This window comes from Streptomyces yokosukanensis, assembly GCF_001514035.1.
Classification (GTDB): Bacteria; Actinomycetota; Actinomycetes; order Streptomycetales; family Streptomycetaceae; genus Streptomyces; species Streptomyces yokosukanensis.
In genome coordinates, this window is sequence record NZ_KQ948216.1 from 285,877 (window position 1) to 341,921 (window position 56,045).

54 protein-coding genes and 1 pseudogene (1 of these 55 running past the window's edge) are annotated in these 56,045 nt (G+C 70.3%); 31 read left to right on the forward strand and 24 right to left on the reverse strand.

What is annotated here, in order from left to right; genetic code table 11:
- From AQI95_RS27325 to AQI95_RS27375, 11 genes are all read left to right on the forward strand, one after another.
- Positions 1–593, forward strand: partial view of an MraY family glycosyltransferase gene (locus AQI95_RS27325; protein ID WP_067129265.1) — the final stretch only. The gene continues 736 nt to the left of window position 1, outside the view; only the last 593 of its 1,329 coding nucleotides appear in the window; its start codon lies beyond the left edge, outside the window; the stop codon is at positions 591–593.
- A 302-nt stretch (positions 594–895) separates the two neighbouring features.
- Positions 896–1,333, forward strand: coding sequence for a Cg1360 family ATP-synthase-associated protein (locus AQI95_RS27330; protein ID WP_067129268.1), 438 nt, complete (start codon positions 896–898; stop codon positions 1,331–1,333).
- A 225-nt stretch (positions 1,334–1,558) separates the two neighbouring features.
- On the forward strand, positions 1,559–2,377 hold the full coding sequence (atpB, locus tag AQI95_RS27335; RefSeq protein WP_482255589.1) for a F0F1 ATP synthase subunit A: 819 nt from the start codon (positions 1,559–1,561) through the stop codon (positions 2,375–2,377).
- A 78-nt stretch (positions 2,378–2,455) separates the two neighbouring features.
- On the forward strand, positions 2,456–2,695 hold the full coding sequence (gene atpE / locus AQI95_RS27340) for an ATP synthase F0 subunit C (RefSeq protein ID WP_009190636.1): 240 nt from the start codon (positions 2,456–2,458) through the stop codon (positions 2,693–2,695).
- A 39-nt stretch (positions 2,696–2,734) separates the two neighbouring features.
- A complete protein-coding gene (locus tag AQI95_RS27345) occupies positions 2,735–3,286 on the forward strand; it encodes a F0F1 ATP synthase subunit B (protein WP_067129275.1) in 552 nt (183 codons plus the stop codon).
- Positions 3,283–4,098 (forward strand): F0F1 ATP synthase subunit delta, encoded by an 816-nt coding sequence (locus AQI95_RS27350; protein ID WP_067129277.1) that lies wholly within the window; start codon positions 3,283–3,285, stop codon positions 4,096–4,098. Before AQI95_RS27345 ends, AQI95_RS27350 begins: the two co-directional genes overlap by 4 nt.
- 148 nt (positions 4,099–4,246) lie before the next feature.
- Entirely contained in the window at positions 4,247–5,839 is a 1,593-nt protein-coding gene (gene atpA / locus AQI95_RS27355) for a F0F1 ATP synthase subunit alpha (protein ID WP_067129280.1), read from the forward strand.
- 21 nt (positions 5,840–5,860) lie between these two features.
- Positions 5,861–6,775, forward strand: a complete 915-nt coding sequence (locus AQI95_RS27360) for a F0F1 ATP synthase subunit gamma (protein WP_067129283.1) — start codon at positions 5,861–5,863, stop codon at positions 6,773–6,775.
- On the forward strand, positions 6,775–8,211 hold the full coding sequence (atpD, locus tag AQI95_RS27365; RefSeq protein ID WP_067129286.1) for a F0F1 ATP synthase subunit beta: 1,437 nt from the start codon (positions 6,775–6,777) through the stop codon (positions 8,209–8,211). Before AQI95_RS27360 ends, atpD begins: the two co-directional genes overlap by 1 nt.
- Positions 8,212–8,321: 110 nt before the next feature.
- A complete protein-coding gene (locus AQI95_RS27370) occupies positions 8,322–8,696 on the forward strand; it encodes a F0F1 ATP synthase subunit epsilon (protein WP_067129289.1) in 375 nt (124 codons plus the stop codon).
- Positions 8,697–8,841: 145 nt separating this feature from the next.
- Positions 8,842–9,288 carry a DUF2550 domain-containing protein gene (locus AQI95_RS27375; RefSeq protein WP_067129292.1) on the forward strand — a complete coding sequence of 149 codons (447 nt, stop codon included), beginning with the start codon at positions 8,842–8,844 and terminating at the stop codon, positions 9,286–9,288.
- 71 nt (positions 9,289–9,359) lie between these two features.
- Here AQI95_RS27375 and AQI95_RS27380 read toward each other — a convergent pair whose 3' ends face one another.
- The 3 genes from AQI95_RS27380 to AQI95_RS27390 all read right to left on the reverse strand — a co-directional run bounded on the left by AQI95_RS27380 (position 9,360) and on the right by AQI95_RS27390 (position 13,161).
- A complete protein-coding gene (locus AQI95_RS27380; RefSeq protein ID WP_067129295.1) occupies positions 9,360–11,186 on the reverse strand; it encodes a glycoside hydrolase family 18 chitinase in 1,827 nt (608 codons plus the stop codon).
- 146 nt (positions 11,187–11,332) lie between these two features.
- Positions 11,333–11,974 carry a response regulator gene (locus tag AQI95_RS27385; protein ID WP_067129298.1) on the reverse strand — a complete coding sequence of 214 codons (642 nt, stop codon included), beginning with the start codon at positions 11,972–11,974 and terminating at the stop codon, positions 11,333–11,335.
- Positions 11,971–13,161 carry a sensor histidine kinase gene (locus AQI95_RS27390; protein WP_067129301.1) on the reverse strand — a complete coding sequence of 397 codons (1,191 nt, stop codon included), beginning with the start codon at positions 13,159–13,161 and terminating at the stop codon, positions 11,971–11,973. Before AQI95_RS27390 ends, AQI95_RS27385 begins: the two co-directional genes overlap by 4 nt.
- 152 nt (positions 13,162–13,313) lie before the next feature.
- Between AQI95_RS27390 and AQI95_RS27395 the strand changes: the two genes are divergently transcribed.
- A complete protein-coding gene (locus AQI95_RS27395) occupies positions 13,314–13,859 on the forward strand; it encodes a hypothetical protein (protein ID WP_067129304.1) in 546 nt (181 codons plus the stop codon).
- Positions 13,860–13,907: 48 nt separating this feature from the next.
- On the opposite strand, the gene AQI95_RS27400 is transcribed toward AQI95_RS27395, so the two are convergent.
- From AQI95_RS27400 to AQI95_RS27410, 3 genes are read right to left on the reverse strand one after another with little or no spacing between them, the layout of a single operon-like run.
- On the reverse strand, positions 13,908–14,483 hold the full coding sequence (locus tag AQI95_RS27400) for a cob(I)yrinic acid a,c-diamide adenosyltransferase (RefSeq protein WP_067129307.1): 576 nt from the start codon (positions 14,481–14,483) through the stop codon (positions 13,908–13,910).
- Between the two features lie 13 nt (positions 14,484–14,496).
- Positions 14,497–15,246: an ABC transporter permease gene (locus AQI95_RS27405; RefSeq protein ID WP_067129310.1), complete on the reverse strand. Its 750-nt coding sequence runs from the start codon at positions 15,244–15,246 to the stop codon at positions 14,497–14,499.
- 12 nt (positions 15,247–15,258) lie between these two features.
- Complete coding sequence (locus AQI95_RS27410; RefSeq protein WP_067129491.1) at positions 15,259–16,047, reverse strand: ABC transporter ATP-binding protein; 789 nt, start codon at positions 16,045–16,047, stop codon at positions 15,259–15,261.
- A 79-nt stretch (positions 16,048–16,126) separates the two neighbouring features.
- Between AQI95_RS27410 and AQI95_RS27415 the strand changes: the two genes are divergently transcribed.
- From AQI95_RS27415 to AQI95_RS27430, 4 genes are all read left to right on the forward strand, one after another.
- Complete coding sequence (locus tag AQI95_RS27415) at positions 16,127–16,822, forward strand: TetR/AcrR family transcriptional regulator (protein ID WP_067129313.1); 696 nt, start codon at positions 16,127–16,129, stop codon at positions 16,820–16,822.
- A 234-nt stretch (positions 16,823–17,056) separates the two neighbouring features.
- Positions 17,057–17,905 (forward strand): 3-hydroxyacyl-CoA dehydrogenase family protein, encoded by an 849-nt coding sequence (locus tag AQI95_RS27420; protein WP_067129316.1) that lies wholly within the window; start codon positions 17,057–17,059, stop codon positions 17,903–17,905.
- 197 nt (positions 17,906–18,102) lie between these two features.
- A complete protein-coding gene (locus AQI95_RS27425; RefSeq protein ID WP_067129319.1) occupies positions 18,103–18,426 on the forward strand; it encodes an STAS domain-containing protein in 324 nt (107 codons plus the stop codon).
- Between the two features lie 306 nt (positions 18,427–18,732).
- A complete protein-coding gene (locus AQI95_RS27430; protein ID WP_067129493.1) occupies positions 18,733–21,171 on the forward strand; it encodes an ATP-binding protein in 2,439 nt (812 codons plus the stop codon).
- A 40-nt stretch (positions 21,172–21,211) separates the two neighbouring features.
- Here AQI95_RS27430 and nucS read toward each other — a convergent pair whose 3' ends face one another.
- Positions 21,212–21,883 (reverse strand): endonuclease NucS, encoded by a 672-nt coding sequence (nucS, locus tag AQI95_RS27435; protein ID WP_067129322.1) that lies wholly within the window; start codon positions 21,881–21,883, stop codon positions 21,212–21,214.
- 275 nt (positions 21,884–22,158) lie between these two features.
- Between nucS and AQI95_RS27440 the strand changes: the two genes are divergently transcribed.
- A complete protein-coding gene (locus AQI95_RS27440; protein WP_067129325.1) occupies positions 22,159–22,551 on the forward strand; it encodes an SCO5389 family protein in 393 nt (130 codons plus the stop codon).
- 117 nt (positions 22,552–22,668) lie between these two features.
- On the opposite strand, the gene AQI95_RS27445 is transcribed toward AQI95_RS27440, so the two are convergent.
- Positions 22,669–23,697, reverse strand: coding sequence for an LLM class flavin-dependent oxidoreductase (locus tag AQI95_RS27445; RefSeq protein WP_067129329.1), 1,029 nt, complete (start codon positions 23,695–23,697; stop codon positions 22,669–22,671).
- Positions 23,698–23,919: 222 nt separating this feature from the next.
- On the opposite strand from AQI95_RS27445, the gene AQI95_RS27450 reads away from it, so the two are divergent.
- Positions 23,920–24,252, forward strand: a complete 333-nt coding sequence (locus AQI95_RS27450; protein ID WP_067129332.1) for an ATP/GTP-binding protein — start codon at positions 23,920–23,922, stop codon at positions 24,250–24,252.
- A gap of 21 nt (positions 24,253–24,273) precedes the next feature.
- Here AQI95_RS27450 and AQI95_RS27455 read toward each other — a convergent pair whose 3' ends face one another.
- From AQI95_RS27455 to mce, 7 genes are all read right to left on the reverse strand, one after another.
- A complete protein-coding gene (locus AQI95_RS27455) occupies positions 24,274–25,161 on the reverse strand; it encodes an ABC transporter permease (protein ID WP_067129335.1) in 888 nt (295 codons plus the stop codon).
- Positions 25,158–26,441, reverse strand: coding sequence for an ABC transporter ATP-binding protein (locus tag AQI95_RS27460; RefSeq protein WP_067129338.1), 1,284 nt, complete (start codon positions 26,439–26,441; stop codon positions 25,158–25,160). Before AQI95_RS27460 ends, AQI95_RS27455 begins: the two co-directional genes overlap by 4 nt.
- Positions 26,442–26,572: 131 nt before the next feature.
- On the reverse strand, positions 26,573–27,343 hold the full coding sequence (locus AQI95_RS27465) for an ABC transporter permease (protein ID WP_067129341.1): 771 nt from the start codon (positions 27,341–27,343) through the stop codon (positions 26,573–26,575).
- Positions 27,340–28,299, reverse strand: a complete 960-nt coding sequence (locus AQI95_RS27470) for an ABC transporter ATP-binding protein (RefSeq protein ID WP_067129344.1) — start codon at positions 28,297–28,299, stop codon at positions 27,340–27,342. The genes AQI95_RS27465 and AQI95_RS27470 overlap by 4 nt, the downstream gene beginning before the upstream one ends.
- Before the next feature lie 127 nt (positions 28,300–28,426).
- Positions 28,427–29,362 carry a coiled-coil domain-containing protein gene (locus AQI95_RS27475; RefSeq protein WP_067129348.1) on the reverse strand — a complete coding sequence of 312 codons (936 nt, stop codon included), beginning with the start codon at positions 29,360–29,362 and terminating at the stop codon, positions 28,427–28,429.
- A 183-nt stretch (positions 29,363–29,545) separates the two neighbouring features.
- Positions 29,546–33,427, reverse strand: coding sequence for a polarized growth protein Scy (scy, locus tag AQI95_RS27480; protein WP_067129351.1), 3,882 nt, complete (start codon positions 33,425–33,427; stop codon positions 29,546–29,548).
- Between the two features lie 267 nt (positions 33,428–33,694).
- On the reverse strand, positions 33,695–34,135 hold the full coding sequence (mce, locus tag AQI95_RS27485; protein ID WP_067129353.1) for a methylmalonyl-CoA epimerase: 441 nt from the start codon (positions 34,133–34,135) through the stop codon (positions 33,695–33,697).
- Between the two features lie 148 nt (positions 34,136–34,283).
- Here mce and AQI95_RS27490 point away from each other — a divergent pair, with 148 nt between their 5' ends.
- The 3 genes and pseudogenes from AQI95_RS27490 to AQI95_RS27500 all read left to right on the forward strand — a co-directional run bounded on the left by AQI95_RS27490 (position 34,284) and on the right by AQI95_RS27500 (position 37,843).
- Positions 34,284–35,483 (forward strand): acetyl-CoA C-acetyltransferase, encoded by a 1,200-nt coding sequence (locus AQI95_RS27490; RefSeq protein WP_067129356.1) that lies wholly within the window; start codon positions 34,284–34,286, stop codon positions 35,481–35,483.
- A gap of 48 nt (positions 35,484–35,531) precedes the next feature.
- Positions 35,532–36,488, forward strand: coding sequence for a methylmalonyl Co-A mutase-associated GTPase MeaB (gene meaB, locus AQI95_RS27495; RefSeq protein WP_067129359.1), 957 nt, complete (start codon positions 35,532–35,534; stop codon positions 36,486–36,488).
- A 145-nt stretch (positions 36,489–36,633) separates the two neighbouring features.
- Positions 36,634–37,843: pseudogene (locus AQI95_RS27500) on the forward strand (MFS transporter).
- On the opposite strand, the gene AQI95_RS27505 reads toward AQI95_RS27500, so the two are convergent.
- From AQI95_RS27505 to AQI95_RS27520, 4 genes are all read right to left on the reverse strand, one after another.
- Positions 37,818–38,294, reverse strand: coding sequence for a MarR family winged helix-turn-helix transcriptional regulator (locus AQI95_RS27505; RefSeq protein ID WP_067129362.1), 477 nt, complete (start codon positions 38,292–38,294; stop codon positions 37,818–37,820). The pseudogene AQI95_RS27500 and the gene AQI95_RS27505 overlap by 26 nt on opposite strands.
- A 92-nt stretch (positions 38,295–38,386) precedes the next feature.
- The gene (locus tag AQI95_RS27510) at positions 38,387–39,148 is read right to left on the reverse strand and encodes an AIM24 family protein (RefSeq protein ID WP_067129495.1); all 762 of its coding nucleotides are present in this window, start codon (positions 39,146–39,148) and stop codon (positions 38,387–38,389) included.
- A 53-nt stretch (positions 39,149–39,201) separates the two neighbouring features.
- Positions 39,202–39,852 (reverse strand): AIM24 family protein, encoded by a 651-nt coding sequence (locus AQI95_RS27515; protein WP_067129365.1) that lies wholly within the window; start codon positions 39,850–39,852, stop codon positions 39,202–39,204.
- 2 nt (positions 39,853–39,854) lie between these two features.
- The gene (locus tag AQI95_RS27520) at positions 39,855–40,487 is read right to left on the reverse strand and encodes an AIM24 family protein (protein WP_067129367.1); all 633 of its coding nucleotides are present in this window, start codon (positions 40,485–40,487) and stop codon (positions 39,855–39,857) included.
- 181 nt (positions 40,488–40,668) lie between these two features.
- On the opposite strand from AQI95_RS27520, the gene AQI95_RS27525 reads away from it, so the two are divergent.
- The 5 genes from AQI95_RS27525 (at position 40,669) to icmA (ending at position 44,070) form a co-directional block, all read left to right on the forward strand.
- Positions 40,669–41,019: a DUF3817 domain-containing protein gene (locus tag AQI95_RS27525; RefSeq protein WP_067129369.1), complete on the forward strand. Its 351-nt coding sequence runs from the start codon at positions 40,669–40,671 to the stop codon at positions 41,017–41,019.
- Positions 41,016–41,309 (forward strand): MTH1187 family thiamine-binding protein, encoded by a 294-nt coding sequence (locus AQI95_RS27530; RefSeq protein WP_067129371.1) that lies wholly within the window; start codon positions 41,016–41,018, stop codon positions 41,307–41,309. Before AQI95_RS27525 ends, AQI95_RS27530 begins: the two co-directional genes overlap by 4 nt.
- A 69-nt stretch (positions 41,310–41,378) precedes the next feature.
- The gene (locus AQI95_RS27535) at positions 41,379–41,888 is read left to right on the forward strand and encodes a MarR family winged helix-turn-helix transcriptional regulator (RefSeq protein WP_067129373.1); all 510 of its coding nucleotides are present in this window, start codon (positions 41,379–41,381) and stop codon (positions 41,886–41,888) included.
- Positions 41,889–41,931: 43 nt separating this feature from the next.
- Positions 41,932–42,270, forward strand: a complete 339-nt coding sequence (locus tag AQI95_RS27540) for a DUF3817 domain-containing protein (protein WP_067129375.1) — start codon at positions 41,932–41,934, stop codon at positions 42,268–42,270.
- 99 nt (positions 42,271–42,369) lie between these two features.
- Positions 42,370–44,070 (forward strand): coenzyme B12-dependent isobutyryl-CoA mutase large subunit, encoded by a 1,701-nt coding sequence (icmA, locus tag AQI95_RS27545; protein WP_067129377.1) that lies wholly within the window; start codon positions 42,370–42,372, stop codon positions 44,068–44,070.
- Positions 44,071–44,075: 5 nt separating this feature from the next.
- Here icmA and AQI95_RS27550 read toward each other — a convergent pair whose 3' ends face one another.
- Positions 44,076–44,705, reverse strand: a complete 630-nt coding sequence (locus tag AQI95_RS27550; RefSeq protein WP_067129378.1) for a TetR/AcrR family transcriptional regulator — start codon at positions 44,703–44,705, stop codon at positions 44,076–44,078.
- 222 nt (positions 44,706–44,927) lie between these two features.
- Here AQI95_RS27550 and AQI95_RS27555 point away from each other — a divergent pair, with 222 nt between their 5' ends.
- The 4 genes from AQI95_RS27555 (at position 44,928) to AQI95_RS27570 (ending at position 49,198) form a co-directional block, all read left to right on the forward strand.
- Entirely contained in the window at positions 44,928–45,896 is a 969-nt protein-coding gene (locus AQI95_RS27555) for a tetratricopeptide repeat protein (protein ID WP_067129379.1), read from the forward strand.
- A gap of 623 nt (positions 45,897–46,519) precedes the next feature.
- A complete protein-coding gene (locus tag AQI95_RS27560; RefSeq protein ID WP_067129381.1) occupies positions 46,520–47,152 on the forward strand; it encodes a DUF6230 family protein in 633 nt (210 codons plus the stop codon).
- A 116-nt stretch (positions 47,153–47,268) separates the two neighbouring features.
- Positions 47,269–47,823, forward strand: coding sequence for a DUF6114 domain-containing protein (locus tag AQI95_RS27565; RefSeq protein ID WP_067129383.1), 555 nt, complete (start codon positions 47,269–47,271; stop codon positions 47,821–47,823).
- Positions 47,813–49,198, forward strand: coding sequence for a hypothetical protein (locus AQI95_RS27570; protein WP_208614277.1), 1,386 nt, complete (start codon positions 47,813–47,815; stop codon positions 49,196–49,198). Before AQI95_RS27565 ends, AQI95_RS27570 begins: the two co-directional genes overlap by 11 nt.
- A 99-nt stretch (positions 49,199–49,297) precedes the next feature.
- On the opposite strand, the gene pyk is transcribed toward AQI95_RS27570, so the two are convergent.
- The 3 genes from pyk to pta form a co-directional block, all read right to left on the reverse strand.
- Positions 49,298–50,725: a pyruvate kinase gene (pyk, locus tag AQI95_RS27575; protein WP_067129385.1), complete on the reverse strand. Its 1,428-nt coding sequence runs from the start codon at positions 50,723–50,725 to the stop codon at positions 49,298–49,300.
- 84 nt (positions 50,726–50,809) lie between these two features.
- Positions 50,810–52,018 carry an acetate kinase gene (locus tag AQI95_RS27580; protein ID WP_067129500.1) on the reverse strand — a complete coding sequence of 403 codons (1,209 nt, stop codon included), beginning with the start codon at positions 52,016–52,018 and terminating at the stop codon, positions 50,810–50,812.
- Positions 52,019–52,040: 22 nt separating this feature from the next.
- Positions 52,041–54,116: a phosphate acetyltransferase gene (pta, locus tag AQI95_RS27585; RefSeq protein ID WP_067129387.1), complete on the reverse strand. Its 2,076-nt coding sequence runs from the start codon at positions 54,114–54,116 to the stop codon at positions 52,041–52,043.
- 200 nt (positions 54,117–54,316) lie between these two features.
- On the opposite strand from pta, the gene AQI95_RS27590 reads away from it, so the two are divergent.
- Positions 54,317–55,342, forward strand: a complete 1,026-nt coding sequence (locus AQI95_RS27590) for an ATP-dependent 6-phosphofructokinase (protein ID WP_067129389.1) — start codon at positions 54,317–54,319, stop codon at positions 55,340–55,342.
- Between the two features lie 6 nt (positions 55,343–55,348).
- On the opposite strand, the gene AQI95_RS27595 is transcribed toward AQI95_RS27590, so the two are convergent.
- Positions 55,349–56,038, reverse strand: coding sequence for a helix-turn-helix domain-containing protein (locus AQI95_RS27595; protein WP_067129394.1), 690 nt, complete (start codon positions 56,036–56,038; stop codon positions 55,349–55,351).
- Positions 56,039–56,045 lie beyond the last annotated feature (7 nt).

Here is a 56,045-nt window from a genome sequence, read left to right on the forward strand (position 1 = left end):
AGCTCGACCCGGACGCGCTGAACCTGTACGCGGGCTCCGAGAGGGCCGCGGTGCACGCGACGGTCCCGGTCTACATCCCACTGCTGCTGCCGCTGACGATCATCGCCGTACCGGCCGCGGACCTCGTGCTGGCCATCGTCCGCCGCACCTGGCGCGGCCAGTCCCCGTTCGCCGCGGACCGCGGGCATCTGCACCACCGGCTGCTGGAGATCGGCCACTCGCACAGCCGGGCGGTGCTGATCATGTACTTCTGGTCGGCCCTGATCGCCTTCGGCGCGCTGGCGTACTCGGTCAACTCGGCCTCGATGTGGATCGTCCTCGGCGTGGTGTTCCTCAGCGCCATCGGCCTGGTCCTGCTGCTGCTCCCGCGCTTCACGCCGCGGGTGCCCGTCTGGGCGCAGCGGTTCGTGCCGCCGCGCTACCGCCGGCGGGGCGGTGCGGCCGACGGGGCGGTGCCGGCCGAGGCCGGTGCGGCCGAGGAGAGCCGCGGGGCGAAGGAGACCGAGGAGCGGGCCCCCGTCACGGCCGGAATCTCGGGTGTCAACGGGGCGACCGCGATCGGCCCTCGTTCGCGTTTTGTTGATCGCCGCTGAAACGCTCAAGGTAAGAATCTGGCGAGAGCATTGCCCATTCATGGGGGATCAAAGTCCCCTAATACCAGACAAGTGGGCCCGGTTTTTGCACAGACGCGCACTGTCACTCTCATGTGTGACACCAAGCACACCTAGCAGGTAAAGACCTCATCAAATAGTTTGTGATACGGTTCACGAGAACCCCGGATAGAGCCGAAGGACCGTAGTGCGACGGTCCATTGGTGTGAGGTCTCGATCACTCAGCCCGGGACTACGCTCGTCCATGACGACACCCTGCCCCCTGTGAAAGCGGAGTTGCCGCCATGCCGTCCAATGACGCCCGGAACCTTCTGCAGATCGCTGTGCCCACAGCGATCGCAGGCGCGATCGCTGTCGCCGTGAGCGCAGCGGTCGCGGGGGGCAAGGGTGCGCTCGGCGCGGCCGTCGGTACGGTGCTGGCCATCCTGTTCATGGGACTCGGCCTCTACGTGCTGCAGTGGACGGCAAAAACGCTCCCCCAGCTGTTCCAGATGATGGGGCTCCTGCTCTACGTCGCACAGTTGCTGCTCCTCCTGATCTTCGTCGCTGTTTTCAAGGACACCTCTCTCTTCAACCCGAAGACGTTCGCCGTGTCGCTCGTCGTCGCGACGGTCGTGTGGATGGCCGCGCAGGCTCGCGCGCACATGAAGGCCAAGATCTTCTACGTCGATCCGGACCCTTCGAAGAGTGAGAAGCCCGAGAAGACAGGGCCGTCGTCGTGAGGGGTAGGGGCGGGATAAAGGGCTGTGAGATCTCCTGCTATCGTCCGGTGCCAACTGCGGCATCGCGGGCGCGGGCATCTGAGCTGACGCCTGCTCAATGGCGAGGCTCGAGGGCCCCCAGTCGCCCCCACATCCGTAACACCAGTCCGGTGCCGATCCGCGGCCGTGCGCCGCGCCGACACAACGAGGTTGCCGTACCCATGCGTCACGCCGAAGGAGCCCGTGGTGAGTGCTGACCAGACCCAGCTCGCCTTTGACTGGAGTTGTCGGATCATGTCCGACAACGGGTGTGGCTTCCCGGCCCCGGGCCTGAACTCGTTCCTGTTCAAGCCGCTCTTCACCGTCGGGGGCTTCGAGTTCAACAAGGTGATGCTGCTCGCGCTCGTCACCACGCTGCTCATCGTCGTCTTCTTCTCGGCCGCCTTCGGCAAGGCGAAGGTCGTCCCGGGCAAGCTGCAGATGGTCGGCGAGGCCGGCTACGACTTCGTGCGCCGCGGCATCGTGTACGAGACCCTCGGCAAGCGCGAGGGCGAGAAGTGGGTGCCGCTCATGGTCTCCCTCTTCTTCTTCGTCTGGCTCATGAACGTCTGGTCCGTGATCCCGCTGGCCCAGTTCCCGGTGTCCTCGGTCATCGCGTTCCCGATGGTGCTGGCCGCGATCGTCTACATCACCTGGGTCGCGCTCACCTTCAAGAAGCACGGCTTCGTCGGCTTCTTCAAGAACGTCACGGGCTACGACAAGTCGCTCGGCGCGGTGCTGCCGCTCGTCATGGTCATCGAGTTCTTCTCGAACCTGCTGGTCCGCCCCTTCACGCACGCGGTGCGACTGTTCGCCAACATGTTCGCCGGTCACCTGATGCTGGTCATGTTCACCGTGGCCTCCTGGTACCTGCTGAACAGCTGGCTGGTCGTGGGCGCCGGCGTCTCCTTCGTGATGACGATCGCCATGATCCTCTTCGAGCTGTTCGTCCAGGCCGTCCAGGCGTACGTCTTCGTGCTGCTGGCCTGCTCCTACATTCAGGGCGCTCTCGCCGAGCACCACTGAGCCGTACCACTCCCCGCCAACCCCCTGTCGTCCGGTGGCCAACCCCCACCGGTCCGTAAAAGAGAAGGAAGAAACGGCATGTCCGCTGCCATCGACCTCGCCGCCGGCGTCTCCGGTTCCCTCGGTTCCATCGGCTACGGCCTTGCGGCCATCGGCCCCGGCATCGGCGTCGGCATCATCTTCGGTAACGGCACCCAGGCCCTGGCCCGCCAGCCCGAGGCGGCCGGCCTGATCCGTGCCAACCAGATCCTGGGCTTCGCCTTCTGTGAGGCGCTCGCCCTCATCGGCATCGTTATGCCGTTCGTGTTCGGTCGGTAATCAACCCTCCACCGACACGTTTCGACGAAAGGCACTGATGTGATCGCCAACCTGGCACAGCTGGCGGCCGAGGAGACGAAGCAGAACCCGCTCGTCCCCGCCGGTCCCGAGCTGCTCATCGGCACCATCGCCTTCGCCATCGTGTTCTTCTTCTTCTGGAAGAAGCTGCTTCCGAACATCAACAAGGTTCTGGAGGAGCGCCGCGCGGCGATCGAAGGCGGTATCGAAGAGGCCGACGCCATGAAGGTCGAGGCCCAGAGCGTCCTTGAGCAGTACAAGGCTCAGCTCGCCGAGGCTCGGCACGAGGCCGCGCGCCTGCGTCAGGAGGCGCAGGAGCAGGGTGCCGCGCTCATCGCCGAGATGCGGGCCGAGGGCCAGCGGCAGCGCGAGGAGATCGTCACCGCCGGTCACTCGCAGATCGAGGCCGACCGCAAGGCCGCCGCGTCCGCGCTGCGCCAGGACGTCGGCAAGCTTGCCACCGACCTGGCCGGCAAGCTCGTCGGCGAGTCCCTCGAGGACCACGCCCGCCAGAGCCGTGTGATCGACCGCTTCCTCGACGAGCTCGAGGAGAAGGCCGAGGCCACGCGATGAACGGAGCGAGCCGCGAGGCCCTGGCAGCCGCACGTGAGCGTCTCGACGCGCTGACGAACTCCACGTCCGTGGACGCCGCGCAGCTCGCGGACGAGCTGGCGGCCGTCACCGCGCTGCTCGACCGCGAGGCCGGCCTGCGCCGGGTCCTCACCGACCCGGCGCAGCCCGCAGAGGCCAAGGCGGAACTGGTCCAGCGTCTGATCGGCGCCCAGGTCAGCGGTGCGACCGCCGACCTGGTGGCCGGAATGGCGCGCTCCCGCTGGTCGCAGACCCGCGACCTGGTGGACGCGCTGGAGGAGCTGGCGAACATCGCCGACCTCACGGCCGCGGAGAAGACGGGCACCCTGGACGACGCCGAGGACGAGCTGTTCCGGTTCGGCCGGATCGTCTCCTCCAGCACCGAGCTGCGCGCCGCGCTGACCGACCGTGCCGCCGGTACGGCGGCCAAGACCGAGCTGCTGCACCGGCTGCTCGGCGGACGGGCCAAGCCGGTCACCGAGCGCCTGGTCGCGCGTCTTGTGACCGCGCCGCGTGGACGTAGCCTGGAGTCGGGACTGGAGTCCCTGTCCAAGCTCGCCGCCGAGCGCCGGGACCGCATGGTCGCCGTCGTCACCTCGGCGGTGCCGCTGAGCGATGGCCAGAAGCAGCGCCTCGGCGCCGCACTCGCCAAGCTCTACGGCCGCCGGATGCACCTCAATCTGGACGTGGACCCCGAGGTCGTCGGCGGTATCCGGGTGCAGGTCGGTGACGAGGTCATCAACGGCTCCCTCGCGGACCGGCTGGAAGAGGCCGCCCGCCGCATGGCGAGCTAGCAGCGACGCAGTAACTCGACAACTCGAGAAAACGCAGTACGTACTTACGGCCCTGGTTGGGCCGTGCAGAGGATTCACCTCTTTCAGGGGGGAGTCCCCATCCCCCCAAGTGAAACTTCGGGCCCAACAAGGAGAGCAGGGAACCCAGATGGCGGAGCTCACGATCCGGCCGGAGGAGATCCGGGACGCGCTGGAGAACTTCGTCCAGTCGTACAAGCCGGACGCGGCCTCGCGCGAGGAGGTCGGTACGGTCACCCTTGCCGGCGACGGCATCGCGAAGATCGAGGGTCTTCCCTCGGCCATGGCCAACGAACTGCTGAAGTTCGAGGACGGCACCCTCGGCCTCGCACTCAACCTGGAAGAGCGCGAGATCGGCGCCATCGTCCTCGGTGAGTTCAGCGGCGTCGAGGAGGGTCAGCCGGTCACGCGTACCGGTGAGGTCCTCTCCGTCGCGGTCGGCGAGGGCTACCTCGGCCGCGTTGTCGACCCGCTCGGCAACCCGATCGACGGCCTCGGCGAGATCGAGACGTCCGGCCGCCGCGCCCTTGAACTGCAGGCCCCCACGGTCATGCAGCGCAAGTCGGTGCACGAGCCGATGGAGACGGGCTACAAGGCCGTCGACGCGATGACCCCGATCGGCCGTGGTCAGCGTCAGCTGATCATCGGTGACCGTCAGACCGGCAAGACCGCCCTGGCCGTCGACACGATCATCAACCAGCGCGACAACTGGCGCACCGGCGACCCGAAGAAGCAGGTCCGCTGCATCTACGTCGCCATCGGCCAGAAGGGCTCCACCATCGCCGGCGTGCGCCGTGCGCTGGAGGAGAACGGCGCCCTGGAGTACACGACCATCGTCGCCGCCCCGGCGTCCGACCCGGCCGGCTTCAAGTACCTGGCGCCGTACACCGGTTCGGCCATCGGCCAGCAGTGGATGTACGAGGGCAAGCACGTCCTCATCATCTTCGACGACCTCTCGAAGCAGGCCGACGCCTACCGCGCCGTGTCCCTGCTGCTGCGCCGTCCGCCGGGCCGTGAGGCCTACCCGGGTGACGTGTTCTACCTGCACTCCCGTCTGCTGGAGCGCTGCGCCAAGCTCTCCGACGACATGGGTGCCGGTTCGATGACCGGTCTGCCGATCGTCGAGACCAAGGCCAACGACGTCTCGGCGTTCATCCCGACCAACGTCATCTCCATCACCGACGGCCAGTGCTTCCTGGAGTCGGACCTGTTCAACGCCGGTCAGCGTCCCGCGCTGAACGTCGGTATCTCCGTCTCCCGAGTCGGTGGTTCCGCGCAGCACAAGGCGATGCGCCAGGTCTCCGGCCGCCTCCGTGTGGACCTCGCCCAGTTCCGTGAGCTGGAGGCGTTCGCCGCCTTCGGTTCCGACCTGGACGCGGCCTCCAAGGCGCAGCTGGAGCGCGGTTCGCGCATGGTCGAGCTGCTGAAGCAGGACCAGTACCAGCCGATGGCCACCGAGGACCAGGTCGTCTCCGTCTGGGCCGGCACCAACGGCCGTATGGACGAGGTCCCGGTCGCCGACATCCGCCGCTTCGAGAAGGAACTGATCGACTTCCTGCACCGGAAGCACCAGGGCCTGATGACCTCCATCAAGGAGGGCGCCAAGATGTCGAGCGACACGATCCAGGCGATCGACGACGCAGTGGCCGAGTTCAAGAAGCAGTTCGAGACCTCGGACGGCAAGCTGCTCGGCGAGGACGTTCCTGCCGCTGCCGCCAAGTGACGTAAGGAAGGGACCTGACTCATGGGAGCCCAGCTCCGGGTCTACAAGCGTCGCATCCGATCCGTCAGCGCGACCAAGAAGATCACCAAGGCGATGGAGATGATCGCCGCCTCGCGCGTCGTCAAGGCGCAGCGCAAGGTGGCGGCCTCCACGCCGTACGCGACCGAGCTGACGCGCGCGGTCACGGCGGTCGGTACCGGGTCGAACACCAAGCACCCGCTCACCACGGAGGCGGAGAACCCGGCCCGTGCCGCGGTCCTGCTCCTCACGAGCGACCGGGGCCTCGCCGGTGCCTTCAACTCCAACGCCATCAAGGCGGCGGAGCAGCTGACCGAGCGCCTGGAGCGCGACGGCAAGCAGGTGGAGACGTACATCGTCGGCCGCCGCGGTGTCGCCCACTACAACTTCCGTGAGCGCAAGGTCGCGGAGACGTTCACGGGCTTCACGGACGAGCCGACGTACGCGGACGCCAAGAAGGTCGCGGCGCCCCTGATCGAGGCCATCGAGAAGGAAACGGCCGAGGGTGGTGTGGACGAACTCCACATCGTCTTCACCGAGTTCGTCTCGATGATGACGCAGACGGCGCTGGATGCCCGGCTCCTTCCGCTGCGTCTCGAAGAGGTCGCGGAGCAGGCGCCCAAGGGCGAGATCCTGCCGCTGTACGACTTCGAGCCCTCGGCGGAGGACGTCCTCGACGCCCTGCTGCCGCGCTACGTGGAGAGCCGCATCTACAACGCGCTGCTCCAGTCGGCCGCTTCGAAGCACGCCGCCACGCGGCGCGCGATGAAGTCGGCCACCGACAACGCGGGCGAGCTGATCAACACGCTCTCCCGTCTTGCCAACGCGGCCCGCCAGGCCGAAATCACCCAGGAAATCAGCGAGATCGTCGGTGGCGCGAGCGCCCTGGCCGACGCGACCGCGGGGAGTGACCGATAATGACCACCACTGTTGAGACCGCGACGGCTACGGGCCGCGTCGCCCGGGTCATCGGCCCGGTTGTCGACGTGGAGTTCCCCGTCGACGCGATGCCGGACATCTACAACGCCCTGCACGTCGAGGTCGCCGACCCGGCGAACGCGGGCGAGAAGAAGACGCTGACCCTGGAGGTCGCCCAGCACCTGGGTGACGGCCTGGTCCGCACCATCTCCATGCAGCCCACCGACGGCCTGGTCCGCCAGGCCCCGGTCACGGACACCGGCAACTCCATCACGGTGCCCGTCGGTGACTTCACCAAGGGCAAGGTGTTCAACACCCTCGGTGAGGTGCTGAACGTCGACGAGCAGTACGACGGCGAGCGCTGGGGCATCCACCGCAAGGCCCCGAACTTCGACGAGCTCGAGTCGAAGACCGAGATGTTCGAGACCGGCGTCAAGGTCATCGACCTGCTGACCCCGTACGTCAAGGGCGGCAAGATCGGTCTGTTCGGTGGTGCCGGCGTCGGCAAGACGGTGCTCATCCAGGAGATGATCTACCGCGTCGCCAACAACCACGACGGTGTCTCCGTGTTCGCCGGTGTCGGCGAGCGCACCCGTGAGGGCAACGACCTCATCGAGGAGATGTCCGACTCGGGCGTCATCGACAAGACCGCGCTCGTCTTCGGCCAGATGGACGAGCCCCCGGGCACCCGTCTGCGCGTCGCGCTGGCCGGCCTCACCATGGCCGAGTACTTCCGTGACGTCCAGAAGCAGGACGTGCTGTTCTTCATCGACAACATCTTCCGCTTCACGCAGGCCGGTTCCGAGGTGTCGACCCTGCTCGGCCGTATGCCCTCCGCGGTGGGCTACCAGCCGAACCTGGCCGACGAGATGGGCCTCCTCCAGGAGCGCATCACCTCGACCCGTGGTCACTCGATCACCTCGATGCAGGCGATCTACGTCCCCGCGGACGACCTGACCGACCCGGCCCCGGCCACCACCTTCGCCCACCTCGACGCGACGACGGTTCTGTCCCGTCCGATCTCCGAGAAGGGCATCTACCCGGCCGTGGACCCGCTGGACTCCACGTCCCGGATCCTGGACCCGCGCTACATCGCCGCGGATCACTACAACGCGGCCATGCGCGTGAAGACGATCCTGCAGAAGTACAAGGACCTCCAGGACATCATCGCGATCCTCGGTATCGACGAGCTGGGCGAGGAGGACAAGCTCGTTGTCCACCGTGCCCGTCGTGTGGAGCGCTTCCTGTCCCAGAACACCCACGTCGCCAAGCAGTTCACCGGCGTGGACGGTTCGGACGTGCCGCTCGACGAGTCGATCGCCGCGTTCAACGCGATCTGCGACGGTGAGTACGACCACTTCCCCGAGCAGGCGTTCTTCATGTGCGGTGGCATCGAGGACCTCAAGGCCAACGCCAAGGAGCTGGGCGTCTCCTGAGCCCCGTGCTCGTGTGAGGGGGTGGGCGCGTCCCACCCCCTCACCCACGCCCTTTAGAATTGACCCCAACACCCGGCACTACCGCCGGGTGGTGACCCGAGGAGCCACCCTTGGCTGCTGAGCTGCACGTCGAGCTGGTCGCCGCCGACCGCCAGGTCTGGTCCGGCGAGGCCACCCTGGTCGTCGCGCGCACCACGTCCGGCGACATCGGCGTCATGCCCGGTCACCAGCCGCTGCTCGGTGTGCTGGAGTCGGGCCCGGTGACCATCCGTACGAGTGATGGTGGAACGGTCGTCGCTGCGGTGCACGGCGGTTTCATCTCGTTCGCGGACGACAAGCTGTCGCTGCTGGCCGAGATCGCCGAGCTGTCGGACGAGATCGATGTCCAGCGCACGGAGCGGGAGCTGGAGCGCGCGAAGGCGGAGGGCGATGCCGCCGCCGAGCGCCGCGCAGATGTCCGCCTGCGTGCGGCGGCGGCGCGCTGAGTCCAGCGCGCGGTATGACGTGACTCAGCCGCGGCCGGCCCGGAGCAATCCGGTGCCGGTCGCGGCTGAGGCAGATGTGGGTGTTTTTCCGGTTTCATTACCCAGTGACAGTTGCAGTGCCTAGGAGACGAGGAGGTCGGTGCCGATGATCCTCGCTCTGACTGTGTGCGGGATCGTGGTCGCGCTCGTGGTGGCGGGACTGTTCCTGTTCGGGCTGCGGCGCAGACTCATCCAGCGTTCCGGCGGCACCTTCGACTGTTCCCTGCGCTGGGACGTGGCCGAGAAACCGGACGCGGGCGGAAAGGGCTGGAGCTACGGCGTCGCCCGCTACAACGGCGACCGCATCGAGTGGTACCGGGTCTTCTCCTACGCCCTGCGCCCCCGCCGCACCCTGGAGCGTGCGCAGATCGAGGTGGCCGGCCGCCGGTTGCCCGAGGGCGAGGAGGAACTGGCGCTGCTCTCCGACGCGGTGGTCCTCGCCTGTACGCATCGGGGCACGCGCCTCGAACTCGCCATGAGCGAAGACGCGCTGACCGGATTCCTCGCGTGGCTGGAGGCAGCCCCGCCCGGACAGCGTGTGAATGTGGCGTAGCCACATTCACACGCTGTGTGGGGGTACCCCCGGACGAAGTCTGGGGGAGCGTCAACGTCGCTTGAGGTTCTTTACAGGTTGCTGCTGATGGCGTTCACCAGTTCACCGTCGCCGGTGTCGCCGCTGAACTCCCAGAAGAACGCGCCGCCGAGGCCCTGGGACTTCGCCCAGCTCATCTTTCCGGCGATCGTCGACGGGGTGTCGTACGACCACCAGTTGCTGCCGCAGTGGGCGTACGCGGTGCCGGCGATGGTGCCGGTGACGGGGCAGGACGTCTTGAGCACCTTGTAGTCCTCGATGCCCTGTTCGTAGGTGCCGGCCGCGGGTCCCGTGGCCGTGCCGCCCGGGGCGTCCTGGGTGACGCCGGTCCAGCCGCGGCCGTAGAGGCCGATGCCGAGGAGCAGCTTGGACGCGGGGACGCCGACGGACTTGTACTTGGCGATCGCGTCAGCGGTGGTGAAGCCGGCCTTCGGGATGCCGGAGTACGAGGTGAGCGGGGAGTGCGGGGCGGTGGGGCCCTGGGCGTCCCAGGCGCCGAAGAAGTCGTACGTCATCACGTTGTACCAGTCGACGTACTGGGCGGCGCCCGCGTAGTCCGCGGCCTCGATCTTGCCGCCGGAGGAGCCGTCGGCGGTGACCGCGGCGGTGACCAGCTTGCTCGAACCGAACTTGGCGCGCAGCGCGGCCATCACGTTCTTGAAGGCTGCCGCCCCGCTGGTGTCGCAGGACAGGCCGCAGGCGTTCGGGTACTCCCAGTCGATGTCGATGCCGTCGAAGACATCGGCCCAGCGCGGGTCGTTGACCAGGCTGTAGCAGGAGTCCGCGAACGCGGTGGGGTTGGCCGCGGCCTGGGCGAACCCACCGGACCAGGTCCAGCCGCCGAAGGACCACAGGATCTTGAGGTTCGGGTACTTGGCCTTCAGCTCGCGCAGCTGGTTGAAATTGCCGCGCAGCGGCTGGTCCCAGGTGTCGGCCACGCCGCTGACCGACTGGTCGGCGGTGAAGGCCTTGTCGTAGTCGGCGTAGGAGTCGCCGATCGCGCACTGGCCGTTCGTCACGTTGCCGAAGGCGTAGTTGATGTGCGTGATCTTCGCCGCGGAGCCGGACGTCACCAGGTTCTTGACGTTGTAGTTGCGGCCGTAGATGCCCCACTCGGTGAAGTAGCCGAGCTTGACCTTGTCGCCGGTGGGCGGGGGAGTGGTGCCGCCGCCGGTGGTGTGCACCTTGACCGCGCCGCTGACCGGGCCGGTCTGGTCGGCGGTGTCGCGGGCCTGCACGGTGTAGGAGTAGTCGGTGCCGGCACTCAGGCCGCTGTCCGTGTACGAGGTCGTCGTCACGGTGGAGACGACCTTGCCGTCGCGCAGGACGTCGTAGTTCTTCACGCCCTTGTCGTCGGTGGCCGCGCCCCAGGAGAGCTTGGCCGAGGTGTCGGTGACGGCCGAGGCGGTCGGGGTGCCCGGCGCGGAGGGCGCCGCGTCACCGGGGACCGTCGTACCGTCGCAACTGTCGCCGTTCAGCTTGCAGTTGGCAGGCGAGCCCGAGCCTGAGCCGTTGAAGCCGAAGGAGACGGAGGCGCCGGGGGCGATGCTGCCGTTGTAGGACTTGTTCTTGGCGGTCCAGTGGTTGCCGGAGCTGGTGACGTCCGCGTCCCAGGCGGAGGTGACGGACGTACCGGAGGGGAAGTCCCACTCGACGGTCCAGGAGCTGATGCTGGAGGCGCCGGTGTTCTTGATGGTCCACTGACCACCGAAGCCGGTTCCCCAGTCGCTGGTCTTGGTGAAGCTCGCCGTCGCGTTGCCCGCGGCCTGGGCGGGGCCCGCAAGACCGACGAGGCCGGCCAGGGGGAGCAGCAGGGTCGCGAAGCCCGCCGCGGCTCTGTGTCTGAGTCTGAAGCGCATGCTGCGCCTCCTCGTTATGGGGAATGTAAGGGGGTGTCAGGGGCATGACTGAGCCTTCACACCCATGGTGCTGTGAGAGTAGGAAGGTCTGGACCACGGGTCAATAGGTCTGGACCAATCCGGCTCCGGTCTTCCGGCGCCGCCTCTCAGATCCCCAACTCCTGAGCCAGTACGGCCGCTTGGACCCGGCTGCGCAGCCCCAGCTTGGCCAGCAGCCGGCTCACATGCGTCTTCACCGTGCCCTCCGCCGTCTGCAGCCGCGCGGCGATCTCGGCGTTCGACAGCCCCTGCCCGACACAGGACAGCACCTCGCGCTCGCGCCGGGTCAGCCCGTCGAGCGCGGCCGGATCGGCCTTCGGCCCCCGTACCGGGCCCGCCGCGAACTCGGAGATCAGCCGCCGGGTCACCGCCGGTGCGACGATCCCCTCCCCGCGTGCCACCGTGCGCACCGCCTCCAGCAGGTCCCGCGCCTCGGTGTTCTTCAGCAGGAACCCGGCCGCCCCCGCCCGCAGCGCCCCGAACACGTACTCGTCCAGATCGAAGGTGGTCAGCACCAGCACGTCGGCGAGCTGCTCCGCCACGATCTGCCGGGTCGCCGACACCCCGTCCAGGCGCGGCATCTGCACGTCCATCAGCACGAGGTCCGGCCGCAGTTCCCGCGCCAGCTCCACCGCCCGCTCGCCGTCCGCCGCCTCGCCGATCACCTCGATGTCGGGGGCGCTGCGCAGGATCAGGACGAGCCCGGCGCGCACGGCGGACTGGTCCTCGGCGACGAGGACAGTGATCACGGGAGGTCTCCTTCGGAATGGGCTTCGGTGTCGGTGAGGGGAAGCGTGGCACGTACGGTCCACAGGCCCGCCACGGGTCCGGCCGAGAAACCGCCGCCGAGCAGGGCCGCTCGCTCCCGCATCCCCGTCAGTCCCGAGCCCGATCCGGGCGCGCGCGGGGTGTCACCGGGCCGGTAGGAGCTGGTGACGCTCACGTGCAGGGTGCCGTCGGCCTGTCGCAGGGCGACCCGGACGGGCCCCGGCGCCGCGTGCTTGAGCGCGTTGGTCAGCGACTCCTGCACGATCCGGTACGCGGCCAGCTCCACCGGCGCCGGCACCCGGCCGTGTCCGGCCTCCAGGCGGACGTCGAGGCCGTTGGCGCAGGCGCCCTTGACCAGGGTGGCGAGACCGTCGAGGGTCGGTGTCGCGGCCGGCTCCAGATCGCCGCTGCTGTCCCGCAGGATGCCGATCAGCCGTCGCATCTCGGCCAGTCCCTTCACACTGTTCTCCCGGATCACGCTCAGCGCGTCCCGGGAGGTCTGCGGATCGTCGAGGGACAGCGCGGCGGTGGAGTGGATCGCGATCGCGGACAGGTGGTTGGCCACCATGTCGTGCAACTCCCGTGCCATCCCGGCTCGTTCGGCCGTGATCGCCTGTGTGCGGTCCATCTCGGCGAGCAGTGCGGTCTGTTCGGCACGCAGCCGGGCGGCCTCGGCCGCGTCGCGGTGGTTGCGCACCACCCAGCCGGTCGCGGCGGGCGCCAGCGCGACCACGCCGACGCCCACACCGATCAGCAGCGCCTGCGGATCGCGCCAGAGGGCGGCCGGTGCGACACCGCCGAGCACCGTGAGCAGTCCGGTGATCCACGGGATGCGGCGGGCCGAGGACGGGGTGCCGTACAGGACGGCCGCGTACATCAGGTCGGTGTACAGCACGACGGTGACGACGCTGCCGACGGTCACCGTGTCCAGGGTCAGGGCGAGCGTGCCGATCGCCAGACCGATGTGGGGCCGGGTGCGGCGCAGCGGCTCGCAGGCGGCCGTCATGGCGAGCGGGACCAGCGGGGCCCAGGGCGCGGCCCACAGCACGAGCGAGTCCGACGGAACCCGTGGATGGATGCCGAGCAGCCACAGCAGCACCCCGCCGAGCAGCCCGCCCACGGCGATCCGGACGTCGTGGCGGTGGGGACCGGGAGGTAGCAGGGGCATGCCTCCATCCAACACAGCTCGCGGCGGGCCCGCCTGCTCCCCCGGCAGGGTCCTGGACTGCAACTTTCGCTTACGCCGGGTTTCGCCCGCGCCGACGATGAACCGCGCTTCGGCGGCGGGGAGCCTGGAGGGGTGAGCGAGGGGAGTGAGCTGTGGTCGTCGGATTGATCATCGCGTGTGAGGTTGCGTTCTGGGTGCTGCTGGCGGCCGGACTGACCTTCCGGTACGGCCTGCGGATGCCCCGCACGGGCCTCGCCCTGCTGCTGTGCGAGCCGCTCCTCGAGGTCGTGCTCTTCGCCGTGACCGCGATCGACCTGAAGAACGGCGCGCAGCCGGACTGGCGGCACGGCCTGGCCGCCGTCTACATCGGATTCACGGTCGGGCTCGGGCACTCGACGATCCGGTGGGCCGACGCCCGGGTCGCCCACCGCTTCGCCGGCGGCCCGCCCCCGGTGAAGCCGCCCCGCTACGGCACGGCCCGCGCCGTCCACGAGTGGAAGGTCGCGGGCCGCTGGGTGCTGGCCTCCGTGGTCGCCCTCGTCCTGCTCCAGGCCGCCATCTGGTACGTCGGCTCCGGCGGTGACACCGGCTCACTGCGTCAGTGGCAGCTGCGGATGCTGTGGCTCATCGGCATCAACGTCGTCATCGCGGGCAGCTACACCCTCTTCCCGAAGAAGAAGCCGGCCGGGCAGCGCTGACACCGCCCGCCCGGCAGCCGCCCTCAGCCCCCCGGCCGGGAGGCCGAGTCAGTCCCGTTCGCCGCCCGGCACCCACAGGATGTCGCCGACCTCCTCGTTGGCCGTGCGCGCCAGGATGAAGAGGAGGTCGGAGAGGCGGTTGAGGTAGGTGGCGGTGAGGGGGTTCATCGTGTCGGCGTGGACCTCCAGGGCCGCCCAGGTGGAGCGCTCGGCGCGACGGGCGACCGTGCAGGCCTGGTGCAGCAGGGCCGCGCCCGGGGTGCCGCCGGGCAGGATGAAGGAGCGCAGCTTCTCCAGCCGCTCGTTGAAGCGGTCGCAGTCCGCCTCCAGCTTGTCCACGTAGAACTGCTCCACCCTGAGCGGCGGGTACTCCGGGTTCTCCGCCACCGGCGTCGACAGATCCGCACCCACGTCGAACAGGTCGTTCTGGACACGGGTGAGGACCTTGACGACGTCCGCGTCCAGGCCGCCCAGCGCGATCGCGGTACCGATCGCCGCGTTCGCCTCGTTGGCGTCCGCGTACGCCGAGATCCTGAGGTCCGTCTTGGGCACCCGGCTCATGTCGCCGAGGTTGGTGGTGCCCTTGTCGCCGGTCCGGGTGTAGATGCGCGTCAGATTGACCATACGGCCAGCGTAGTTATGCCCCGGCCGTGCGGAACACTCGTGTGCCCACCGTCACCGTGAGCGCCGCGAAGCCGACGGCGACGAGGGCGCCGTAGAGCATGGGAGTGCCGGTGTAGCGGCCGACGTAGGCGTCGCGGACCGCGTCCACCAGATAGCGGAACGGCACGAAGTGCGAGAGCACGTCCAGCCAGGCGGGCGCGAGGGTCATCGGGAGCATCAGGCCCGACAGCAGCATCGACGGCATCGACACCATGTTGATCAGCGGGCCGAACTCCTGCGGGGTGTTGACCTTCATGCCGAGCGCGTACGACAGCGAGGCCAGCGAGAGCGTCAGCAGGGCGACGAACGCGAAGCCGATCAGGATGCCCGCGAGCGGTGCCCGCAGGCCCATCACCAGCGCGGCCAGCACCAGCAGCACCGCCTGGAGCACGAAGACCGTGGCGTCGCGCAGCACCCGGCCGAGCAGGAGGGCGAGCCGGCTGACGGGGGTCACCCGCATCCGCTCCACCACCCCCTGGCCCTTCTCGACGATCACCGTGAACCCCGCGAACAGGGCGCCGAACAGCCCGAGTTGGAGCAGCAGTCCGGGCACGAGCACCTGCCAGGAGCTGCCCGCCCCGCCGAGCGGCAGACCGGTGAGCAACGGGCCGTAGAAGAGGAGATAGAGCAGCGGGGTGAGCACCCCGAAGAGCAGCGCGAAACGGGAGCGCAGCGACTGGCGGAGGTAGCGGCCGTAGATGAGGGCCGTGTCGTGCAGCAGCATCTTCGGTGATCCCTAGACGGCGACGGGGGCGGTGTCGGCCGATGGGGAGGGCCCGCGGCCGGTGATGGCGAGGAAGGTGTCCTGGAGGGGGGCGTCGATCGAACCGCCGTGCTTCAGCTTGAGGGCGCTCGGGGTGCCCTCGGCCGCGACCTCGCCCCGGTCCACGATCACCAGGCGGTCGGCGAGGGCGTCGGCCTCGTCCAGGTAGTGGGTGGTCAGGAAGACGGTCGTGCCGTGCTTGTCGCGCAGCCTGCGGACCAGGTCCCACAGGTCGGCGCGGCTGCCCGGGTCCAGGCCGGTCGTCGGCTCGTCCAGGAACAGCACCTTCGGCCGGTGCGTGAGCGCCATCGCGATGTCCAGCCGGCGGCGCTGCCCGCCGGACAGGGCGCCGGCCTTGCGGTCGAGGAGTCCGGTGAGGCCCAGCTCGCGGGCCAGTTCCCCGGCCCGCGCGCCGGCCTCGGCCTTCGGCAGGCGGTACATCCGCCCCTGGGTGGCCAGTTCCTCCCGCACGGTGATCTGCGGATCGACGCCGCCGCACTGGGCGACGTACCCGATCGTGGCGCGCACCCCGGCCGGGTCCGCCGCCAGATCGTGTCCGGCGACGGTGGCCGCGCCGCCGGTCGGCTTCAGCAGGGTGGTGAGCATTCGCAGGGTGGTGGTCTTGCCGGCGCCGTTGGGGCCGAGGAAGCCGAGGATCTCGCCCTCGCGGACGGCGAGGTCGATGCCGCGCACGGCCGCCACGGGCCCGGCCTTGGTCTGGAAGGTGCGGGTGAGTCCCGCCGCGCTGATGACTGTTGCCATGCCCACAGAAAAACAGAGTCCCTGAATTTTTGCAATGACCCCAAATTTCAATCAGGCCCAGCGAAGCTAGGATGCGGGCATGGCAGAGGGGCTCAGGGAGCGGAAGAAGCGGCAGACCAGGCAGTACATCTCGGATGTCGCCACCGGGCTGTTCATCGAGCGCGGCTTCGACGCGGTGACGGTCGCGGAGATCGCCGAGGCGGCGAACGTCTCCGTCAACACCGTCTACAACTACTTCCCCGCCAAGGAGGACCTCTTCTTCGACCGCTCCGCCGGCGTGGTCGACCGCCTCGCCCGCTGGGTGCGGGGCCGGCCGGAGGGCGAGTCGGCCGCCGCCGCCGTCCTGCGCGAGCTGCGCGAGGAGGTCGAGGCCGTCTCGCCCCGGGTCGGCCTGCTCTCCGGCTACGCGGCCTTCATGAAGGTCGTCGAGGAGGCCCCCGCCCTGCGCTCCCGCCTCTGGGCCGTCGCCCAGGAGGTCCAGGCCGCCCTGGAGCAGGCGCTGCGCGAGGAGGCCGGCGCCGCCGAGGGCGACGAGCTGCCTCACCTGATGGCCGGTCAGATCGGCTGGATCCACAGCACGGTCGTCGCGGTCATCGGGCGCGAGATGGTCAAAGGGCGCGAACCGCGCGAAGTGTCTCGAGAGGTGCTCGCCCTCCTCGACGACATCGAGGACCTGTTGAGCGAACGCGTCCTCGGTTATGCGGTGCGCACACGGGACCAGTGCTCCGACGGGCGGCGCGCGGGGGCGCCGGGCGCCGCATCCCCCGGCTCGTGAGGCGTCGACCTGCGTCAACCGGCGTGAACCCGCAGGGAATTGACGCTTCGGCCGCCAACGCCCGAAACCCGGCCGGACCGGTCGGCGGGAGGGGCGCCGAGTCCCTCGATCGAGACGTGACGGTTGTCTCAGCGTCTGAGACGTGACACGCGTTACTAACCGCTCGCACTGCGCTGTCGGAGCGCTATGGTCCGCCGGAGAAGCAGACTTGGAGCGCGTTCGAGGGAGTCGTCAGTGGCACGGAAGCTCGCCGTCATCGGGGCCGGCCTCATGGGGTCGGGAATCTCTCAGGTCGCCGCGCGGGCGGGCTGGGACGTCGTCATGCGCGACGTCACCGACGAGGCGCTCACGCGTGGCACCGACGGCATCAAGGCCTCGTTCGACAAGTTCGTGAGCAAGGGGAAGATGGAGGCGCACGACGCCGACACCGCCCTGGCCCGCATCACCACGACCACGGACCTGGACGCCGCCGCCGACGCGGACATCGTGGTCGAGGCCGTCTTCGAGAAGCTGGAGGTCAAGCACGAGATCTTCCGCGCGCTCGACAAGCTGGTGCGCCCGGACACCGTGCTCGCCTCCAACACCTCCGCCATCCCGATCACCAAGATCGCGGCGGCCACCGAGCACCCCGAGCGGGTCGTCGGCGTCCACTTCTTCTCGCCGGTGCCGATGATGCGGCTCGTCGAGCTGGTCCGCGGCTACAAGACGAGCGACGAAACCCTCGCCACCGCACGGGAGTTCGCCGAGTCGGTCGGCAAGACCTGCATCGTCGTCAACCGGGACGTGGCCGGCTTCGTGACCACCCGGCTGATCTCCGCCCTCGTGGTCGAGGCGATCAAGCTCTACGAGTCCGGCGTCGCCACCGCCGAGGACATCGACCTCGCCTGCAAGCTGGGCTTCGGCCACGCCATGGGCCCGCTCGCCACCACCGACCTCACCGGCGTGGACATCCTGCTGCACGCCACCGGCAACATCTACACCGAGTCCCAGGACGAGAAGTTCGCGCCGCCGGAGCTGATGCGCCGGATGGTGGATGCCGGTGACATCGGCCGCAAGAGCGGGCAGGGCTTCTACAAGTACTGAGCACCACTCCGCACACCTCCCGTACGCACACACGCCGGACATTCACCCCGGGAACATCACTCCCCGGGGTGAATTCGGTATCGGTTCGCTTACAAGCAGCAACCGCACCACCACTCACGCAGTCAGACGGTGCACAGCATCGTCACCGAGTACGCCAACCGCACTCATACGCCAACCGCACTCAACGGGGAGCGCATATGCACATCAGGGGCGACCATGCCGAGCTGGTCGTCGGGGGCCGCCTCGACGTCCGCAGCGCGGCGGACGCCCGTACGGCCCTGCACTCGGCCGTCGACGACGGAGTCGGCGACCTCGTGCTCGACCTGTCCGAACTGGACTCCTGGGACGCCACCGGGCTCGGTGTGATCATGGGTGCCCATCGGCGGGCCGGCCGCTGCGGTCGCCGCCTGGTGCTGCGCGGCGTCCCGCCACAGATGCAGCGCCTGCTGGTGGCCACCCGGCTGCATCGCATCCTCGCCATCGAAGGCGGCATCGGGGTCGAGTCGCTGCCGCGGGCGTGACCGACGCGGCGACCCGGGCGCGGTGAACGGTGGGACACGGGCGACGGGGGAGACGCGGACACGGCGGCCCGCGCGCATGTCGGGGGCAATCCTCACCGGACTGTGACGTCTCGGGCCGTACGGCACCCCGCCCTGTCGGAGATACTGAGCGAAGGTTTAGGGTTCGGTCGCCCGCCGCTTCGCAACCCTCGATCGAGCGGGCCCGGACCAGAAGCGACAGCGCGGTGTGCGACAAGGCCGGGAGGGGCCGGATCGCGGGCACACGACGCTTTTGGGGGGCTTGAACCCATGGAACGCATGGAACCCATGGACCCGATCGACCGGGGACCCGAGGAGCACGGTCAGGCGCACAGCCGCCGCACGCCCCGGGAATCCCTCACCTCGGACTTCGGCCAGAGCACGCCCGCGCTCGCCCGGACGGCGCAACTGGTCACCGGTGACCTGCTGCTGACCGTCAACCCCGTCGACGGCAGCGAGATAGAGCCCTGCCCGCCCGCCGAGCGACCGCAAAGGCCCCGCAAGCGCACCGCGGCCGACCGTGCCGAGGCGGAGCGCGCCGCCCGCCCGCCCGTGCCGCCCGGCCCCGCCCAGCCGGCCCTCTCCCTCCTGGAACGCCAGGACGAACGCGAACGCCTGGTCCGACTGCTGGCCCGGGGCCGCACCGTCCGGCTCACCGGGCCCGGCGGCGCGGGCCGCACCGCCCTGCTGGACCTCGTCGCCGAGGACTGCCTGGACCTCGCCCCCGACGGCGTGGTCCGGCTGAGCGGCTTCCACCGCACCGCCGCCGACCTTCTGCGCGACCTCTTCCACGCCGTCTACGACGCCCCGTACCACCGTCTCGAACCGGACGAACTGCGGGCACTCGTCCGCGAGATCGGCGCGGTCGTCGTCCTGGACGACGCCGAGATCGGCGGCGCCGCCCTCGACGAGCTGATCGAGGCCACCCCCGAGTGCGCGTTCCTGATCGGCGCCACCCCCGAAGTGCCCGCTCCCTCCGCCGAGTCCGCGGTCGAGGAGGTCTTCCTCCGCGGTCTCGACCGCGCCGCCGGCGTGGAGATCCTGGAGCGGACCGTCGGCCGCGTCCTCACCGAGGAGGAGGCCAACTGGGCCGGCGACCTGTGGTTCGAGTCCGAGGGGCTGCCGCTGCGGTTCGTCCAGGCCGGCGCCCTGCTCCGGCAGCGGGACGAACTGCGGGCCGGCGCCGGAGCGGTGGACGAGTACGGCGTCTTCGAGGACGTACGCCCGGAGCTGCGGCCGCCCGTCGAGGTGCCGGTGGAGCCGACGCGGGACGTGCCGCTGCCCTCCCTCGGCGAGGCCGCCGCGCCCGCCCCGCTGCTCGCCTCCCGGCTCAGCGCATCCGCCCGCGCCACCCTGCGCTTCGCCGTCGCCCTCGGCGGTGAGGTCCCGCACCAGGCCCATCTGCCGGCGCTGATCGGCGACACCCACGCCGACGCCGCCCTCGGCGAGCTGGCGGCCTGCGGACTGGTCTCCCCGGTCGGCGCCCGCTACCGCCTCGCGGCCGGTGTGCAGACCCAGCTGGAGGCCGCGGGGTACGGCGACGACGCCGAGGCCCAGGCGCTGACCGCCGCCGAGCACTACGCCTGGTGGGCCGGGCATCCCTCGGTCACCCCCGAGCGGGTGGGCGCGGAGGCCGGCGCGGTGCTGGCCGCGCTCACGGCGGTCGTGCCGCGGACGGCGCCGGGCGCGGAGGGGGAGACGAGCTGCGCGGTACGGCTCGCCCGCACGGCCGCGCCCGCCTTCGCCGCCGGGCTGCACTGGAACGCCTGGGAACGGGCCCTGCGCTCCGGCGCCGAGGCCTCCCGGCTCTCCGGCGAGGTGCACGAACAGGTCTACTTCCACCACGAGTTGGGTGTTCTGGCGCTGTGCGCCGGTCAGCTCGACCGGGCCCGCGCCGAGCTGGAGGCGTCCATCGGGCTGCGCGGCGCGCTCGCCGACAAGCGCGGCATGGTCGCCGGGCGGCGTGCCCTCGCCCTGGTCGCCGACCGCTCCGGCGACGTGCCCGGCATCGCGGCGACGGCGGGGGAGGAGCCGCCGGAGACACGGCACGAGGAGTCGGCGCCGCCGCCGTACGTGCCCCTCGACGACCCCCTGGTCACGCGGCGGCTCCCGGCCGCGGCGACGCGTGTCGGGGGCCTCGGACGGCTGGCCCGCCGCAACCTCGTGGCGGTCGGTTCCGGGGCGCTGCTCGCCGCCGTGCTCGGTACGGTCGTCACGCTCGGCATGACGTCCAACGAGAACGCCGACAAGAACCCGGCCGGCAAGGTCGACGTCAATCCGTCGGCGAGCCAGGGCACGGGCGACGGCGACCTCGGCGCGGACCCCAAGAAGGACCCGGCGGCGGGCGCCGGTTCGGTCCCGACCGCCGCCCGCCCGACGGAGCCGGGCCCCGACGGCTCCTACGGCACGACGGACGACCCGACGCCGTCGCAGCCGACCATGACGCCCTCGGCCGATCCGAGCGACACCCGGAGCACGGGCGGCGGGCACGACACCTCCCCGACGCCGTCCAAGTCCGGGACGACCAAGCCGGGTTCACCGACCCCGACGAAGACGCCTCCCTCGGGCACCCCGACCCCGACGAAGACGCCTCCTTCGGACACTCCCACCCCGACTCCGACGCCGACCCAGACGGGCACGACCCCGACCACGACGGACTCGGCGAGCGGGCCGACGACTCCGACCGGTTCCGAATCGGCCCCGAAACCGTCCGGCACGGTGATGTGACCCCCTCCCGAGGGGGAGAGGGGGCGGCAGGGGGAGCCGCTCAGAACAGGCGGAGCTTGTCGTCCTCGATGCCGCGCAGGGCGTCGTAGTCGAGGACCTGGCAGTTGATGCCGCGGTCGGTGGCGAGGACGCGGGCCTGGGGCTTGATCTCCTGCGCGGCGAAGACGCCGCGGACCGGGGCCAGATGGGGGTCTCGGTTCAACAGCTCCAGATAGCGGGTGAGTTGCTCCACGCCGTCGATCTCGCCCCGCCGCTTGATCTCGACCGCGACCGTCCGGCCGTCCGCGTCGCGGCACAGGATGTCCACCGGGCCGATGGCCGTCATGTACTCGCGGCGGATGAGCGTGTACCCGTCGCCGAGCGTCTCGATGCGGTCGGCGAGCAGCTCCTGCAGGTGCGCTTCCACGCCGTCCTTGATCAGGCCCGGGTCCACACCGAGTTCGTGCGAGGAATCGTGGAGGATCTCCTCCATCGTGATGATCAGTTTCTCGCCCGCCTTGTTGATGACGGTCCACACCCCCTCGTCCTCGCCGGTCCCCTCCTTCAGCGTGCAGGGCGGCGACATCCAGTTGAGGGGCTTGTAGGCCCGGTCGTCGGCGTGGATGGAGACGCTGCCGTCCGCCTTGACCAGGATCAGGCGGGGAGCCGAGGGCAGGTGGGCGGTGAGCCGGCCGGCGTAGTCGACCGAGCATCGGGCAATGACGAGACGCATGGTCGGCAACGCTACTCGACGCGCGCCGGTGCACGCGATTCGTCCATCGCGCTCCCTGTGTATCGCCCCAATTGTCCCTGGAAGCTCTTGTTCATCTCTGGCCGATTGTGCCGTAACGGGACCGTTCCATATACGCATTCTGCTGGTGTGGTCACCGACGGTTGCCTACCGTAGGGAACGGGAGGTCGCGGTCCATGTACTGAGCGTGTTCGAAATCGCGAACTCCCTGACCTGTCCGGCAACCCCTGCTCTTCGGGGGTGCGAGAGGAGAACCCATGTCGCTCGACGTCTCACCGGCCCTACTCGAACAGGCCGAGCGAGGCGAGGTCGACGAAGCAGCATTCGTCGACTGCGTCCGGACCTCCCTGCCCTACGCGTGGGAGATGATCAGCTCCCTGGTGGCCCAGCTGAAGGTCGACGGCGGACCGTTCGCCGACAACCAGACGCCCCCGCCGGACGAGCAGGCACGCGGTCAGCTGCTGCGTGCGCTCGCGAGTGACGCCATCCGCGGCGCCCTGCAGCGGCACTTCGGTGTGCGGCTGGCCTTCCAGAACTGTCACCGGGTGGCGGTGTTCCCGCCGGACGCCTCGGCGGACGAGACGCTGGCCCGCTTCACCTCGGTGCGCAACCAGTTGCTGAACCAGTCGCCGGAACTTCGGGACTGCTGACGGGCGGAACCGGTACGGCGGAGCCCGAGAGCCGCTTGCTTGCCGCTCCACCCGCGGGAGGTGCATTCCTCACTGGGGCGGCAAGCCCCCAAGGCGGCGGGGAAGTTGCCGGGACGATCAGCGCAGCTGGGGCAGGACCTCGGCGCCCAGGCGCCGCAGGTTCTCCTCGGTCGCGGCGAGGTCGCCCGAGCCCTCCACGAGGAGGGCGAAGCGCGAGATGCCGGTGCGCTCGGAGGTGGCCGCGAGCCGGTCGGCGGCGAGCCGTGGGGTGCCGACCGGGTGCAGGCCGCAGAGCAGTTCGGTGTAGGCGTGCGGGTCGCGCATGGCGCGCTTCCGGCCGTCCACCGTCACATGCGCGTCCAGGCCCTGCCTCAGCCAGCCCGGCATCGCCTTCATCAGCGCCTCCGCCGCGTCCGTGCGCCGGTCGGCGAGCTGGCACACGCCGGCCGAGACGTGCGCGGCATCCGCGATCTCCTCGGCCGGCCGGCCCGCCGCCCGGGCGCAGCGCCGCCACAGGGCGACCATCTCGGCCTTCTCCTCGTCCCCGACGTGCATGCCGAGCAGCATCGGCAGCCCGCGCTCGGCGGCCAGCCGTACGCTCGCCGGGGAGGTGCAGGCGACGACGACCTCGGGTCCCGGGGCCTCCGTCAGCGCCTCCGACGGGCGGGGCACGACCGCCACCTCACGGAAGGAGAACCGCTCGCCGTCGGCCGCCACGGCCGGCTCGCGCAGCCAGCGCAGCAGCAGATCGAGCGACTCCGGGAACCCCTGTTCGTACGCCGCGAGGCCCGTGCCGAAGACCTCGAGGTCCACCCAGGGTCCGCCGCGGCCCACGCCCAGCGTGAACCGTCCGCCGCTCGTCAGATGCAGCAGCGCCGCCTGCTCGCCGAGCGCGACCGGGTGGGCGGTGGGCAGTACGCTGACCGCCGTGCCGACACGGATACGACGGGTGCGGCCGAGCAGTAAGGCGGCCAGGGTGACGGCGGACGGGCATGTGCCGTACGGCACGAAGTGGTGCTCGGCCAGCCACACGGCGTCCAGCCCGGCTTCCTCGGTGACCTCCGCCGAGCGGACCGCCCGGTGCAGGGCCTCCCCCGGGCCCTGGCCCGGGAACTGGGCGCCCAGCACAAAACTTCCTACGTACATCGCTTTTCCTGCTTCCTCGGCTCCGACTCGGAGCTCCCCCACACCGGCATAACCGTCCGACACGTGCCCAGGACACGGCCTGGCGGAGGGATTTGCGGATTGTCTGCAGAATGGCTGGTGGCGGAGGGGGACTTGTGCGGGTTGGTTCCGTACGTGTACCCCTCTCGGCGGCGCGTAGGCTGGATACCACCGTGCTCCCCGTACAGCCCCGAGAGGTGACCCGTGTCCCCGCGTCGCAACCGACCCAAGGCAGACGGATCGTTGGGCCGCAGCGCCGAGGACGACCCGGTCGGCCGGTACGGCGGCTGGCAGTCGACCGAGAGCTGGCAGGGCGAGGAGTGGAGCGTGCGCCATGTCGCCGGGGCGAGCGCGCAGGGCAAGACGTACCGCTGTCCGGGCTGCGACCAGCTGATCCCCTCCGGTGTCCCGCACGTGGTGGCCTGGCCCGAGTACGCGGGCGTCGACGACCGCCGCCACTGGCACAAGGCGTGCTGGAACGCGAAGGACCGCCGCACCACACCGGTGCGGCGGTCCCGTAACGCGCCGAAGTTCTAGAGCGGCCCTGACGTCGGCGACTCAGACGTCCCGCTGCTGCAGGAGCGCGCAGGCACCGGCGAACGCGACCGCCGACAGGCCCAGCATGATCCACAGCGGGTCCCAGCCCGTGGGGCCGGAGTTGCTCAGGCTGTTGCCGTAGAAGCAGCTCATCTGGCTCGGGATGGAGTACTCCAGCAGCCACTCCCGGACCCTGGACAGTGACTGCGAGGCCATGAACAGCGCGATCACCAGCGGGGCCAGCACGGCGCCGATCATGATGGTGATGGCGCCCGCGGAGTGCCGGATGACCGAGCCGATGAGCAGCGAGAACAGCCCGAGCAGCGCGATGTAGAGGCTGATGCCGAGGGTCCCCCTGAGCCATTCGTCGCCGGTGGGGGAGGAAGTGCCGCCGACGCCCTGCAGCATCGACGCGTGCATCATGGCGACGAGGCCGGACGTGACCAGGGAGACCACGAAGGCGACGGCGAAGAACACGATCGACTTGGCCGCGAGCACCCGGACCCGGCTCGGGCAGGCGACCATCGTCGTCCGGATCATGCCGGTGCCGTACTCCGAGGCCGTGGTCAGCACGCCGAGCGTGATGATGCACATGCTGCCGAGGAGCAGGCCGAAGAAGCCGAACTGCAGCGGGTCCTGGTCCGCCAGGGACTCCGACCCGGAGTTGGACTCGACCACCGAGCCGGCCAACAGGCCGATGCCGAAGACGAGCAGCACGAACACGCCGAGCGTCCACATCGTGGACCGCACCGACTTGATCTTCGTCCACTCGGAGGCCAGCGCGTGCCCGAGGTGGGTGCGCACGACCGGGATCGGCGAGGTGTAAGCGGGGTACGAGCCGCCGGGCGCCGCCTGCCAGTCGGGCTGCGATGCGGGGGCCTGCGGCATCGGGGGCTGCTGGGTGCTCATCGGGCGTCCTCGGGCTTGGTCAGGTCGGCGGGGGCGGGGGCGGCGGCCGGAGCCGGGGGAGCGGCGGCGGGCGCCGGCGGGGGCACGGCGGCGGCCGGGGCCGCAGCGGGCGGCTGCGCCTGCGGGGCCTGCGGGACCGCCTGGGCGTACGGGTTGGGGGCGCCGGGAGCGCCGTAGCCGCCCGCCTGGGCGCCGTCGTAGGGCCCCGCGGGCGCCGCGGGACCGGTGGCCGGCATCGCGAACGGCTGACCGCCCTGCTGGGGCGGCGGCGGGGCGTACCAGCCGGGCTGGCCCTGGCCGGGCACCGGCATGGGCGGCTGGGCGCCGGGCGGCAGCTGCTGCTGCAGGCCCGCCTTCTGGTCGACGGTCGAGCGGTAGTCCACCGCGCCCTGCGTCATCCGCATGTACGCCTCCTCCAGCGAGGCCTGGTGCGGGGACAGCTCCCACAGCCGGACGCCCGCCTCGTGGGCGACGTCACTGATCCGCGGCAGCGGCAGCCCCATCACCCGGAGCGCGCCGTCCTGCTCCGGCAGCACATGGCCGCCCGCCTCGGCGAGCGCGCCGCTCAGCTTCTCGCGCAGCTGGGGCTCGGAGTCCGGGGTGCGCACCCGCGCGAAGTCCGCGGAATTGGCCGAAATGAAGTCCTTGACACTCATGTCGGCGAGCAGCTGGCCGCGCCCGATGACGATGAGGTGGTCGGCGGTCAGCGCCATCTCGCTCATCAGGTGGGAGGAGACGAAGACCGTACGGCCCTCCGCCGCGAGCGCCTTCATCAGGTTGCGGACCCAGAGGATGCCCTCGGGATCGAGACCGTTGACCGGCTCGTCGAACAGCAGTACCTGAGGGTCGCCGAGCAGCGCGGCGGCGATGCCGAGACGCTGCCCCATGCCGAGCGAGAACCCCTTGGAGCGCTTGCGCGCCACGTCCTGCAGGCCGACCACGCCCAGCACCTCGTCCACGCGCCGGGCCGGGATGCCCGACAGCTGGGCGAGGCTCAGCAGGTGGTTGCGGGCGCTGCGGCCACCGTGCACGGCCTTGGCGTCGAGCAGCGCACCGACCTGGCGGGCGGCGTTGGGCAGCTTGCGGTAGGGGTAGCCGCCGATGGTGACCGCGCCGGACGTCGGGTTGTCGAGCCCGAGGATCATCCGCATCGTCGTCGACTTGCCGGAGCCGTTCGGCCCGAGGAAGCCGGTGACGGCGCCGGGCCGCACCTGGAAGGAAAGGTTGTACACGGCGGTCTTGTCGCCGTAGCGCTTGGTCAGGCCGACAGCCTCGATCATGCTCCGCACCCATCGAAAGGTTCAGGACAGCGGGGCACACGCCCCCGTAAGGGTTAGGAGGATATCGGGGCGCTGACGGTTCCGCCCAAAAGAAAGTAAAGCCAGAACGCTACGTTCGGTGAATATCGGCTCTACTGGGCGTCTCTGCGGCGGAGCAGGAGGTACCCGCCGGCCAGGGCGGCGATCACCCACAGCACCATGATCCCGAGCCCGCCCCAGGGCCCGTACGGTGTGTCGTCGGCCCTCGGCACCACCTGCATGATCCGGCCGCCCGCCTGGTCCGGCAGGAACCGGCCGATCTTCTTCGTCGCGTCCACGTTGCCGAGGATGTTGGAGATCAGGAAGAAGAACGGCATCAGGGTGCCGAGCGACAGCATCGGTGAGCGCAGCATCGCGGCGACCCCCATGGAGAACATCGCGATCAATGTCATGTACAGCCCGCCGCCGAGCACGGCACGCAGCACCCCGGAGTCGCCGATCCGCGCCTGATGGGGGCCGAGCATCGCCTGCCCGAGGAAGAACGCGGCGAAGCTCGTGCACATGCCGACCACCAGCGCGAGCGCGGTGGCCACCGCGATCTTGCTGAACAGGAAGGTGGCGCGCCGTGGCACGGCGGCCAGCGAGACCCGGATCATGCCGGTGCTGTACTCGTTGGAGACCACCAGCACACCGAACACGATCATGGCGAGCTGGCCGAGGCTCATCCCCGCGAAGGACACATAGGTCGGATCGAACATCAGCCGCTGCCGCACCGGCATCGAGTCGAACTGGCTCCTCGACAACGCGGCGATGAGCATCCCGAGGGCGACGGTGACCACCACGGCCAGCGACAGCGTCCACACCGTGGAGGCCACCGACCGGATCTTGGTCCACTCGGACCGGATGACCTGAGCGGCCGTCATCGCGCGCGCCCCTTCCAGCCGGCACTGCGGTCCTGCGGGCCGAGTCCGGGATCGGCATGCGCGTGGTACTCCACCGCCTCCGCCGTCAGCTGCATGAACGCCTCCTCCAGCGAGGCCTGCTGCGGACTCAGCTCATGCAGCACGACCCCGTGCCGCGCCGCCAGCTCGCCGATCTGCTCGGCCTTGCCGCCGTCCACCTCCAGCACACCGCCGCCCGCCTCCACGACGGTGATCCCGGACTCGTGCAGCGTGTCGAGCAGCCGCTCGCGCTGCGGGGAGCGGATGCGCACGTACGACCGCGAGTTCTGCCGGATGAAGTCGGGCATGGAGGTGTCCGCGAGCAGCCGTCCCTGCCCGATGACCACCAGGTGATCGGCGGTCAGGGCCATCTCGCTCATCAGATGACTGGACACGAACACCGTCCGGCCCTGTGCGGCCAGCGATTTCATCAGGTTCCGGATCCAGTGGATGCCCTCCGGGTCGAGCCCGTTCACCGGCTCGTCGAACATCAGGATCCGCGGGTCGCCGAGCAGTGCCGCGGCGATCCCCAGCCGCTGCCCCATGCCCAGCGAGAACCCCTTGGCCTTCTTGCGCGCCACCGTGGTGAGCCCCACGGTGTCCAGCACCTCGGCCACCCGCCGCTTCGGGATCCCGTTGCTCTGTGCGAGGCAGAGCAGATGGTTGTAGGCGCTGCGCCCGCCGTGCACGGCCTTGGCGTCCAGCAGCGCGCCGATGTACGTCAGCGGGTCCTTCAGCTGCGCGTAGTGCCGGCCGTCGATACGGACGTCGCCGGCGCTGGGGTGATCGAGCCCCAGGATCATCCGCATCGTCGTGGACTTCCCGGCGCCGTTGGGCCCGAGGAACCCGGTCACGATGCCGGGGCGCACGGCGAAGGTGAGCCGGTCGACCGCCACCTTGTCGCCGTACCGCTTGCTCAGCCCCGCCAACTCGATCATGCGGCCACGCTAAGACGAGAAAATGCCCCCTGCCACTTGAAGGCAGGGGGCTCAGGAGCGTCCTGAAGGGGCGCGGGGAACTGCGCGTCCAACCACAACCGGACCCGCGGCTTCCCTCGACCTGGTGTTACCGGGACTGCTGCGCCGGGACACCCCGGGAGATGGGCTCGTCGTCCGTCGTCGTGCCGGCGGCAGCCACCGCGGCACCGGTCAGCGTGGCGAGCATCTCGCGGACGTTCGTCAGCTGGGCGTTGATGCTGTCGCGGCGGTTGGTGAGCGCCGCCAGCTCGCGCTCGGATTCCGAACGGATGCGGTCCGCCTTGGCATTGGCGTCGGCCACGATGTCCTCGGCCTGGCGCTGGGCCGTCTCCACCGTCTGGCGGGCGCGGCGCTCGGCGTCGGTGCGCAGCTTCTCCGCCTCCAGACGCAGCTGCTCGGCGCGGTGCTCGATCTCCGCGAGCCGCTTCTCGGCCTTCTGCTGACGCGAGGCCAGGTCGCGCTCGGACTGCTCGCGGCGCTTGGCGAGGTTCGTCTCGAAGTCGGCGGCGGCCTGCGCGGCCTTGGCGCGGGTCTCCTCGAAGAGGGCGTCCGCCTCCTCGCGCTTGGACTGCGCGTCCTTCTGCGCCTCGGTCCGCAGCCCGGCGGCGTCGGCCTTCGCCTTCTCGACGATCCGGACGCCCTCGTCCTCGGCCTTGGACTTGCGCTCCGCGGCGTACGCCTCGGCGTCGTTGCGGACCTGCTGGGCCGACGACTCGGCGAGGTCGCGGTGCTGTTCGGCCGCCCGCCGGGCCTCCTCACGCAGCTCCTTGGCCTCTTCCTCGGCCAGGCGCAGGATCTTCTCGACCCGCGCGCCGAGACCCGCGTACGACGGCTCGGCGTCGGTGACCTGGGCCTGGGCGTTCTGCGTTTCGAGGTGCAGCTCCTCGATGCGCTTCTCCAGGGCGGTGATGCGGGCGAGAGCGCTGTCACGGTCGGAGACGAGCTTGGAGATACGTTCGTCCACCTGAGCGCGGTCGTACCCACGCCGCACAAGCTCGAAGCCGTAGGGGGAAGTGTCGCTCATGGGGTTCCTGTCGAATGAGACCGGTGAGGTGATAGGGGGAATCCTAGGGGCCGAAGCGGTGTGTCATCGAGCGGATACGTGTTTGATCTGGAGAATGACACCTCTTTCGGGTGGCTGACTGCTGGACAGCTTGCCAAAGACACAGGCAAAGCACCCAGAAGACACCGGAATGTGCCTCATACGCTAGCTGTCTGACGACTTGCCACCCGAACGGGGGGCCCCGACCGTTGCACCGGCCTTGACTCCGCCGTCCTTGCCGGACGTCGGCGCCTCGAAGGACTCCAACGCCTCCAGGACGTCCTGGACACGGGAGATCTCGGCGTTGATGTCCTCGCGCCGGCGCACCAGGATCTCCAGCTCGCGCTTGCCCTCCTCGACCGTGTGCCGGGCCTCGCGGATCGCCTCGGCCTTCAGCTCCTCGGCCTCCTTGACGAGGCTGGCCTTCTTCTGCTCGGCCTCCTTGAGTAGCCCCTCCGCCTTCTTGACGGCGGCGATACGCACCTTGCCCGCCTCGGAGTTGGCCTCCGACACCAGCTCCTTGGCCTTCGTCTCCGCCTTCTCCAGCTGCTCCTCGGCGGCCTTGATGAGCGCGTCGCAGCGGTCGCCGGTGGACTTCATCGTCTCGGCGGCCTCGCGGCGGGCCCGCTCGTGCAGCTCCTCGATCTCGGCGGTGATGCGGTCGCGCAGCTCCTCCGCGCGCTCCCTGATCGCGGTCGCGTCCCGGCGGGTACCCACCAGCAGCTCGTCGGCGTCCGTACGGGCCTTCTCCACCAGGGAGTTGCCCTCGATCGTCGCCTCGGACACGAGCCGCTCGGCCTCGCTGCGGGCCGCGCCCACCATCGTGTCGGCCTGCGACTCGGCGTCCGCGGTGGTCTTCAGCGCCTGCTGCTGCGCCTCGCCGAGCAGCTTGTCCGCCTCGGCCGTGGTCTCGGTGATGAGCGTGTCGACCTGCTCGGCCGCCTCCGAACGCCGCTTGTTGGCGTCCTTGCGGGCCTCGTCCAGGGTCCGCTCGGCCTCCTCGCGCGCGGAACCGACGAGTCGCTCGGCATCGGCCCGCACCCGCTCGGCGTGCGCCTGAGCGGAGCCGACCGTCTCGGCGGCCTCGGCGCGCAGCCGCTCGGCCTCGCCGGTGGCCTCCCCGACGAGCTGCTCGGCGGCCGCCAGGGCCTCCGCGCGCACCCGGTCCGCCTCGGCCAGGGACTCGGTGCGCACGCGCTCGGCCTCGGCCGCGGTCTCCGTCTGCAGCCGCTCGGCCTCGGCGACCGTCTCGGTCTGCAGCCGCTCGGCCTCGTGCCGGGCCTCGGTGATCAGGGTGTCGGCCTGGGTCGCCGCGTCGGAGCGGATCCGGTTGGCGTCCTCGCGGGCGTCCGCCCGGGTACGGGCCGCCGCCTGGTCCGCCTCGGCGAGCGCGTCCGAGGCCTCGGTGCGCACCCGCTGGGCGTACTCGGACGCGTCCGAGCGCAGCCGCTCGGCCTCCCCGATCGCCTCCCCGACCGTACGCTCGGCCAGCGCCTTGGCGGCCTCCGTCTCCTCGTTCGCCTCACGCCGGATCCGCGAGGCGTCCTCGCTCGCCCGCTCCCGCTCGGCGTAGGCGTCGGCGCGGACCCGGTCCGCCTCCTCCTCGGCCTCCCGCTTCGTACGGTCCGCCGCGTGCTCGGCGGCCGAGCGCAGCCCGGTGATCTCCTCCTGCGCCTGCTCGTGCAGCCCGGCGACGGAGTCCCGCACCTGCTGGGCGTGCTGCTCGGCGGCGGAGACCATCTCGGTGGCGCGCCGGTCGGCCTCCTCCACGAGCCGGACCGCCTCGGCCTGCGCGTCCTCGACCCGCCCCCGGGCCACGGCCAGCAGTTCCTCGCTCTGCTCGCGGGCCCGAAGCCGCTCCTGGTCGGCTTCCTGGCGCGCGCCGCCGAGCGTCTCCTCGGCCTCGCGGCGACGCCGGACGGCCTCCTCCTGGGCGGCGGCCAGCGTCTCGGAGGCCTCCGCGCCGAGCCGCTCGGCGGCGGCCTGCGCCTCCGCGCGGACCCGGTCGGCGCTCTCCTGCGCCTCCGTCTTCAGCCGCTCGGCCTCGGCGGCGGCCTCGGAGCGCAGCCGTACGGCGATGGTCTCGCCCTCGGCGCGGGAGGCGGACGCGTCGGCGGCGGCCTCGTTGCGCAGCCGCTCGGCCTCGGCCTCGGCCTGCTCCTGGAGGGTGCGGATCCGTTCGGCCGACTCGGCGCGCAGCCGCTCGGCCTCCTCGCCGGCCTCGCGGCGGATCCGGGCGGCGTCCTCGCGGGCCTCGGTCAGCGCCCGCTCGGCCGAGGCGAGCCGCTCCCGCGCCTCGGTCTGCAGCCGCGTCAGCTCCTCGGCGGCCTCGGCGTGACGGGCCTCGACGGCGCGCTCGGTCTCCTCGCGCAGCTCGCGCGCGGCGCTCTCGGCGTCCGTACGGACCGTCTCGGCCTGCTCGTCGGCCTCGGCGCGCAGCCGCTCGGCCTCCTTGCGGGCGCGGTCCAGGGTCTCCTCGGCCTGCCGGCGCAGGCCCGTGGCCCGCTCGATGGCCTCGGTGCGGACCTTCTCGCTGTCGGTGCTCGCGCTCTGCCGCAGCTCGTCGGCGTCCGCCTTGGCCTTGGCCAGCAGCTCCTCGGCGGACCTGGCCGCCTCCTCGATCTGCCCGACCGCCTCCCGGCGGGCCTCCGCGCGGATCGACTCACCCTCGGCGACCGCGTCGGCGCGCAGCTGCTCGGCCTCGCCGCGCAGCCGGCGGGCCTCCTCCTGCAGCTCGACCGTCTTGGCGCGGTACTCCTTGGTGTCGTCCTTCGCCGCGCCCTTGAGCTGCGTGGCGATGTCGTGCGCCTCGGCGCGCAGCCGGTCCGCCTCGGTCTCGGCCTCGGTGCGGATCCGCTCGGCCTCCTCGGCGGCGGCCCTGGTGGTCTTCTTGGCGTCCTCCGACGCCTTGTTCAGGACGTCCTCGGCGGTCCTGGCCGCCTTGGACAGCTGGCTCGCGGTCTCCTCGGCGGTGACCGAGCGGGCCTTCTCACCGGCCTCGGCGACGATCTTCTCGGCCTCGGCGCGGGCGTCAGCGACCAGCTGTTCGGCCTCGGACCGGGTGCTCTCGGCCTCCTTGGTGGCCTCCTCGACCAGCCGGGCGACCTGCTCCTTGGCCGTGCGGGTGCGGGCCTCGCCCGCGGCCTCGGCGCTCGCCAGCCTCTTGGTGGCGGCCTGCTCGGCCTCCGCGACCGTCTTCTCGGCCTCGGTCTGGGCCTTGCGCAGCGCCTCCTCGGCCGCCGTCATCCGCTCCTCGGCGGCCCGGCTCAGCTCGGCGGCCTGCCGGCGCGCGGCGTCCGACTCGGTGGCCGTGCTGGTGCGCAGCTGCTCGGCGTGGTCGGTGGCCTCCTGGGCCTGGGTGGACGCCGCGTTCAGCAGGCGCTCGGCGTCCGTGCGGGCGCGGCGGGTGATCTGCTCGGCCTCCGCGCGGGCCGCCTCGGCGTCGTTCTGCAGCCGCTGCCGGGCCTCGACCGTCAGCCGCTCGGTCTCCGCGCGGGCGGCGGCCATCGCCTGGTCGGCCTCGGCGCGGGACTCGTCGAGGAGCCGGCGGGCCTGCTGCTCGGTGCGGGCGCGCAGCTGCTCCGCCCAGGCCACGTTCTCGTTGACGTGCGACTCGACGGTGGCGCGGCGCTCGGCCAGCTCCTGGTCGAGCTGCTGGCGCCGGGTCACCGCCTCCTGGTGCAGTTCGGCCTGGAGCCGGGAGGCCTGCTCGGCGTGTTCCTGCAGGATCCGCTGGGTCTGCGCACGGGCCTGGCTCAGCTCCCGCTCGGCGTCCTGGCGCAGCTGGTCGGCCTGCATCTGGGCATTGCGGAGCAACTGCTCGGCCTGATAGCCGATGTCACCGCCGTCGAAGGCGGGCCGGGTCATGAGAGTGCGGCGCGCCTCGTGCAGCTTGGCGCGCAGCACCTCGACCTGGTAGCCGAGGTCCTCGGCGTGCTGGATCGCCTTTTCCCGCTCGGTCCTCAGCCGCTTCATCTCGGCCTCGAACCGAGAGAGGTGGTCGACGTCAGCCGCCGGCTCTCGCTCCTGGCTCTCGTAGCCCCGCACTGCGCGGTCCCATCCGTCCCCTGGTCAGCTTCTCCAACGAGCTCCGTCCTCCGCCGAACGGGGCCCCCGGGGAAATGGTGTCAGATCAACGGCGGAGCACGGGCTGCTGCCCCGACGCTCGTCCCCCGAAACCCGGACCCCGGCGTTCCCTTTGCCGAAGGCGGCGTCGTCCGCCCGGAGGGCAGACGTCACCTTCGACGAAGGGACCAGGTCGTCCCGGTTTCGGGGACGACCGCCCCCAACCCTACCGGCCCTTATGTACGGGGGTCAGTGCTCGGGCGACTCAACAGGGGCCGAAGTGACGAGTTCCGTGAGGACGCCGTGGCAATCCTTGGGGTGCAGGAAGGTGATCCGCGAGCCCATCGAACCACGCCGCGGCTGGTCGTAGAGCACGCGTACGCCCTTGCCCCGGATCTCCTCGGAGTCGGTGTCGACGTCCGCCGTGCCGAAGGCGATGTGGTGGACGCCCTCCCCGTTCTTCGCCAGCCACTTGCCGACCGCGGAGTCCTCGCGGGTCGGCTCCAGCAGCTGGAGGTAGGAGGCGCCGCCGTCCGAGGTCTCGTTGATCTTGAGCATGGCCTCGCGCACGCCCTGCTCCTCGTTGACCTCGGTGTGGAACACCTCGAAGCCGTACGTTTCCTTGTAGAACTCGACGGTCGCGTCGAGGTCGTGGCAGGCGATCCCGATGTGGTCGATTCGCGTCAGCATGGATTCAGTGCAGCGCGCCGGGGGTGGTTACGCAACGTGCGCGCGATCACACCGACGGCCCGATGACGGCACGGAGTGCCATCAGTACATTCGAAGTAAACCCTCGTTCACTCCTCGGCTGTGCAGGCCGGTAAGGGGATCGCAGCTCATGCCTTCTGGAACGACCAGCTCCGTGATCGTCGCGGGCGCGCGCACGCCCATGGGACGACTTCTGGGCTCCCTCAAGTCCTTCTCCGGGGCCGACCTGGGCGGCTTCGCGATCAAGGCCGCCCTCGACCGTGCGGGGATCGGCGGCGATCAGGTGCAGTACGTGATCATGGGCCAGGTGCTGCAGGCCGGCGCCGGCCAGATCCCGGCCCGCCAGGCCGCCGTCAAGGCCGGCATCCCGATGAGCGTCCCGGCGCTCACCATCAACAAGGTGTGCCTCTCCGGCCTCGACGCCATCGCCCTGGCCGACCAGCTGATCCGCGCGGGCGAGTTCGACATCGTGGTGGCCGGCGGCCAGGAGTCCATGACCAACGCCCCGCACCTGCTGCCGAAGTCCCGCGAGGGCTTCAAGTACGGCGCGGTGGAGATGCTCGACGCGATGGCCTACGACGGTCTGACCGACTCCTTCGAGGGCATCGCCATGGGCGAGTCCACGGAGAAGCACAACACCCGCCTCGGCATCAAGCGCCCCGAGCAGGACGAGATCGCCGCCCTGTCCCACCAGCGGGCCGCCGCCGCGCAGAAGAACGGCCTGTTCGAGGCCGAGATCACCCCGGTGGAGATCCCGCAGCGCAAGGGCGACCCGGTCCTGTTCAGCAAGGACGAGGGCATCCGCGGGGACACCACCGCGGAGTCGCTGGCCAAGCTGCGCCCGGCCTTCGCCAAGGACGGCACGATCACCGCCGGCTCCTCCTCGCAGATCTCCGACGGCGCGGCGGCCGTGGTCGTGATGAGCAAGGCCAAGGCCGAGGAGCTGGGCCTGCAGTGGCTCGCCGAGATCGGCGCGCACGGCAATGTGGCGGGCCCGGACAACTCCCTGCAGTCCCAGCCGTCCAACGCCATACTGCACGCCCTGGGCAAGGACGGCCTCCAGGTCTCCGACCTTGACCTCATCGAGATCAACGAGGCCTTCGCCGCGGTCGCCGTGCAGTCAATGAAGGACCTCGGCGTGTCCACGGAAAAGGTGAACGTCAACGGCGGCGCCATCGCGCTGGGCCACCCGATCGGCATGTCCGGCGCCCGTCTCGTGCTCCACCTCGCGCTCGAGCTCAAGCGCCGCGGCGGCGGGGTCGGCGCGGCGGCGCTGTGCGGTGGCGGCGGTCAGGGTGACGCGCTCATCGTGCGGGTACCGAAGCCCTGAGCCCTCTGCACCCCGCCTGTACGTCGCTGAAGTGAACGGAGCTGTTTGATGCAGGACGTCTCCTCTCTGGTGGCCTTGGCCAGGGAAGGCCGACCGCGTGCCGTGGCCCGGCTGATCTCTCTCGTGGAGGGGGCGTCCCCGCAGCTCAGGGAGGTCATGGCGGCGCTGGCGCCGCTGACCGGGAACGCGTACGTGGTGGGCCTGACCGGTTCTCCGGGAGTCGGTAAGTCGACATCGACCTCGGCGCTCGTGAGTGCCTATCGCAAACAGGGAAAGCGGGTCGGCGTCCTGGCCGTCGACCCGTCCTCCCCCTTCTCCGGAGGCGCCCTGCTCGGCGACCGCGTCCGTATGTCGGAGCACGCCTCCGACCCCGGTGTCTACATCCGTTCCATGGCCACCCGCGGCCACCTCGGCGGCCTGGCCTGGGCGGCGCCCCAGGCCATCCGCGTGCTGGACGCGGCGGGCTGCGACGTGATCCTGGTGGAGACGGTCGGCGTCGGCCAGTCGGAGGTGGAGATCGCCTCCCAGGCCGACACCTCGGTGGTCCTGCTGGCCCCGGGCATGGGCGACGGCATCCAGGCGGCGAAGGCGGGCATCCTGGAGATCGGCGACGTGTACGTCGTCAACAAGGCCGACCGGGACGGCGCCGACGCCACGGCCCGCGAACTGAACCACATGCTGAGCCTCGGCGAGTCCCGCGGCCCCGGCGACTGGCGCCCGCCGATCGTGAAGACGGTCGCGGCCCGCGCGGAGGGTGTCGACGAGGTCGTGGAGGCCCTGGAGAAGCATCGCGCGTGGATGGAGGAGCGCGGCGTGCTCACCGAGCGCCGCAGGGCCCGCGCGGCCCGCGAGGTGGAGACCATCGCCGTCACGGCACTGCGCGAGCGCATCGGCGACCTGCACGGCGACCGCCGCCTCAGCGCGCTCGCGGAACGCATCGTCGCGGGCGAACTGGACCCCTACCGCGCGGCGGACGAACTGGTGACGAGCCTGACCGGGAGCTGACCCTGGCCAACTCCCGCGACCGTTCGCTAACTTGATCCACATGTTCCTCCCCTTGGCGTAGGGCGCACACCGGACCGCGGGGCCGACGACACGGCCCCCGCGTCCCTCGGTGTCCCCTCTCCCGCCTTTGCAGAGGAACGTCAGCATGTCCGCACATGCCTCTTCGCGGCCCTCGTACGCCGCCGTCCTGCGCCTCCCGCACGCCCGCCGCACCTTCGCCGCCGCCCTGACGGCCCGCCTGTCCTACGGCACGGTCTCCCTCGCGGTGCTGCTGTCCGTCACCCGGGCCACCGGTTCCTACGCCGTCTCCGGCGCCGTACTCTCCCTGTTCGGCGCCGCGACGGTCTTCCTGATGCCGTTCCGGGCCGCCCTGATCGACTCCTACGGCCCGCGCCGGGCCCTGCCTCCCATGGCCGCCCTGTACGGCACCCTGCTCTGTCTTCTGGCCGCCCTGACCTGGCGGCCGGGCGCACCCGCGCCCGCGATCGCCACGGCCGCGGCCCTCGCGGGCGCCTGTGCGCCTCCGCTGGGCCCCACCATGCGCGCCCTGTGGGCCGAGCTGGCACCGGAGCCCGGCATGCTGGCCCGCGCCTACAGCCTGGACGGCGTCGCGGAGGAACTGCTGTACGTCTCGGGCCCGGCGCTGATCGGAGTCTTGATCGACTTCGCGCCCGCGGCCGCGGGGATCCTGCTGAGCGCGTTGCTCGTCACCGGCGGCACCTGGGCCTTCGTGACGTCCCCGGCGATCCCCGGACCCCGTCCCGCCCCTGCCCGGCAGCAGCAGCGGCTCGGTGCCGTCAGAGGGCTGTCGGCCCCCCCTCGCCGTGGCCACCGGAGCGGGGCTGGCCCTCAGTGCGGTGGACCTGCTCGCGATGGCCTTCGCCGCACAGCACTCCTACGACCCCGACCTGGTCCCGTGGGTGCTGGGCGCGCTCTCGGCGGGCAGTGCGGTGGGCGGGCTGGTCAACGGGGCGGTGCGATGGCGTGCGCCGGCCCGCGCGCGGCTGTGCCGGTTCGCGGTGGGCCTCGGCCTGGTGATCGCCGTGGCGGGGCTCGCGCCGGGGCTGTGGACCCTGACGGCGGCCATGGCCTGCGCCGGTGCGTTCATCGCTCCGGCGCTGACCACGGCGTCCCTCCTGGCCGACGAGTCGGCGGCCGAGGGCGCCCGCACACAGGCGGGCGCCTGGATCAACACGGCGGTGAACGCCGGGAGTTCGGGAGGGGCGATGGTGACGGGCCTGCTGATCGGCCGCCTCCCGCTGGAGGTGTGCTTCGCCCTGGCGGGCGGTACGGCGCTGGTCGGCGCCGTCGGCACCCTCGGCCGCAGGCTCAGGGACGCCCCCGCTGCCCCCTGAGGTGCTGGGCGATGGGCTTCAGGGCCTTGTCCAGTTCCGTCAGTGCCTCCGGCGACAGCAGGTCGATGAAGTGCCGCCGCACGGAGGCGACATGATGTGGCGCCACCTTCTTCATCGTCTCCATGCCGTGCTCGGTCAGCACCGCGTACAGCCCCCGCCGGTCGGACTCGCAGTTCTCGCGGCGCACCAGGTTCGCGTTCTCCATCCGCGTGATCTGGTGCGAGAGCCGGCTCTTGGACTGCAGGGTCGCGGAGGCGAGATCGCTCATCCGCATGCGTACGTCGTCCGACTCGGAGAGGTTCACGAGGATCTCGTAGTCGTTCATAGTCAGGCCGAACGGCTGCAGATCCTTCTCCAGCTGGTACATCAACAGCCTGTTGACCTCCAGCTGGGTGCGCCAGGCGCACTGCTCCGCATCGGTCAGCCAGCGCGTGGCCGTCTCGGTCTCCATGAATGAAGTCTACCTAAGAAGTTGAATGACGAACTACTTTGGATGGTGTGACAGTGCGCACGCGTTCGACGTCACACTCCGCAGACTACCGCTCACAGCCCGAAGCGACGCTGGAGGTCTCCCAGCTGTCCGGGAAGGCGCGGTTGGCCCGACGGTTGCGGACCGTGTCCGCCCGGTGCCGCCGCGCCACCTCCGGGCACCCCGGGCTCGGACGGCACGGCCCCCGTCGTCCCCCCGTCCGTGAGGGTCTCAGAGGACTGCAGCAGGACCGTCCCGGCGCCCACGAACTCGAACTGGTGCTCCTCCCCGGAGACCCCGCCGAGGCCCGTCATCGCACGTAGTCCGCCCAGCACACCCGTCAGATAGCCGTGGTCGTAGTGATGGCACGGCGACGGGCAGTCGGCCCACCCGACGAGCGCCTGCGGGTCGACCCGGATCGGAGGTTCCAGGAACACCACCGGGCCGTTAGACGCGGCCACAAACTTTCCGGTTCCGATAAGGGTCAGAAAACCCGGCACGATCGATTGCTTGAGCGCGAGACTTGGCTGAAAAGCGAGCAGGTTGCCCGCGCGAATGGTCAAGTTCCCGTCGTCCAGGTCGTAGGAGTTGACGTCGAAGGCCCGGTCGGCGAGCAGCATCTTGCCCGAGCCCGCCGCCACGACCCAGTCGCTCGCGTGCAGTGGCGAATGGAACGACGTACGGACAATTCGGTCGAGTCGGCCGTGTCCGATGCCGTTGAACTCGATCGCCCCGTAGTAGGCGATCATCTTCCCCTTCTGCAGGAACCACTGCCCGCTCTTGAGCTCGACGCAGAACGTGTACGCGTTCACGTTGTCGTCGGCGGGCAGGGTCATCGGGTCGTGCACCACCGGGCCGCCGGGGGTGCCGTACGTGCCTCCGTACGCGCTCACAGCTTCTCCTCCGACGCCTGGACGTACACCGTGCCGTTGCCGCTCAGCTCCAGCTGGAAGGCCTCGCCGGAGCCGCGCCCCACCATCTCGCGCCAGCCGAGCGCGGCGGACAGCTTGTTGCGGACCTCGCCGTGATGGGCGACGTAGGCCTGCGGGTCGACGTGGACCGGGCGCTGGGGGGTGATCGGGACCTCGAAGACGCCGCCGTGCGCCATCACGGCGACCGAGCCCTGGCCCTGGAGGGTGGTGGTGAACAGGCCCTGCCCGGTGACCTGGCCGCGGACCAGGCCCATCACCCCGCCCTGCGAGCCCATGAACATCGTGCCCTGGCGCAGCGTGCCCTCGAAGGCGAGCAGCCGGTCGGCCTCGACGCAGAGGGTGTCGCCGGAGAGGTTGATGACGTGGACGTGGTGGCCGCCGTGCCCGAAGAAGACGGTGCCGCTGCCCTCGACGGTCATCAGCGGCGTCGCCTCGCCGGACACCCGGCGCCCGATCATGGACATCAGCCCGCCCTGGCCGCCCTGGATGTTCGGCGTGAAGGACACGTCCCCCCGGTAGGCGAGCATCGCGCCGCGCTGGCTGTACAGCCGCTGCCCAGGCGCCACGGTCGCCTCGACCATCTTGGAGTTGATCTCCCGGAACGCCATGTCTACAGGTCCCCCGCGATCGTGTTCCGCTCGCTCGGCTGCACGTACACCAGGCCGTCGCCCTCGAAGCGGATCTGGAAGGCCTCGCCGCCGCCCTCCCCGAACAGCGTGCGGAACGTCACGCCGGACTGGAACGACTGCCGGACGTTGCCCTGGTGGGCGATGTAGGCGCCCGGGTCGACGATCAGCGGGTACTGCGGGCTGACCCGGAGCACGACCGCCGGCCCGTCGGACATGATCGCCGCCTGCCCGTGCCCCTCGACCGTCGTCGTGAACAGTCCGTTGCCCTGCGAGGCGCCGCGCAGCCCGGTGAACGTCGTGCCCGTCCTGAGTCCCGCGTCGGTCACGAGCAGATTGCTGGACTCCACATAGAGCTTGTCGCCCTGGAGGGCGACCAGGTTGATCTCCGAGGCCCGATCGGCGAACCAGCACGTGCCGCGCCCCTTCACCTCCATCACCGTCATCTGCTCACCGGTGAGGCGCCGGGTCACCATCCCGCGCAGCCCCTCACCCCCGCCGGTGAGTTTCTTGAAGCTCATCTGCCCGTCGTACGCGACCATCGAGCCGTTCTTCGCCTTCACGGCATCCCCGGTCATGTCGACGGCAAGCACCTTGCTGCCTTGGAGTCGGAACATCGCCACGCAGCGAAAGTAGCGGCGACGCGGGTGCGCCGAACAGGGCCTCCGGGTGGATACCGACCCTGAGCGCACCCCTACGGGCGTCGTTTGCCACAATGGCCGGACGTTTGTGCTTCCGTTCACAAAGCGGATCACGCAGCGATCGCGCCGTCAGCGACTCTCCCACCGAAGGTGACCCGTGGACCTCAAGACAGCCTCCGCCATCCGCCGCCTCCGACTGATCTCCGTGCCGGAGGGCATCTCCTGGATCATCCTGGCGGCCTGCACCATCATCAAGTACACGGTCGACAGCGGCTTCGACGCCGCCCCTGTGCTGGGCCCGATCCACGGTGTGCTGTTCGTTCTCTACGTCGTCTTCTGGGCGGACGCCTGGAACCGCACCAAGTGGAACAAGGGCAAGGCCGCGCTCTACTTCGCGTACTCGGTCATCCCCGGTGGCGGGTTCATCATCGAGCGCGCGCTGCGCCGCGAGGCCGAGGACGCCGTCATCGCGGCCCGCGCCCGCAAGGAAGGAACCGTGAACGCATGATCGTCGCCTTCTCCGTGACGCCGCTCGGCGTGGGCGAGGACGTGGGGGAGTACGTCGCCGACGCCGTCCGCGTGGTGCGCGAGTCGGGCCTGCCCAACCGGACCGACGCGATGTTCACCAGCATCGAGGGCGAGTGGGACGAGGTCATGGACGTCGTCAGGCGCGCCGTCGCCGTGGTGGAGGAGCGCGCGCCGCGCGTCTCCGTCGTCCTCAAGGCCGACATCCGCCGCGGCGTGACCGACGGGCTCACCTCCAAGGTCGAGACCGTGGAGCGGCATCTGTCGAGCTAGAACTGTCCGGCCGACCGAAAGCCGAGACGGGGCTGCCCGGAATATGACCGGCGGGTAGGGTCTGATGACGTGCCGAAGCCACTCAGCCTCCCGTTCGACCCCATCGCCCGCGCCGACGAGCTCTGGAAGCAGCGCTGGGGAAACGTACCGTCCATGGCCGCGATCACCTCGATCATGCGGGCCCAGCAGATCCTGCTGGCCGAGGTGGACGCGGTGGTCAAGCCGTACGGACTGACGTTCGCGCGCTACGAGGCGCTGGTGCTGCTCACCTTCTCCAAGGCCGGCGAGCTACCCATGTCCAAGATCGGTGAGCGGCTCATGGTGCATCCCACGTCCGTGACGAACACCGTGGACCGGCTGGTGAGGTCGGGACTGGTCGCCAAACGGCCCAATCCCAACGACGGGCGCGGCACGCTCGCCGTCATCACCGACAAGGGCCGAGAGGTGGTCGACGCGGCCACCCGCGACCTCATGGCCATGGACTTCGGGCTCGGGGTGTACGACGCGGAGGAGTGCGCGGAGATCTTCGCGACGCTCCGTCCGCTGCGGATCGCGGCACACGACTTCGGCGAGGACTGACCCCGGCCAAGATCTCCCGGAACGGGTGGTTACGCTCGACCCCATGAAGAAGAGCGTGCTGACCCGCTACCGCGTCATGGCCTACACCACCGGTGTCCTGCTGGTGCTGCTGTGCCTGAGCATGATCGCCAAGTACGGGATGGACATCGGCGGTGCGGCGGACTTCACGCGAGTCGTGGCCATCGCCCACGGCTGGCTGTACGTCGTCTACCTGATCTTCGCGTTCGACCTGGGCTCGAAGGCGAAGTGGCCCGTCGGCAAGCAGCTGTGGGTGCTGATCGCGGGAACGATCCCCACCGCCGCCTTCTTCGTCGAGCGCCGGATCAGCCGCGAGCTGGAGGCCAAGGTCGCCGACCGGGCCCCGGTCACGGCCAAGGCCTGAGGCCCGACCGCCGCAGACCCCCCGGTTCCACCGCCGTACGGACACCGTACGGCGGTCGGCCATCGACATTTACTAGGACGTCCTAGTAAATTCGAGGGTATGGACGCTCACGCCATCGAGGAGGGCCGCCGCCGCTGGCAGGCCCGATACGACGCCGCGCGCAAGCGCGACGCTGACTTCAGCACGCTCTCCGGTGATCCCGTGGAGCCGGTGTACGGGCCCCGTCCGGGTGACACCTACGAGGGATTCGAGCGGATCGGCTGGCCCGGGGAGTACCCCTTCACGCGCGGGCTCCATCCGACCGGCTACCGCGGGCGGACCTGGACGATCCGGCAGTTCGCCGGGTTCGGCAACGCCGAGCAGACCAACGAGCGGTACAAGATGATCCTCGCCGCGGGCGGCGGAGGACTGTCGGTCGCCTTCGACATGCCGACGCTCATGGGACGGGACTCCGACGACCCCCGCTCGCTCGGCGAGGTCGGGCACTGCGGGGTCGCCATCGACTCCGCCGCCGACATGGAGGTCCTCTTCAAGGACATCCCGCTCGGGGACGTCACGACCTCCATGACCATCAGCGGGCCCGCCGTGCCCGTCTTCTGCATGTACCTGGTCGCCGCCGAGCGCCAGGGCGTCGACCCGGCGGTGCTCAACGGCACGCTGCAGACCGACATCTTCAAGGAGTACATCGCCCAGAAGGAGTGGCTCTTCCAGCCGGAGCCCCATCTGCGCCTCATCGGCGACCTGATGGAGTACTGCGCGGCCGGCATTCCCGCGTACAAGCCGCTGTCCGTGTCCGGCTACCACATCCGTGAGGCCGGCGCGACGGCCGCGCAGGAGCTGGCGTACACACTGGCCGACGGCTTCGGGTACGTCGAGCTGGGCCTCAGCCGCGGCCTGGACGTCGACGTCTTCGCGCCCGGCCTCTCCTTCTTCTTCGACGCGCACCTCGACTTCTTCGAGGAGATCGCCAAGTTCCGTGCGGCGCGGCGCATCTGGGCCCGGTGGATGCGGGACGTCTACGGCGCCCGGTCCGAGAAGGCGCAGTGGCTGCGGTTCCACACGCAGACGGCGGGCGTCTCGCTGACCGCCCAGCAGCCGTACAACAACGTGGTGCGTACGGCCGTGGAGGCGCTGGCCGCCGTGCTCGGCGGGACCAACTCGCTGCACACCAACGCCCTCGACGAGACCCTCGCGCTGCCGAGCGCGCAGGCCGCGGAGATCGCGCTGCGCACCCAGCAGGTGCTGATGGAGGAGACCGGGGTCGCCAACGTGGCGGACCCGCTGGGCGGTGCCTGGTACGTCGAGCAGCTGACGGACCGGATCGAGGCCGACGCGGAGAAGATCTTCGAGCAGATCAAGGAGCGGGGACTGCGGGCGCACCCGGACGGGCAGCACCCGATCGGCCCGGTCACCTCCGGCATCCTGCGCGGGATCGAGGACGGCTGGTTCACCGGTGAGATCGCCGAGTCCGCCTTCCGCTACCAGCAGGCGCTGGAGAAGGGCGACAAGAGGGTCGTCGGCGTCAACGTCAACACCGGGTCGGTCACCGGGGATCTGGAGATCCTGCGGGTGAGCCACGAGGTGGAGCGGGACCAGGTCCGCATCCTGGGTGAGCGCAAGCGGGCGCGGGACGAGGCGGCGGTGCGTTCGGCGCTGGAGGCGATGCTGAGCGCCGCCCGGGACGGCTCCAACATGATCGGGCCGATGCTGGACGCGGTCCGGGCCGAGGCGACGCTGGGCGAGATCTGCGGCGTGCTGCGGGACGAGTGGGGGGTGTACACGGAACCGGCCGGCTTCTAGTTCGGCTACGGCGTGGGCGGTTCGGCGGATGTCAGGCCCAGCAGCAGTACGCGGGTGAAGTTGCGGACCCAGTCCTCGTCCGCCGGCTTGCCGCTCACCAGGGTGCGGTGCACGACCGCGCCCGCCACCACGTCGAAGATCAGGTCCACCGTGCGGGCGGACTCCGCCGGATCGGGTTCCGCAGGGAGTTCGCCCCGCCGCTGGGCCCGTGCGCGGCCCTCCAGGACCAGCCGCATCTGACGCTCCACGATGGAGGCGCGGATGCGCTCGCGCAGGGCGTCGTCGCGGGTGGACTCGGCGACGACCGCCATGAGGCCGCTCTTCGCCTCCGGACGGGCCAGGATCGCGGCGAACTGCAGGACCACGCCCTCGATGTCGGCGGCCAGGCTGCCCCGGTCGGGAAGTTCCAGTTCGTCGAACAGCTCCGCCACCGCGTCGCACACCAGCTCCGGCTTGCCGGCCCAGCGGCGGTACAGCGTCGTCTTGGCAACCCCGGCGCGCGTCGCCACGTCTCCCAGGGTGAGCTTGGACCAGCCGAGGTCCACCAGCGCCTCCCTGGTCGCGGCCAGGATCGCGGTGTCCGCCGCGGCGCTGCGCGGACGTCCGGTACGGCTGGCGGGAGTGCGGCTCTGCATCCCTCGACCATAACCGGCGGGATCTGTGCGGTCGTGAGGGAGATCACCGGGCGGTGGTGTCGCGCGGGGTCCGTATGGCATTACGCTACGAGTCGTAGCGAAAGCTGGGGCGCGCTTGTGACGGACGTACGCGAGCGGTGACCACGGGGCGTGGGGTGGGGACCCGGCGTCCGCACAGAAGACCTTTTTCATTCCGGCGCGGTGACGGGGGAGGATAGGCGTATGCAGCCACGGAACATGTCCATGAGCGGCGTCGTCGACCTCGCCGCGGTGAAGGCGGCCCAGGAGGCCAAGGCCAAGGCCGAGCAGACGCGCGCCGAGGCCGCCCGGCAGGGCGGCACGGGGGCTGTCGCCCCGGCCGATCTCGTCATCGACGTCGATGAGGCGGGCTTCGAGAGGGACGTCCTCCAGCGCTCCGCCGAGGTTCCCGTCGTCATCGACTTCTGGGCCGAGTGGTGTCAGCCCTGCAAGCAGCTGAGCCCGGTCCTGGAGCGGCTGGCCGTCGAGTACAACGGGCGCTTCCTCCTCGCCAAGATCGACGTCGACGCCAACCAGATGCTGATGCAGCAGTTCGGGGTCCAGGGGATCCCGGCCGTCTTCGCCGTCGTCGCGGGCCAGGCGCTGCCGCTGTTCCAGGGCGCGGCCGACGAGCAGCAGATCCGGCAGACCCTGGACCAGCTGGTGCAGGTCGGCGAGCAGCGCTTCGGGCTCACCGGCCTGACCGTCGACCCGGACGCGGAGCCGGGCGAGGTGAGCACCGAGCCCCAGGAGGGCCCCTACGACGCCGCGCTGAACGCCGCCGCCGAGGCCCTGGACGCCGGCGACCTGGCCGGCGCCGTCCAGGCCTACAGGAACGTGCTGGCCGACGACCCGGCCCACCCCGAGGCCAAGCTGGGCCTCGCGCAGGCCGAGTTGCTGCAGCGGGTGCAGGGCTTCGATCCGCAGCAGGTCCGCCGCGAGGCCGCCGAGAAGCCGAAGGACGCGGCCGCGCAGATCGCCGCCGCCGACCTGGACCTGGTGGGCGGTCATGTCGAGGACGCCTTCGGGCGGCTGATCGAGGCCGTGGCGCGCACCGCCGGTGACGACCGGGACGCGGTACGGCGCCGACTGCTGGAGCTGTTCGAGGTCGTGGGGCCCGAGGACCCGCGCGTGATCGGGGCGCGCAGAGCGCTCGCGCGCGCTCTGTTCTGACCAGTCGCTAAACGCCACGGCTTGTGATGCCGGGGTGAAAGATTTGCCGACGAGGCGTCAGAGCGCCCCCGCTTTACCAAATCTTGGTAATCGCGAGGCCTGTTACTCGGAGTAAGTCGAAGCCGTTGATCTGTCTGGTTTCATCCAGGGATCAACGGCTTTGCTCTGCCCAAAGATGCCACCCAGAGTCGCACTCCGAGACCGGCGGGTCGTACTTCGGTTATCCGGCCGTTACTAGCCAGTAACGAACCCCCTTGTGCCCGCGCCGAGAATGCACCACGATCGGCGACGCTCGGTCCATTCCCGTACCCCGACATCCGGTCGGGTCGCGGGAGACTCTGGGTCCCCACCGAGCAGAGCCGGCGGCAGTGGCGCCGACTCTTGGGCAGGGGGGTCTTCGCCCGCCCGGCGAAGCCTGTCCGGCAAGGTTGTGCGTGATGCGTGTCAGGCGCGACCAGTGGTTGTCGCTCGGGGGTGATCGCCGGTGATTCGGGCGCGGTTCGTGCCTCTGAGCGCAGGCGTTCTCCTTCCCGAGGACGTAGCACTTCTCCCATCCCTGCCCGGCTGAGCCGCCGACTGGGGCGAGCCCGGGCCAGGAGATGTACGTCCGAGAAGGAGGAAAAATGGAGTCCCAGGTGCGTGGCGGGACCAGATGGAAGCGGTTCGCTGTGGTCATGGTGCCCAGCGTGGCCGCCACGGCGTGCATAGGTGTCGCCCTCGCGCAGGGCGCTCTCGCCGCGTCGTTCAGCGTGTCCGGTCAGTCGTTCAAGGTGACCGCCGACAAACTGGTGGGTACCGGCTTCGAGCAGTACGGCGCGATCGACAGCGGCTACTCGCTCGACGGGCAGAAGGCGGCCCACCCGGTCGCGGTCTCGGCCTTCAAGAAGGCCTCGATCAACAACATGTGCCAGTCCGTGGTCACGCCGGACATCCCGGTGCTGGGCTCGGTGAGCCTGGTTCTGAAGGCGGGCGGCGACAAGCCGGTCGAGGCCGACAATCTCTACATCGACCTCGACGACCTCAGCGCCGACGCCACCTTCAACAACATCGACATCGGTGTGGCGGCCAAGGACGCCGGCAAGGGTCCGGGCATGAAGGGCGGGAAGGAGCAGTCCAACCCGTACGGCTTCGCGCAGCAGGCCGACTCGGCCACGCTGACCGGCGTGAAGCAGACGGCGTGGGCGACCACCGCCGGAACCTTCAAGCTGAGCGGGCTGCACATGTCGGTGCAGACGGGTACGCACGAGTGCTACTGAGCACTCGCTGACGGGCGGGGGAGCCGGTGGCGCCCCCGCCCGTGCACTCTCCGGCCGCTCTTCACACGCGGTCCACATCACCACCACAGCAACGCCGCACCAGGGAGCTGTTTTCCATGAGCGCCGAGATCTCTGCCGCCGCACCCGGCCAGTTCACCCGCCGGAGGTTGCAGTTCCGCGCCTGGCGAGGCACCCGTCCTTTCTGGGCTGGTCTGTTCGTCTTGCTCGGCGGCTTTCCGATCATGTACTTCCCGTACGCCCACCTCCAGTTCGGACACCTGACGCTGGCGATGGCGACCACCGCGGGCGCGGGATCCCTGATCATCGGTGTGCTGCTGATCGTCCTGGGCATCAGCCTCTGGTTCCAGAAGCACGTACGGGTCTTCGCCGGAGTCGCCGCGATCCTGCTCGCACTGGTGTCCATCCCCGTGTCCAACTTCGGTGGCTTCGTCCTCGGCTTCCTCTTCGCCCTCATCGGCGGAGCGATGGCCGTGGCCTGGGTGCCGGGTGCGGCTCCGCAGCCGCAGCCGCCCGCCGAGGCGGCTCCGAGCGAGGGCGGCGCCCCGCATTCCGTGCCGCTGCCGGACCAGCGTGCCTACGGGCTGGGGGAGAACGACCTGTCAGGAACGAGCCCGGCCAACGGGGCGAACGGGAGGCACAGTGCCGGCTGACGAGGTGACCCGCGGGACCGACGTGGACGGGTCCCGCGTGAGAACCGGGCCCCGCCACGCGGCCCCGAGAAAGCCGCTGTTCACCAGATTCCACATGCCGGCCGGCAAAGCGATCGCCTCCGTGGCGATGCCGACGGCGGTGCTGATGGGCATGGGCTTCACGTCCACGCTGGCCCTCGCCGACGGTGGCAGCAGCCCGTCGCCGTCGACCACGTCCAAGAGCCTGACGGCGGACGAGTACAAGGACTGTGTGAAGGCGCTGGACGGCTCCAAGGACGCCTCGTCCTCGCCGTCGCCGTCCGCCTCGCAGAGCACGTCCGGTGACTCGGCCACGCCGACGCCCTCGGCGAGCGCCGACGCCAAGGACTCGAAGACCGCGAAGGACTCGACGTCCGGCGACTCGGGCAAGACCTCTTCGTCGGATTCAGGTGCCGACGACAAGGCCTCGCCCAAGCCGACCGCGACGTCCGGCTCCTCCGGCTCGGACTCGGGCTCCGGCTCGTCCTCGTCGGGCGACTCGGCCACGCCCAGCCCGTCGGCGTCCAAGAGCGGCGGCGGTCTGCTGGACACCATCGGCGACACGCTCGGCGGCATCCTCGGCGTGGGCAAGGACTCCGCCTCCGCCTCCGCGAGCCCGTCGCCGTCGGCGAGCGCGTCCTCGGACGCGGCCACGTCGGCTGCGTCGTCCTCCGGTACCAAGCTCTCCGACGCCGTGAAGGGCACCGCCTCCACGGCCGGCAAGGCGGTCGACGACACGGTCAAGAAGACCACCGACACCGTCAAGAAGGCCACGGACACGGTCAAGAAGACCACCGACTCGGTCTCCAAGACGGCGAAGGACACGGTCCAGGCGGCCGGTTCGGCCACGCCGAGCCCGTCCGCCGGCTCCGCCGCGCCGGCGGACTGCCCGAAGGCCACGGACGACGAGGGCGGCGTCGACAACAAGGTGCCGGTGGCGGACGACCCCTGGCACCTGGACGCCAGCTCGCTCCTGCTCAAAGGCGCCGACTACCAGGGCATCGTCGAGGTGAAGACGGCCTCCGGCACCACCAAGAAGGTGCTGAAGTACGTCATCTCCGGCGGCACCGACATCGGTGACCTGCACCAGACGGTGGACGACAAGCTTTCGGGCAAGACCTACCACGTGCAGGCGTCCAAGGGTTCGACGTCCACCATCCGGGGCGGCGACACCACGATGTACACCCAGAGCATCTCGGGCAACCTGTTCGGTCTGATCCCCATGACGTTCACGCCCGACAGCCCGCCCCCGCTGAACCTCCCGCTGATCTACTTCACCAACGTGAAGGTCGTCCAGGCGGCCCAGTTCGGCGGCAACCTGCACGTGCCCGGCATGCACGTGTACACGACCGGCTGACCGGTCCCACAAGCCCGTTCGGGAGCCGCACACAGCTGAGGGCGCCCCCCTGGTCCAGGGGGGCGCCCTCAGCGCCGTACAAGGCCCTTGCGGAGCCTGTCAGTTGCTCTGCGCGCCCAGGTGGTGCACGCGGATCATGTTGGTGGTGCCGGGCACGCCGGGGGGCGAGCCGGCGGTGATGATGACCGTGTCGCCGGCGTCGAAGCGGCCCAGCCTGGCGACCTCCTGGTCCACCAGGTCGACCATCTCGTCCGTGGTGTTCACGAACGGCACGATGTGGGACTCCACGCCCCAGCTCAGGGTGAGCTGGTTGCGGGTGGCCTCGTCGGTGGTGAAGGCGATGATCGGCTGGGACGCCCGGTAGCGGGAGAGCCGGCGCGCGGTGTCACCGGACTGGGTGAAGGCGATCAGGCCGCGGCCGCCGAGGAAGTCGGCGATCTCGCAGGCCGCGCGGGCCACCGAACCGCCCTGTGTGCGCGGCTTCTTGCCCGGCACCAGCGGCTGCAGGCCCTTGGAGAGCAGTTCCTCCTCGGCCGCCTTGACGATCTTCGACATCGTCTTGACGGTCTCGACCGGGTAGGCGCCCACCGAGGACTCGGCGCTCAGCATGACCGCGTCCGCGCCGTCCAGGATCGCGTTGGCCACGTCGGAGGCCTCGGCGCGGGTCGGGCGGGAGTTGGTGATCATCGACTCCATCATCTGGGTCGCCACGATCACCGGCTTGGCGTTGCGCCGGCACAGCTCGATCAGGCGCTTCTGCACCATGGGGACCTTCTCGAGCGGGTACTCGACGGCGAGGTCGCCGCGGGCCACCATCACGGCGTCGAACGCCGCGACGACGTCCTCCATGTTCTGCACCGCCTGCGGCTTCTCCACCTTGGCGATGACCGGGACCCGGCGGCCCTCCTCGTCCATGACGCGGTGCACGTCCTGGACGTCCTTGGCGTCCCGGACGAAGGACAGCGCGACCATGTCGCAGCCCATGCGGAGGGCGAAGCGCAGGTCCTCGATGTCCTTCTCGCTCAGCGCGGGCACGTTGACGGCCGCGCCGGGCAGGTTGATGCCCTTGTGGTCGGAGACGACACCGCCCTCGATGACGATCGTCTTGACCCGGGGGCCCTCGACGTCCAGGACCTTCAGCTCGACGTTGCCGTCGTTGATCAGGACCTGGTCGCCGCGCGAGACGTCGCCCGGCAGCCCCTTGTACGTCGTACCGCAGATGTGCCGGTCGCCCGGCACGTCCTCGGTCGTGATGACGAACTCGTCACCGCGCTCGAGCTCGACCGGCCCCTCGGCGAAGGTCTCCAGGCGGATCTTCGGGCCCTGCAGGTCGGCGAGGACACCGATGGCACGGCCGGTCTCCTTGGAGGCGGCCCGGACGCGGTCGTACCGCGCCTGGTGCTCGGCGTGGGTGCCGTGGCTGAAGTTGAACCGGGCCACATTCATGCCCGCCTCGATCATGGCGACGAGCATCTCGTGGGAGTCGACCGCGGGGCCGAGAGTACAGACGATTTTCGAACGGCGCATGGGGCGATCCTATCGGTTTGTTTCGCTACGGAATATTCCGTCTGGCGGAAGATACAAATGAGTGCCACACCGCTCAGGTGCTATTCAGTTGTTCTTTCCGACCAGTGCGTAGGTCTGGGTCGCGATCTCCAGTTCTTCATCCGTCGGCACCACGGCCACCGCCACCCGCGCACCCCGCGCGGAGACGATCCGGGCCCGGTCCGATCGCACCGCGTTCAGTTCCGGGTCGACCGCGAGGCCCAGGCTTTCGAGGCCCGCGATCGCCGCCTCCCGCACGGGCGCCGCGTTCTCACCGACCCCGGCCGTGAACGCGACCGCGTCCACCTGCCCGAGGACGGCGAAATAGGCGCCGATGTACTTCTTGAGCCGGTGAATGTAAATGTCGAACGCGAGAGCGGCCTCTTCGTCCCCCTCGTCGATCCGGCGGCGGATCTCCCGCATGTCGTTGTCCCCGCACAGACCGAACAGACCGCTCCTCTTGTTGAGAAGAGTGTCGATCTCGTCCATGGACATTCCGCCAACCCGTGCCAAATGGAAGATGACGGCGGGATCCAGATCGCCGGAGCGCGTCCCCATCACCAGCCCCTCCAGTGGCGTCATCCCCATGGAGGTGTCCACGCACCGGCCCCTCGCCACCGCGGACGCGGAGGCCCCGTTGCCCAGGTGCAGCACGATCACGTTGACCTCGGACGGGTCCTTGCCCAGCAGCCGCGCGGTCTCCCGGGAGACGTACGCGTGCGAGGTGCCGTGGAAGCCGTAGCGGCGGATGCGGTGGCGGTCGGCGATCTTCGGGTCGATCGCGTAGCGCGCCGCGGACTCCGGCATGGTCGTGTGGAACGCGGTGTCGAAGACGGCGACCTGGGGCAGGTCAGGGCGGAGCGCCTGCGCGGTGCGGATGCCGGTCAGGTTGGCCGGGTTGTGCAGCGGGGCGACCGGGATCAGCCGCTCGATCTCGGCGAGCACCTCGTCGTCGACGACGGTGGGCTCGGTGAAGAACATGCCGCCGTGCACCACCCGGTGCCCGATGGCGGCCAGCTCCGGCGAGTCGAGGCCGAGGCCGTCCCGGGCCAGCTCCTCGGCGACGGCCTTGAGCGCGGCGTCGTGGTCGGCGATGGGCCCGGTGTGCCCACGGGACTCGCCCGTGGTGAGACATGTGTGCGTGAGCCGGGAGGTCTGCTCGCCGATGCGCTCCACCAGGCCGATGGCGAGCCGGCTCGCGTCGCGCATGTCGAGGAGCTGGTACTTCACCGACGAGGAGCCGGAGTTGAGGACGAGGACACGGGTCGCTGTCACGGTGTTCAAGGACTCTCTGTACTCAGGTGGCGGGCGTCTGGGCCTGGATCGCCGTGATGGCGACGGTGTTCACGATGTCCTGGACGAGCGCGCCCCGGGACAGGTCGTTGACCGGCTTGCGCAGGCCCTGGAGGACCGGGCCGACGGCGATCGCGCCGGCCGAGCGCTGCACGGCCTTGTAGGTGTTGTTGCCGGTGTTGAGGTCGGGGAAGATCAGCACGCTGGCCTGCCCGGCGACCTCGGACTCGGGAAGCTTGGTCGCGGCGACGGAGGGCTCCACGGCCGCGTCGTACTGGATCGGTCCCTCGATCTTCAGGTCCGGCCGCCGGGTGCGCGCCAGCTCGGTGGCCTCGCGCACCTTGTCGACGTCGGCGCCGGAGCCGGACGTGCCCGTCGAGTACGACAGCATCGCGATTCTCGGCTCCACGCCGAACTGCGCGGCCGTGGACGCCGACTGGATGGCGATGTCCGCGAGCTGCTCGGCGTTCGGGTCCGGGTTGACCGCGCAGTCGCCGTAGGCCAGCACCTTGTCGGCCAGGCACATGAAGAAGACGGACGAGACGATCGAGGAGTCCGGCCTGGTCTTGATGATCTCGAAGGCGGGCCGGATGGTGGCCGCCGTGGAGTGCACCGAGCCGGACACCATGCCGTCGGCCAGCCCCTCCTGGACCATCAGGGTGCCGAAGTAGTTGACGTCCGAGACGACGTCGTAGGCCAGCTCGACCGTGACGCCCTTGTGGGCGCGCAGTGCCGCGTACTTCTCGGCGAAGGAGTCCCGCAGCTCGGAGGTGGCCGGGTCGATCAGCTGGGCGTCGCCGAGGTCGATGCCGAGGTCGGCGGCCTTCTTGCGGATCTGGTCCGGCGACCCGAGCAGGGTCAGGTCGCAGACGTCCCGGCGCAGCAGCACCTCGGCCGCGTGCAGCACCCGCGCCTCGGTCCCCTCCGGCAGGACGACCCGGCGCTTGTCGGAGCGGGCCTGCTCCAGCAGTTTGTGCTCGAACATCATCGGGGTGACGCGGTCGCTGCTCGGTGCCGAGACCCGGCGGGCCAGGTCGGCGGTGTCGGCGTACCGTTCGAACAGGCCGAGCGCGGTCTCCGCCTTGCGCGGGGTGGCCGCGGTCATCTTCCCCTCCAGCGAGAACAGCTGCTCGGCGGTGGGGAAGCTGTTGCCTCTCACGGACAGGACCGGGGTGCCCGGGGCGAGCCGGGCCGCGAGGGTGAGGATCGCCTGGGTCGGTACCTCGTTGAGGGTGAGCAGGACGCCGGCTATCGGCGGGGTGCCGGCGCTGTGCGCGGCCAGCGAGCCGACGACCAGGTCGGCGCGGTCGCCCGGGGTGACGACGAGGCAGCCCGGGGTCAGGGCGGTGAGCAGGTTCGGCAGCATCGCGCCGCCGAACACGAAGTCCAGCGCGTCCCGGGCGAGGCCCGAGTCGTCACCGAGCAGGATCTTGGCGTCGAGGGCGTGCGCGACCTGGGAGACGGTCGGCGCGGACAGCGCGGGCTCGTCGGGCAGGACGTAGCAGGGCACCGGCATCCGGGCGTCGAGCCGCTCGGCGATCAGGTCGCGGTCCGCGCGGGCCACCCGGTTGACGGCCATGGCGAGCACGTCGCAGCCGAGGCCGTCGTAGGCGCGGTAGGCGTTGCGGGTCTCGGCCAGCACGGACTCGGCGGACTGCTTGCGGCCGCCGACCACCGGGATCACGGAGGCGCCGAACTCGTTGGCGAGGCGGGCGTTCAGGGACAGCTCGTCCGGCATCTGGGTGTCGGCGAAGTCGGTGCCGAGGACGAGGACGACGTCGTAGTCGCGGGCCACCAGGTGGAAGCGGTCGACCAGGGCCGAGACCAGCTCGTCGGTGCCCTGCTCGGCCTGGAGCGCGGTCGCCTCGTGGTAGTCCATGCCGTAGACCGTCGCCGGGTCCTGCGCGAGGCGGTACCGCGACCGCAGCAGCTCGAACAGGCGATCGGGGCCGTCGTGCACGAGTGGACGGAAGACGCCCACCCGGTCGACCTGCCGGGTCAGGAGTTCCATGACTCCCAGCTCCACGACCTGGCGGCCGTCGCCGCGATCGATCCCGGTCACGTACACGCTGCGGGTCACGCGTCCACTCCGTTCCTCATGTCATATGTCTTTTATGTCGCGCCTTTGGCATAAAAATCGCTCACCGAGGTGAGCTGAACCCTCTTGACAATACCTCTGCTGCCGGATAAGGCGCCCGTCAAGTGGCTCACTGCCCCGGAGGACGTGGAACAATCGACATCGGCTCACCGGCACCGACAGCGAGCAGGAGACACAGCACGATGCGCATCGGAGTTCTCACCGCAGGCGGCGACTGCCCCGGCCTGAACGCCGTGATCCGGTCGGTCGTGCACCGGGCGGTGGCGCAGTACGGCGACGAGGTCATCGGCTTCGAGGACGGCTACCGAGGTCTGCTCGACCGGCACTACCGCTCCCTCGACCTGGACGCGGTCAGCGGCATCCTGGCCCGCGGCGGCACCATCCTCGGCTCCTCCCGGCTGGAGCGCGACCGGCTGCGCGAGGCCTGCGACAAGGCCACCGACATGGTCGAGGAGTTCGGCATCGACGCGCTGATCCCGATCGGCGGCGAGGGCACCCTGACCGCGGCCCGCATGCTCTCCGACGCCGGCCTGCCGGTCGTCGGCGTACCCAAGACCATCGACAACGACATCTCCTCCACGGACCGCACCTTCGGCTTCGACACCGCCGTCGGCGTCGCGACCGAGGCGATGGACCGTCTGAAGACGACCGCCGAGTCCCACCAGCGCGTGATGGTCGTCGAGGTCATGGGCCGGCACGCCGGCTGGATCGCCCTGGAGTCCGGCATGGCCGCCGGCGCCCACGGCATCTGCCTGCCCGAGCGGCCCTTCGACCCCGCTCACCTGATCAAGATGGTCGAGGAGCGCTTCGACCGCGGCAAGAAGTTCGCCGTCATCTGCGTCGCCGAGGGCGCCCACCCCGTCGAGGGCACCATGGACTACGGCAAGGGCGAGATCGACCAGTACGGCCACGAGCGCTTCCAGGGCATCGGCACGGCGCTCGCGTACGAGCTGGAACGGCGCCTCGGCAAGGAGGCCAAGCCGGTCATCCTCGGCCATGTCCAGCGCGGCGGCGTCCCGACGGCCTACGACCGCGTCCTCGCCACCCGCTTCGGCTGGCACGCCGTCGAGGCCGCGCACCGCGGCGAGTTCGGCAGGATGACCGCGCTGCGCGGCACCGACGTCCAGATGGTGCCGCTCGCGGAGGCGGTCACCGAGCTGAAGACGGTGCCGAAGGACCGGATGGACGAGGCCGAGTCGGTCTTCTAGGACACGTCAGGCGGTCCGGTGCTCGACCGCCGCCCAGAAGTTCTCGACGATCCCGTCGAGGAACTCCTTGCCGGACTCGCTCGCGCTGCTGCTGCCGCCACCCCAGCTGAGGGTGGCGGCCATGTGCCCCTGGTAGTCCTCGTGCAGCTCCCGCAGCACCTCTTCCAGGACGGCGCGGTCCACCGCCGTCAGCTTCGCCACCGGCCGCACATAGGCCTGCCAGCGGGTGCTCACCGCACTGTGCAGCAGCTCGGCGAGCTTGTCCTCGCGGCCCGTGACGGCCACGAAGTCCGGCAGGGTCAGACCGAGCACCGCGGCGAGCGCGGCCGACTGGCGCTCGTTGCCCCGCCACTGCCCGCTCTCCTCCATCCGCAGATACCCGCGCAGGTCCATGCCGAGGGCGTGGGCGACGTCCTCCGGTGCGATCCCCCGGGCGATCCGGTGCTCGCGCAGGGTGCGGGGCCGGCTGATGAGTTCCCCCGGAGAGCACCACAGCACGCCTGCGAGCGCGGTCAGTTCGGGACTGCTCGGGGAGGCGATGCCGCGCTCCCAGGTGATCACGAGGTCCGGCGTCACGTTGGGCAGCCCGTACGAGACCCGCATGCCGTAGGCGACGTGCTCGGGGCCCATGCCGAGCGCGGCGCGCAGTCTGCGGGCGGCCTGGGCGTTGAACGGAGGAGCTGAGGGTTGGCGCACCTCGCAC

Coding starts and splice junctions, on each gene's coding strand:
- AQI95_RS27415 (WP_067129313.1), top strand. CDS start 16,127: ATGGCAGAGGGGCTCAGGGAGCGGAAGAAGCGGCAGACCAGGCAGTAC.
- AQI95_RS27550 (WP_067129378.1), bottom strand. CDS start 44,705: ATGCAGAGCCGCACTCCCGCCAGCCGTACCGGACGTCCGCGCAGCGCC.
- AQI95_RS27360 (WP_067129283.1), top strand. CDS start 5,861: ATGGGAGCCCAGCTCCGGGTCTACAAGCGTCGCATCCGATCCGTCAGC.
- AQI95_RS27520 (WP_067129367.1), bottom strand. CDS start 40,487: ATGTTCCGACTCCAAGGCAGCAAGGTGCTTGCCGTCGACATGACCGGG.
- AQI95_RS27470 (WP_067129344.1), bottom strand. CDS start 28,299: ATGATCGAGTTGGCGGGGCTGAGCAAGCGGTACGGCGACAAGGTGGCG.
- AQI95_RS27455 (WP_067129335.1), bottom strand. CDS start 25,161: ATGAGCACCCAGCAGCCCCCGATGCCGCAGGCCCCCGCATCGCAGCCC.
- AQI95_RS27430 (WP_067129493.1), top strand. CDS start 18,733: ATGGACCCGATCGACCGGGGACCCGAGGAGCACGGTCAGGCGCACAGC.
- AQI95_RS27505 (WP_067129362.1), bottom strand. CDS start 38,294: ATGGAGACCGAGACGGCCACGCGCTGGCTGACCGATGCGGAGCAGTGC.
- pyk (WP_067129385.1), bottom strand. CDS start 50,725: ATGCGCCGTTCGAAAATCGTCTGTACTCTCGGCCCCGCGGTCGACTCC.
- nucS (WP_067129322.1), bottom strand. CDS start 21,883: ATGCGTCTCGTCATTGCCCGATGCTCGGTCGACTACGCCGGCCGGCTC.
- AQI95_RS27400 (WP_067129307.1), bottom strand. CDS start 14,483: ATGGTCAATCTGACGCGCATCTACACCCGGACCGGCGACAAGGGCACC.
- icmA (WP_067129377.1), top strand. CDS start 42,370: ATGGACGCTCACGCCATCGAGGAGGGCCGCCGCCGCTGGCAGGCCCGA.
- AQI95_RS27460 (WP_067129338.1), bottom strand. CDS start 26,441: ATGATCGAGGCTGTCGGCCTGACCAAGCGCTACGGCGACAAGACCGCC.
- mce (WP_067129353.1), bottom strand. CDS start 34,135: ATGCTGACGCGAATCGACCACATCGGGATCGCCTGCCACGACCTCGAC.
- AQI95_RS27555 (WP_067129379.1), top strand. CDS start 44,928: ATGCAGCCACGGAACATGTCCATGAGCGGCGTCGTCGACCTCGCCGCG.
- atpA (WP_067129280.1), top strand. CDS start 4,247: ATGGCGGAGCTCACGATCCGGCCGGAGGAGATCCGGGACGCGCTGGAG.
- AQI95_RS27350 (WP_067129277.1), top strand. CDS start 3,283: ATGAACGGAGCGAGCCGCGAGGCCCTGGCAGCCGCACGTGAGCGTCTC.
- AQI95_RS27390 (WP_067129301.1), bottom strand. CDS start 13,161: ATGCCCCTGCTACCTCCCGGTCCCCACCGCCACGACGTCCGGATCGCC.
- AQI95_RS27540 (WP_067129375.1), top strand. CDS start 41,932: ATGAAGAAGAGCGTGCTGACCCGCTACCGCGTCATGGCCTACACCACC.
- AQI95_RS27445 (WP_067129329.1), bottom strand. CDS start 23,697: ATGTACGTAGGAAGTTTTGTGCTGGGCGCCCAGTTCCCGGGCCAGGGC.
- AQI95_RS27560 (WP_067129381.1), top strand. CDS start 46,520: ATGGAGTCCCAGGTGCGTGGCGGGACCAGATGGAAGCGGTTCGCTGTG.
- AQI95_RS27405 (WP_067129310.1), bottom strand. CDS start 15,246: ATGCTGCTGCACGACACGGCCCTCATCTACGGCCGCTACCTCCGCCAG.
- meaB (WP_067129359.1), top strand. CDS start 35,532: ATGCAGGACGTCTCCTCTCTGGTGGCCTTGGCCAGGGAAGGCCGACCG.
- AQI95_RS27475 (WP_067129348.1), bottom strand. CDS start 29,362: ATGAGCGACACTTCCCCCTACGGCTTCGAGCTTGTGCGGCGTGGGTAC.
- AQI95_RS27490 (WP_067129356.1), top strand. CDS start 34,284: ATGCCTTCTGGAACGACCAGCTCCGTGATCGTCGCGGGCGCGCGCACG.
- atpE (WP_009190636.1), top strand. CDS start 2,456: ATGTCCGCTGCCATCGACCTCGCCGCCGGCGTCTCCGGTTCCCTCGGT.
- AQI95_RS27510 (WP_067129495.1), bottom strand. CDS start 39,148: ATGACCCTGCCCGCCGACGACAACGTGAACGCGTACACGTTCTGCGTC.
- AQI95_RS27515 (WP_067129365.1), bottom strand. CDS start 39,852: ATGGCGTTCCGGGAGATCAACTCCAAGATGGTCGAGGCGACCGTGGCG.
- AQI95_RS27375 (WP_067129292.1), top strand. CDS start 8,842: ATGATCCTCGCTCTGACTGTGTGCGGGATCGTGGTCGCGCTCGTGGTG.
- AQI95_RS27380 (WP_067129295.1), bottom strand. CDS start 11,186: ATGCGCTTCAGACTCAGACACAGAGCCGCGGCGGGCTTCGCGACCCTG.
- AQI95_RS27410 (WP_067129491.1), bottom strand. CDS start 16,047: ATGGCAACAGTCATCAGCGCGGCGGGACTCACCCGCACCTTCCAGACC.
- AQI95_RS27565 (WP_067129383.1), top strand. CDS start 47,269: ATGAGCGCCGAGATCTCTGCCGCCGCACCCGGCCAGTTCACCCGCCGG.
- AQI95_RS27330 (WP_067129268.1), top strand. CDS start 896: ATGCCGTCCAATGACGCCCGGAACCTTCTGCAGATCGCTGTGCCCACA.
- AQI95_RS27440 (WP_067129325.1), top strand. CDS start 22,159: ATGTCGCTCGACGTCTCACCGGCCCTACTCGAACAGGCCGAGCGAGGC.
- AQI95_RS27425 (WP_067129319.1), top strand. CDS start 18,103: ATGCACATCAGGGGCGACCATGCCGAGCTGGTCGTCGGGGGCCGCCTC.
- atpD (WP_067129286.1), top strand. CDS start 6,775: ATGACCACCACTGTTGAGACCGCGACGGCTACGGGCCGCGTCGCCCGG.
- AQI95_RS27530 (WP_067129371.1), top strand. CDS start 41,016: ATGATCGTCGCCTTCTCCGTGACGCCGCTCGGCGTGGGCGAGGACGTG.
- AQI95_RS27590 (WP_067129389.1), top strand. CDS start 54,317: ATGCGCATCGGAGTTCTCACCGCAGGCGGCGACTGCCCCGGCCTGAAC.
- AQI95_RS27465 (WP_067129341.1), bottom strand. CDS start 27,343: ATGACGGCCGCTCAGGTCATCCGGTCCGAGTGGACCAAGATCCGGTCG.